Source organism: Pseudomonas petroselini (assembly GCF_045037875.1).
Classification (GTDB): domain Bacteria; phylum Pseudomonadota; class Gammaproteobacteria; order Pseudomonadales; family Pseudomonadaceae; genus Aquipseudomonas; species Aquipseudomonas petroselini.
Map to the genome: position 1 here is coordinate 2,880,942 of NZ_CP173614.1, position 56,873 is coordinate 2,937,814.

General features: G+C 60.9%; 49 protein-coding genes, 2 tRNA genes and 3 rRNA genes (2 of these 54 cut by a window edge). 22 read left to right on the plus strand and 32 right to left on the minus strand.

What is annotated here, in order from left to right:
- Positions 1-558: the 3' portion of a UTRA domain-containing protein gene (locus tag ACI512_RS13540; protein WP_236380862.1), read on the plus strand. The gene continues 156 nt to the left of window position 1, outside the view; only the last 558 of its 714 coding nucleotides appear in the window; its start codon lies beyond the left edge, outside the window; its stop codon occupies positions 556-558.
- A gap of 156 nt (positions 559-714) precedes the next feature.
- Here ACI512_RS13540 and ACI512_RS13545 read toward each other — a convergent pair whose 3' ends face one another.
- The 8 genes from ACI512_RS13545 to ACI512_RS13580 are packed head-to-tail and all read right to left on the minus strand — an operon-like array spanning position 715 to position 6,826.
- A complete protein-coding gene (locus ACI512_RS13545; RefSeq protein ID WP_236381244.1) occupies positions 715-1,629 on the minus strand; it encodes a metal ABC transporter solute-binding protein, Zn/Mn family in 915 nt (304 codons plus the stop codon).
- Positions 1,629-2,528, minus strand: a complete 900-nt coding sequence (locus ACI512_RS13550; protein ID WP_012723288.1) for a metal ABC transporter permease — start codon at positions 2,526-2,528, stop codon at positions 1,629-1,631. Before ACI512_RS13550 ends, ACI512_RS13545 begins: the two co-directional genes overlap by 1 nt.
- The gene (locus tag ACI512_RS13555; protein ID WP_236381245.1) at positions 2,525-3,271 is read right to left on the minus strand and encodes a metal ABC transporter ATP-binding protein; all 747 of its coding nucleotides are present in this window, start codon (positions 3,269-3,271) and stop codon (positions 2,525-2,527) included. The genes ACI512_RS13550 and ACI512_RS13555 overlap by 4 nt, the downstream gene beginning before the upstream one ends.
- Positions 3,268-4,188 (minus strand): metal ABC transporter substrate-binding protein, encoded by a 921-nt coding sequence (locus ACI512_RS13560; protein WP_236381247.1) that lies wholly within the window; start codon positions 4,186-4,188, stop codon positions 3,268-3,270. The genes ACI512_RS13555 and ACI512_RS13560 overlap by 4 nt, the downstream gene beginning before the upstream one ends.
- 19 nt (positions 4,189-4,207) lie before the next feature.
- On the minus strand, positions 4,208-4,768 hold the full coding sequence (locus ACI512_RS13565) for a DUF6162 family protein (protein WP_046036536.1): 561 nt from the start codon (positions 4,766-4,768) through the stop codon (positions 4,208-4,210).
- On the minus strand, positions 4,765-5,094 hold the full coding sequence (locus ACI512_RS13570) for a hypothetical protein (RefSeq protein ID WP_012723292.1): 330 nt from the start codon (positions 5,092-5,094) through the stop codon (positions 4,765-4,767). The genes ACI512_RS13565 and ACI512_RS13570 overlap by 4 nt, the downstream gene beginning before the upstream one ends.
- On the minus strand, positions 5,091-5,627 hold the full coding sequence (locus tag ACI512_RS13575; RefSeq protein ID WP_046036537.1) for a hypothetical protein: 537 nt from the start codon (positions 5,625-5,627) through the stop codon (positions 5,091-5,093). Before ACI512_RS13575 ends, ACI512_RS13570 begins: the two co-directional genes overlap by 4 nt.
- Positions 5,624-6,826: a PepSY domain-containing protein gene (locus tag ACI512_RS13580; protein ID WP_236381250.1), complete on the minus strand. Its 1,203-nt coding sequence runs from the start codon at positions 6,824-6,826 to the stop codon at positions 5,624-5,626. The genes ACI512_RS13575 and ACI512_RS13580 overlap by 4 nt, the downstream gene beginning before the upstream one ends.
- Positions 6,827-7,114: 288 nt before the next feature.
- Here ACI512_RS13580 and leuC point away from each other — a divergent pair, with 288 nt between their 5' ends.
- On the plus strand, positions 7,115-8,533 hold the full coding sequence (gene leuC / locus ACI512_RS13585; RefSeq protein WP_236381252.1) for a 3-isopropylmalate dehydratase large subunit: 1,419 nt from the start codon (positions 7,115-7,117) through the stop codon (positions 8,531-8,533).
- Positions 8,530-9,144, plus strand: a complete 615-nt coding sequence (gene leuD, locus ACI512_RS13590; RefSeq protein WP_236381253.1) for a 3-isopropylmalate dehydratase small subunit — start codon at positions 8,530-8,532, stop codon at positions 9,142-9,144. The genes leuC and leuD overlap by 4 nt, the downstream gene beginning before the upstream one ends.
- 49 nt (positions 9,145-9,193) lie before the next feature.
- On the opposite strand, the gene ACI512_RS13595 is transcribed toward leuD, so the two are convergent.
- The 3 genes from ACI512_RS13595 to soxR form a co-directional block, all read right to left on the minus strand.
- On the minus strand, positions 9,194-10,108 hold the full coding sequence (locus ACI512_RS13595; protein ID WP_236381255.1) for a LysR substrate-binding domain-containing protein: 915 nt from the start codon (positions 10,106-10,108) through the stop codon (positions 9,194-9,196).
- Between the two features lie 54 nt (positions 10,109-10,162).
- Positions 10,163-11,038: an alpha/beta fold hydrolase gene (locus tag ACI512_RS13600; protein ID WP_236381258.1), complete on the minus strand. Its 876-nt coding sequence runs from the start codon at positions 11,036-11,038 to the stop codon at positions 10,163-10,165.
- A gap of 332 nt (positions 11,039-11,370) precedes the next feature.
- The gene (gene soxR / locus ACI512_RS13605) at positions 11,371-11,820 is read right to left on the minus strand and encodes a redox-sensitive transcriptional activator SoxR (RefSeq protein ID WP_012723299.1); all 450 of its coding nucleotides are present in this window, start codon (positions 11,818-11,820) and stop codon (positions 11,371-11,373) included.
- Positions 11,821-11,920: 100 nt separating this feature from the next.
- On the opposite strand from soxR, the gene ACI512_RS13610 reads away from it, so the two are divergent.
- Complete coding sequence (locus tag ACI512_RS13610) at positions 11,921-12,286, plus strand: antibiotic biosynthesis monooxygenase (protein WP_046036543.1); 366 nt, start codon at positions 11,921-11,923, stop codon at positions 12,284-12,286.
- Here the strand turns inward: ACI512_RS13610 and ACI512_RS13615 are convergent.
- The 4 genes from ACI512_RS13615 to msuE are packed head-to-tail and all read right to left on the minus strand — an operon-like array spanning position 12,275 to position 16,330.
- The gene (locus tag ACI512_RS13615) at positions 12,275-13,378 is read right to left on the minus strand and encodes a sigma-54-dependent Fis family transcriptional regulator (protein WP_236381260.1); all 1,104 of its coding nucleotides are present in this window, start codon (positions 13,376-13,378) and stop codon (positions 12,275-12,277) included. The two genes, ACI512_RS13610 and ACI512_RS13615, sit on opposite strands and share 12 nt — an antisense overlap.
- 11 nt (positions 13,379-13,389) lie before the next feature.
- A complete protein-coding gene (locus ACI512_RS13620; RefSeq protein ID WP_236381261.1) occupies positions 13,390-14,577 on the minus strand; it encodes an acyl-CoA dehydrogenase family protein in 1,188 nt (395 codons plus the stop codon).
- Between the two features lie 37 nt (positions 14,578-14,614).
- The gene (gene ssuD, locus ACI512_RS13625; RefSeq protein WP_012723303.1) at positions 14,615-15,757 is read right to left on the minus strand and encodes an FMNH2-dependent alkanesulfonate monooxygenase; all 1,143 of its coding nucleotides are present in this window, start codon (positions 15,755-15,757) and stop codon (positions 14,615-14,617) included.
- 9 nt (positions 15,758-15,766) lie between these two features.
- Entirely contained in the window at positions 15,767-16,330 is a 564-nt protein-coding gene (gene msuE, locus ACI512_RS13630) for an FMN reductase (protein ID WP_012723304.1), read from the minus strand.
- A gap of 400 nt (positions 16,331-16,730) precedes the next feature.
- Between msuE and ACI512_RS13635 the strand changes: the two genes are divergently transcribed.
- The 3 genes from ACI512_RS13635 (at position 16,731) to ACI512_RS13645 (ending at position 20,252) form a co-directional block, all read left to right on the plus strand.
- The gene (locus ACI512_RS13635) at positions 16,731-17,000 is read left to right on the plus strand and encodes a hypothetical protein (protein WP_043205116.1); all 270 of its coding nucleotides are present in this window, start codon (positions 16,731-16,733) and stop codon (positions 16,998-17,000) included.
- A 233-nt stretch (positions 17,001-17,233) separates the two neighbouring features.
- Positions 17,234-18,394: a cysteine desulfurase family protein gene (locus tag ACI512_RS13640; protein WP_405121842.1), complete on the plus strand. Its 1,161-nt coding sequence runs from the start codon at positions 17,234-17,236 to the stop codon at positions 18,392-18,394.
- A 49-nt stretch (positions 18,395-18,443) separates the two neighbouring features.
- Positions 18,444-20,252: an aminopeptidase P family protein gene (locus ACI512_RS13645; protein ID WP_236381265.1), complete on the plus strand. Its 1,809-nt coding sequence runs from the start codon at positions 18,444-18,446 to the stop codon at positions 20,250-20,252.
- A 158-nt stretch (positions 20,253-20,410) separates the two neighbouring features.
- On the opposite strand, the gene ACI512_RS13650 is transcribed toward ACI512_RS13645, so the two are convergent.
- On the minus strand, positions 20,411-20,692 hold the full coding sequence (locus tag ACI512_RS13650) for a hypothetical protein (RefSeq protein ID WP_016980214.1): 282 nt from the start codon (positions 20,690-20,692) through the stop codon (positions 20,411-20,413).
- A 164-nt stretch (positions 20,693-20,856) separates the two neighbouring features.
- Complete coding sequence (rhtA, locus tag ACI512_RS13655) at positions 20,857-21,744, minus strand: threonine/homoserine exporter RhtA (RefSeq protein ID WP_122810606.1); 888 nt, start codon at positions 21,742-21,744, stop codon at positions 20,857-20,859.
- 698 nt (positions 21,745-22,442) lie between these two features.
- On the opposite strand from rhtA, the gene ACI512_RS13660 reads away from it, so the two are divergent.
- From ACI512_RS13660 to mrdA, 6 genes are all read left to right on the plus strand, one after another.
- Positions 22,443-23,979: ribosomal RNA gene (locus ACI512_RS13660) — 16S ribosomal RNA — on the plus strand.
- 82 nt (positions 23,980-24,061) lie between these two features.
- Positions 24,062-24,138, plus strand: a tRNA-Ile gene (locus ACI512_RS13665).
- Positions 24,139-24,168: 30 nt separating this feature from the next.
- Positions 24,169-24,244 (plus strand) — tRNA-Ala (locus ACI512_RS13670).
- A gap of 249 nt (positions 24,245-24,493) precedes the next feature.
- Positions 24,494-27,385 (plus strand): 23S ribosomal RNA (locus tag ACI512_RS13675).
- Positions 27,386-27,542: 157 nt separating this feature from the next.
- Positions 27,543-27,658: ribosomal RNA gene (gene rrf, locus ACI512_RS13680) — 5S ribosomal RNA — on the plus strand.
- The 16S, 23S and 5S rRNA genes sit together here with 2 tRNA genes alongside, the layout of an rRNA operon.
- A gap of 303 nt (positions 27,659-27,961) precedes the next feature.
- Positions 27,962-29,854, plus strand: a complete 1,893-nt coding sequence (mrdA, locus tag ACI512_RS13685) for a penicillin-binding protein 2 (RefSeq protein ID WP_064052973.1) — start codon at positions 27,962-27,964, stop codon at positions 29,852-29,854.
- Between the two features lies 1 nt (position 29,855).
- On the opposite strand, the gene ACI512_RS13690 is transcribed toward mrdA, so the two are convergent.
- Entirely contained in the window at positions 29,856-30,257 is a 402-nt protein-coding gene (locus ACI512_RS13690; protein ID WP_236380975.1) for a GFA family protein, read from the minus strand.
- Between the two features lie 98 nt (positions 30,258-30,355).
- Between ACI512_RS13690 and ACI512_RS13695 the strand changes: the two genes are divergently transcribed.
- The 5 genes from ACI512_RS13695 to ACI512_RS13715 all read left to right on the plus strand — a co-directional run bounded on the left by ACI512_RS13695 (position 30,356) and on the right by ACI512_RS13715 (position 35,345).
- A complete protein-coding gene (locus ACI512_RS13695) occupies positions 30,356-30,823 on the plus strand; it encodes an SRPBCC family protein (RefSeq protein WP_064052974.1) in 468 nt (155 codons plus the stop codon).
- A 131-nt stretch (positions 30,824-30,954) separates the two neighbouring features.
- Positions 30,955-33,312: a DNA polymerase II gene (locus tag ACI512_RS13700; RefSeq protein ID WP_236380973.1), complete on the plus strand. Its 2,358-nt coding sequence runs from the start codon at positions 30,955-30,957 to the stop codon at positions 33,310-33,312.
- Positions 33,313-33,381: 69 nt separating this feature from the next.
- Positions 33,382-33,960 (plus strand): GNAT family N-acetyltransferase, encoded by a 579-nt coding sequence (locus tag ACI512_RS13705; RefSeq protein ID WP_236380971.1) that lies wholly within the window; start codon positions 33,382-33,384, stop codon positions 33,958-33,960.
- A 12-nt stretch (positions 33,961-33,972) separates the two neighbouring features.
- On the plus strand, positions 33,973-34,605 hold the full coding sequence (locus ACI512_RS13710) for a glutathione S-transferase N-terminal domain-containing protein (RefSeq protein WP_012723314.1): 633 nt from the start codon (positions 33,973-33,975) through the stop codon (positions 34,603-34,605).
- Positions 34,606-34,769: 164 nt separating this feature from the next.
- Positions 34,770-35,345 carry a DUF4174 domain-containing protein gene (locus tag ACI512_RS13715; protein WP_043205117.1) on the plus strand — a complete coding sequence of 192 codons (576 nt, stop codon included), beginning with the start codon at positions 34,770-34,772 and terminating at the stop codon, positions 35,343-35,345.
- 59 nt (positions 35,346-35,404) lie between these two features.
- On the opposite strand, the gene ACI512_RS13720 is transcribed toward ACI512_RS13715, so the two are convergent.
- From ACI512_RS13720 to ACI512_RS13780, 13 genes are all read right to left on the minus strand, one after another.
- Positions 35,405-36,454, minus strand: a complete 1,050-nt coding sequence (locus ACI512_RS13720; protein WP_236380968.1) for an acyltransferase family protein — start codon at positions 36,452-36,454, stop codon at positions 35,405-35,407.
- A 22-nt stretch (positions 36,455-36,476) separates the two neighbouring features.
- Positions 36,477-37,886: a lipid II flippase MurJ gene (locus ACI512_RS13725; protein ID WP_236380966.1), complete on the minus strand. Its 1,410-nt coding sequence runs from the start codon at positions 37,884-37,886 to the stop codon at positions 36,477-36,479.
- Positions 37,886-39,313, minus strand: a complete 1,428-nt coding sequence (locus tag ACI512_RS13730) for an O-antigen ligase (RefSeq protein WP_236380978.1) — start codon at positions 39,311-39,313, stop codon at positions 37,886-37,888. Before ACI512_RS13730 ends, ACI512_RS13725 begins: the two co-directional genes overlap by 1 nt.
- A 2-nt stretch (positions 39,314-39,315) precedes the next feature.
- Entirely contained in the window at positions 39,316-40,419 is a 1,104-nt protein-coding gene (locus ACI512_RS13735; RefSeq protein ID WP_236380964.1) for a glycosyltransferase family 1 protein, read from the minus strand.
- Complete coding sequence (locus ACI512_RS13740) at positions 40,410-41,627, minus strand: glycosyltransferase family 4 protein (RefSeq protein WP_064052980.1); 1,218 nt, start codon at positions 41,625-41,627, stop codon at positions 40,410-40,412. Before ACI512_RS13740 ends, ACI512_RS13735 begins: the two co-directional genes overlap by 10 nt.
- A gap of 8 nt (positions 41,628-41,635) precedes the next feature.
- On the minus strand, positions 41,636-42,964 hold the full coding sequence (locus tag ACI512_RS13745; protein WP_236380962.1) for a GH39 family glycosyl hydrolase: 1,329 nt from the start codon (positions 42,962-42,964) through the stop codon (positions 41,636-41,638).
- Positions 42,954-44,144 (minus strand): glycosyltransferase, encoded by a 1,191-nt coding sequence (locus ACI512_RS13750; protein ID WP_231808640.1) that lies wholly within the window; start codon positions 44,142-44,144, stop codon positions 42,954-42,956. Before ACI512_RS13750 ends, ACI512_RS13745 begins: the two co-directional genes overlap by 11 nt.
- Complete coding sequence (locus ACI512_RS13755; protein WP_236380961.1) at positions 44,144-46,135, minus strand: exopolysaccharide transport family protein; 1,992 nt, start codon at positions 46,133-46,135, stop codon at positions 44,144-44,146. The genes ACI512_RS13750 and ACI512_RS13755 overlap by 1 nt, the downstream gene beginning before the upstream one ends.
- A gap of 15 nt (positions 46,136-46,150) precedes the next feature.
- Positions 46,151-46,927, minus strand: a complete 777-nt coding sequence (locus tag ACI512_RS13760; protein WP_231808638.1) for a polysaccharide biosynthesis/export family protein — start codon at positions 46,925-46,927, stop codon at positions 46,151-46,153.
- A 29-nt stretch (positions 46,928-46,956) separates the two neighbouring features.
- Positions 46,957-47,868, minus strand: coding sequence for a glycosyltransferase family 2 protein (locus tag ACI512_RS13765; RefSeq protein WP_012723325.1), 912 nt, complete (start codon positions 47,866-47,868; stop codon positions 46,957-46,959).
- Position 47,869: 1 nt separating this feature from the next.
- Positions 47,870-49,330 carry a mannose-1-phosphate guanylyltransferase/mannose-6-phosphate isomerase gene (locus tag ACI512_RS13770; protein ID WP_012723326.1) on the minus strand — a complete coding sequence of 487 codons (1,461 nt, stop codon included), beginning with the start codon at positions 49,328-49,330 and terminating at the stop codon, positions 47,870-47,872.
- Positions 49,330-50,769, minus strand: a complete 1,440-nt coding sequence (locus tag ACI512_RS13775) for an undecaprenyl-phosphate glucose phosphotransferase (protein WP_012723327.1) — start codon at positions 50,767-50,769, stop codon at positions 49,330-49,332. Before ACI512_RS13775 ends, ACI512_RS13770 begins: the two co-directional genes overlap by 1 nt.
- A 442-nt stretch (positions 50,770-51,211) precedes the next feature.
- Positions 51,212-51,334, minus strand: a complete 123-nt coding sequence (locus ACI512_RS13780; RefSeq protein WP_329616124.1) for a hypothetical protein — start codon at positions 51,332-51,334, stop codon at positions 51,212-51,214.
- Between the two features lie 167 nt (positions 51,335-51,501).
- Here ACI512_RS13780 and ACI512_RS13785 point away from each other — a divergent pair, with 167 nt between their 5' ends.
- Positions 51,502-52,131, plus strand: coding sequence for a LysE family translocator (locus ACI512_RS13785; protein ID WP_405121843.1), 630 nt, complete (start codon positions 51,502-51,504; stop codon positions 52,129-52,131).
- 367 nt (positions 52,132-52,498) lie between these two features.
- On the plus strand, positions 52,499-53,800 hold the full coding sequence (locus ACI512_RS13790) for an IS4 family transposase (protein ID WP_082893840.1): 1,302 nt from the start codon (positions 52,499-52,501) through the stop codon (positions 53,798-53,800).
- A gap of 350 nt (positions 53,801-54,150) precedes the next feature.
- Here ACI512_RS13790 and ACI512_RS13795 read toward each other — a convergent pair whose 3' ends face one another.
- A complete protein-coding gene (locus tag ACI512_RS13795; protein ID WP_012723329.1) occupies positions 54,151-54,831 on the minus strand; it encodes a DJ-1/PfpI family protein in 681 nt (226 codons plus the stop codon).
- Between the two features lie 90 nt (positions 54,832-54,921).
- Between ACI512_RS13795 and ACI512_RS13800 the strand changes: the two genes are divergently transcribed.
- Positions 54,922-55,890: a GlxA family transcriptional regulator gene (locus tag ACI512_RS13800; RefSeq protein WP_231808850.1), complete on the plus strand. Its 969-nt coding sequence runs from the start codon at positions 54,922-54,924 to the stop codon at positions 55,888-55,890.
- Between the two features lie 110 nt (positions 55,891-56,000).
- Positions 56,001-56,873, plus strand: the start of a protein-coding gene (locus ACI512_RS13805) for an ATP-binding protein (protein WP_236381416.1). It continues 1,338 nt past the right edge of the window; 873 of the gene's 2,211 nt are visible here — the first part of the coding sequence; its start codon is at positions 56,001-56,003; its stop codon lies off the right edge, out of view.

Genomic DNA, 56,873 nt, shown 5'->3' on the forward strand with positions numbered 1-56,873 from the left:
TTACAACTGGAGGCCCAAGGCCAGATCTATCGCGAGGAGCGGCGCGGCTGGTTTGTCTCGCCGCCGCGACTGGCCTACAACCTGATGCAGCGCAGCCATTTTCACGCGATGGTCAGCGACCAGGGGCGCGTGGCGTCCACCGAAGTGATCTCTGCACGGCTGCAACCGGCGTCGGCGGCGGTGTGTGCGTGGTTGCAGCTGCCGGCGCTGTCCAGCGTGATCCAGATTTGCCGGGGCCGGCGGATTGATGGGCGCTTAGTGTTGTATGTGGAGCACTACCTGAACCCGCAGTATTTTCCGGGGATTCTGGACTGCGATTTGAATCAGTCGATGACCGAACTGTATGCGCGCAAGTACAACCTGCACTACGGACGCGTACGCTTTGAAATCGTGCCGACGTCACTGCCGGTGGAAGCGGCCGCCGCGTTACGCGTGTCGGTGGGCAGCCCAGGCTTGCGGATCGCCCGGGTCAACTATGACCAGCACCAGCGTTTGATCGACTGCGACCTGGAGTTCTGGCGGCACGATGCCATCCACGTCGGCGTGGATGTGGTCTAAGACGTGTAGTGAGCGGGCTTGCCCCGCGCTGGGTGGCGAAGCCGCCCCAACCGAGCCCCCCTCAGTGTGTCAGGTGTACCGCGGTGTCGGGTTTTGGGGCGGCTTCGCCGCCCAGCGCGGGGCAAGCCCGCTCACTACAACAATCTTATTCAGATGTCAGGGTGTGAGCGCCTTGATCACCTGGTCCACATTGGTTTCCAGCTCTGTCACCGGCTCCGCACCGTCGACATTCAGCACCAGCAACTGCGAACCGCCGGCTCCAACCGCGGCCTTGACCGCCTCATTCGGCTGGCGATGATGCAGCACCACCGCGACGTCGTTGTCCTTCAACTCGGCACTGAGTGCCTGCAACGCCTCGGGCGTCCAATCGGTGTCAGGCCGTGCGTCGGTGCTGAGCACTTCCAGATTTAAACCGCTGACCAGGTACGCGAAGTGATCACTCAAGCTGACCACGCTCAGGTTATCCGCCTTGGCCAGTCGCGCTTCGCTGTCGGCGGTGAGCTTGAGCAGGCGTTGCTTGAGGGTGGCGAGGTTGGCGTCGATCTTCGGCTTGGCGGTGGGCGCCAGGCGGCTCAGGTCGGCGGCCAGTACATCGGCCATGCGGCCCATATTGTTGCTCGACTGCCACGGCTGGCTGTTCAGGCCATCGGTGACGCCTGGCTGCACCGCGATGCCCGGCAAACCGCCGTCCACCGGGCGGGCGGCGTCGACTTCAACGATGCGGATATTGCTGCGTCGCGCCACTGGGTACAGCGGGTCATCGGCCCACAGCGAGCGCAGGCCGATGGCGGCGTCGGCGTCCAGCGCCAACGTGCTCAGGGCCTGCGCGCCGCGGCCGGTGAAGTAGGACACCTGGCGCGAACCGGGCAAGTTGGCCGGAGCGGCTCGCTCCAATTGCACGTTGGTGCCTTTGAGCAGCACGTCAGCGAGGCCGTAGGTGATCGGCAGCGAGGCCAGCACTTTGACCGGTTTTGCCGCGTGGGCAGCGGGTTTGGCGGCTTCGGTCGCCATCAATGGCGTAGTGAATAAGCAGGCGATGGCCAGGGCCAGGGGGTGAAGAGCGGAGCGCATTATCCAAGGTTCCCTTTGAGGCTGGGCACGGTGCCGCGCGCGATGGCGGCCAGGGCGAAGGCAATACCGGCGACCAGAATGATGGCGGCACCGGAGGGGATCGGCAGGTCGAAGATGATCGGCAGCAGGATGCCGCACAGGGTGCTGACGGTGGCGATCACCACCGACACCCAGAAGAAGCCTTTGAGCGACTGGCTCAACAGGCGCGCCGCGGCGGCAGGTATCACCAACAGGGCCCCCACCAGAATCGCGCCGATCACCTTGACCGCCGCCACGGTGATCAGCGTCACCAGGATCACGAACAGGTAATCCAGGGTCTTGACCGCCACGCCGCGCACTGCCGCCAGTTGCGGGTTGAAGCTGGCGAGCATGATGCGGTTGTACAAGGGCAGCGCCAGGGCCATCACCAGCGCGCCGACAATTGCCAGCACCGCCAGATCGTTGCCATTGACCGTCAGCACTGAGCCAAACAGCACGTTTTCCAGGATATGCACGTTGATCTTGCCGGCCAGGATCAGCAACAGGCTCGCCCCCAATGCCAGCGACACCGACAGGAACACGCCGATCAAGGTATCCGGCGCCAGGCCCGTGCGGTTGCGCAGGTAGTTGAGCAGGATGCCGAACAACAGGCAGTAGCCGAACAGGCTGCCGTAGGGCCCGGTGTAGGGTTCGCCGAGCAGAATGCCCACGGCGACCCCGGTCAGCGCGGCGTGGCCGACCGCTTCGGAGAAAAACGCGAAGCGCTTGACCACCACCAGCGTGCCCAGGCCGCCCAGCACCGGGCCGATCAGCAGACCGGCGAGCAGGGCGTTGACCACAAAACCGTAGGCCAGCGCCTCCGGCAGGTAACCGGAAGAGGCCCAGCCCTGGACCATCAAGCGAAAGGCTTCATAACTCATTGCGCCGGGCTCCGAGGGTGGGTGGAGAACAGGGTCAGCAGGCGGTCCGGGGTCAGCGCCTCCTTGGGCGTGGCGTCGAACAGCACACGGCGGTTGAGACCGGTGACGCGGTCGGCCAGGCGGCCCACGGCTTCCAGGTCGTGCTCGATCCACAGCACGGTGATCCCGGCCAGGCGCCAGTCATTGAGCAGGCGTTCGAACACCTGGATACCGGCTTCGTCGAGGGCCGACATCGGTTCATCCAGCACCAGCAGTTGCGGCGCCGGGATCAGCCCCTGGGCCAGCAACACGCGCTGGCGCTCACCGCCAGATAACGCGCCCATGCGGCGCTTGCGTTTGTCCTGCATGCCGACTCGCTCCAGCGCCTCGCCAATAGCACCGGCGTACTGCTTGGACAGGCCGAGAAACGCCGGGCGTCGCTGGCACATGGCAGCCATGAAGTCATCGACGGTCATCGGCAGCCCCCGATCGAACTCCAAGGCCTGGGGCACATAACCGATGGTGCCGGGCGTGGTCGGCCAGTGCAGGCTCAACGTGCCCTGATGCGGGGTTTGCCCCAGCAGTGTCTTGATCAGCGAGCTTTTCCCGCCGCCGTTCGGCCCGACCAGCGCATGGATGCTGCCCGGCTGTACCTGGAAACTCACGTCATTCAGGATCGCGGTGCGACCCAAGGTCAGGGAGACCTTATCGAACTCAAGCGTCGGGCCGACGCTGACCGCCTTCAGTTGCTCCGCCGCCGTCATGCGCCCGACTCCTGAATCGCCCGCACCACGGTATTAAGGTTGCCGGTCATTTCCACTTCGTACTTCTCGGCGCTGTATTCGCCGTAGGAAATATGCGACAGCGGGTACAGCTTGACCCCGGATTCACGCTGGATGGTGTCGACGTAGGTGGACGGGAAGTCCATCTCCGAGAAGATCACCTTCACGTCCAGGGCCCGCAGTTCATCGATGGTTTTCTTCAACTGGCTGGGGCTGGGCTCGATGCCGTGGGCCGGTTCGACCACGGCGGTGACTTCCAGGCCGAATTCGCGCAGCAGGTAGTCGTAGGCGGCGTGCACGGTGGCCACGCGCAGGTCCGGGTTGGGGGCGCTGGTCAACTTGGCCAGGGCATCGGCGCGCATCTGGCGCAGGCGCTTGCCGTAGGCGCGGGCGTTCTGGGTGTAGGCCTTGGCGTTGCCCGGGTCGAGCTTGCCCAGTTCGCGGGCGATGTTGTTGACCTGGGCAATCGACGCGCTGATCGACAGGAAGGTATGCGGGTTGACCACCTTGCCCGCACCGCGTGCGGCGTTGCCGGTAGCGGCCAGCAGTGGCACGTTGGCGTTGGCCTCGATCACCGGGATGTCCGGGCGTTCGCTGGTGGCGATCATGCGGTCGGCGAAGTCATCATGGCCGACGCCGTTGAGCACGATGACGTCCAGGGTGCCGATGCGCTTGATGTCTTCGGCGCGTGGCTCGTAGGCATGCGGGTTGAAACCGGCCGGAATCAGCGGCACCACCTCGGCTTTGTCGCCGACGATGTTGGCCACGTAGCTGTAATAAGGGTGCAGGGTGATGCCGATTCGCAGGCGTTTACTCGCTTCGGCATTGGCGAGCGGGGCGAGCATCAGGCTGAACAGGCCAACCAGCAACAGGCGCAACAGGGGGGATGAAGTAGACATGGGCAATCGGTCTTCTCGTTCAGTGGCGGTGCTGGCGGGTGACGCCGGCATCGAATTGCGCGACCACCTGCTGCCAGCCGGCTGCGATCAGCGCCTGGTCAGAGAGGTCGGAAGGGGCGGCGAGGTTGGCTTGGCGGTTGAGCCAGATATCCGGCTCGGCACCGTGCACGCGCATCAGCAGCGAGCCGCTGGTACCCGGCGCCTGGCTCAAGCCGAGGTAGGCCGAGGGGGCCAGCAATTGCCAACGATGATCACCACGGCTGACCGAGCTGGCGTCCTGGGCGAACGGCGCGAAGCCTTCTTCGGCCAATTGCGCCGGGCTGGGCAGCGCGCTTTGCTCTTGCTGCAACAGCTGGATCTCATCCAGGGTCACCCGCAGGTCGGCGTAGATGCCTTGCTCGGCGGCGCTCAGGTCGCGACGGGCGTCCAATTGATGGCTGGGGACGGCCGCCACTTCCTGGGACTCACCGTGCAGCGCGATCACCGAACCCGCCACCGCCAGGATGATCAGGCACAACAACAGCACGTAGAGGGTTTCGTGACCGGCACCGGCGGGGCGTACAACCTGTGTGGTACTCATTGTGGCTGGATATCCGCTTGGTCGATTTCCACCACGTGGCCCGGGCCTGCATCAAACAACACATAGAACTCGGCGGACGGCTTCTTGAAGGTCAGCGTGGAGTCCTCGCCAAGCTTGCCGGGCAGCAGGATGGTTTCGTCGTAGCCGATCACATCCAGGGTCACGCCGGGCGCGCCGCTGCCGTCGGAGAAACCGCCTTTGCACTGGATCTGCTCGCCGGGGATTTCCTTGCACTCGCACATCGGGTTGTGGGCCAGGGCGACGGTACTGAAACCGGCGCTCAGCAACAGCACGCCGCAGGCGCGGGTCAGGCGCATCAAAGTCATGGTTTAACTCCTTGCTTGTTCAGCCAGGCAATAGTGGCAGGCGAGGCCTGGCTCAACGGGATGGAACCCTGGTGCATGCTGCCGTCCCAGCCTTCCATGGTGATCCAGACTTCAGCGTCGGCTGGCGTGCGTTCCGGAATCGGCAGGGCGGCGCCCATGCGGTACGGCGTGCCGAAGAAGATCACCCCGGCGGCCCGCAGGCTGCGCGGTTTGCCGATACGCAGGTAGGTGGCCTTGACCTGGTTGGCGCAGGTGTCGCACAGGGATGCGTTGAAAAACTTCATCGGGCCGGCCGGGTCGGGGCTCGGGCCTTCATTGCGAAATTCCGCGAGGGTCAGGCTCCAGGGCCCGACCTGCACCTCGCCGGCCACGCGCTCGCCGATACCGGCATCGCCGCGAAACAGCGCCGCATCGGCGAAGTACTTGGGCATGAAGCCCAGGGGCACCAGCAACAGCAGCACATTGATATGGAAGCGCCATTTCAGCCAGAAGGCGCGCAACGGCGAAGGCGGTACAGCAGCGACCTTGCTCATCGGTGGGCCTCCGAGGTTTCAGCCTGCATGGCCGGGATGGCAGCGGGCTTGTGTTGGGCCTTGGCTTCACGCTTGAGCGCATTGAGCGTTGCCAGGGCGGTGCGCTTGGTCCAGATCAGCAGGCCACTCAACACCATCATGCTCAGTACCAGGCCAAAAAATGCCCAGATCAGCTTGATCCACAGGCCACCGAAGTCGCCGGTGTGCAGGGGGCGCATGGATTCGGTGACGAACTCCAGGGTGGTGCGGTCGGAGAGCAGGTGCGAGACGGCGATTTCACCGTTATAGGGGTTCAGTTGCGCGGTCTGGAACATCAGCGGGTACCAACCGCGCCCGCCAATCTGCAGATGGCTGTAGGCGTTCAGCGGCAGGAACGCGAACGTTGCATCCAGGCCCGGAATGCGTTGGGTCGCGATCTTGATGGCGTCGTCGAGCGGGATCATGGGCGCCGGTACGCCAGGGGCGGAAGTCGGCACTTTCTCGCGGGCAATCACCGGGACAATCGGCTCGCTGGAGATGGAGATCTGGTTGTCCCCCAGGAATGCCTGGATCAGGAACCAGGTGCCGGTAATCGAGATAACCGCGATAAACCAGATCGACCAGATGCCGCTCAGGCGGTGGAAGTCGCCCCAGAAGATCCGCGCTCCGTGGCGGATACGCAGGGTCGGCCGGAAAAAACCTTTCCAGAACCGCTTGTACACCACCAGCCCGGTGACCAGTGACGCCAACAACGGCAAGCCGAGGAAGGACACCAGGTACCAGCCCCAGCTATAGCCGTTGGTAAACGGCACCAGCCACCAGCCGTGCAGCGCGCGCGTGAATTGCTGGAAGTTGAATGCCGGGCTGATGCCCTGGATCGCGCCGGTGTAGGGGTTGGCGTAAGCCTCGACCGAACGCCCGTCGGGGTAGCTCAGGCCGACGCTGAGTGCAAAGTGCGATTCGTCGGGGCGGATGATCGAGCGGACGATCACCTGGGGCTCGTCACGCTTGATCGCGGCGATCACCTGGTCAAAGCTCAGCGGTTCGGCGTCATCCGACGGTTTGCTCGCACGGATATCCGGGTTGGCCAGCCAGACGATCTCCTGGCTGACCACCGCCAGGGTGCCGGTGACGCAGACGATCAGTACAAAGAACCAGATGGGCAATGCCAGCCAGCTATGCACGAGAAACCAGAGTTTGGAGCGCGACTTCTTCGACATGTGAATGAGGGTCTTGATCGGAGGGGGGCAGTGAAGGCCCGAAAAAGGCCAGTCGTAGCTTTTGCTGACGCGACAGGCTGTATCTAAGTTAAGACGGATGAGAATGAGAAATCCCTAAGGCGTATATGAAAGAAAATGTTTCAGGTTCACATTCAGGGCGCTTTAACGCCTCGATCGAACACGAAACATGTTCCAAGCCATCACCCTGGCGGCATTGATGGGGCGGGGCGGCTGCGTAGGATGGGCGCATGCCGTTGAGCGAGCGCCTACAAAAGTGAGCCCAGGAACATGACTGCCAGAACCCTCTACGACAAACACATCGATTCCCACACGGTGTGTGCCCTGGATGACCAGGGCCATGTCCTGCTTTATATAGATCGCCAGGTGATCAACGAGTACACCAGCCCCCAGGCCTTCAGCGGCTTGCGTGAGGCCGGGCGCAACGTTTGGCGCCCGGGCACGGCGCTGGCGGTGGTCGACCATGTGAACCCGACTACGCCCAAGCGCATTGCGGCGATGCCGGATGCCGGCGGCGCGCGGCAAGTGTCTTACCTGGCGGAGAATTGCCGCGACTTCGGCATCGAACTGCTGGACATCCTCGACAAGCGCCAAGGCATCGAACACGTGGTCGCCCCGGAACAGGGCTTTATCCTGCCGGGCATGGTGATTGCCGCCGGCGACAGCCACACCACCACGTACGGCGCCCTGGGGGCCTTCGGTTTTGGCATTGGCACCTCGGAAATCGAACACCTGCTGGCTTCCCAGACCCTGGTCTACAAGCGCCTGAAAACCATGCGCGTGAGCGTATACGGCGACCTGGCGCCAGGCCTGACGTCCAAGGACGTGATCATGGCGCTGATCGGCAAGATCGGCGCCTCGGGTGCCACCGGTTATGCCATTGAGTTTTGCGGCGCCACTGTCGATGCGCTGAGCGTCGAGGCGCGCATGACCCTCTGCAACATGGCGGTGGAAGCCGGGGCGCGCGGCGCGTTCATGGCGCCGGACGAAAAAGTCTTCGCCTACCTCAAGGGCAAGCTGCGCGCGCCACACGGCGCGCTGTGGGAGCAGGCGCTGGTGGGCTGGCGCTTGCTGCACTCGGATGCCAACGCGGTCTTCGACCAAGAGGTGCAACTCGACGTCGCCACCCTGGAACCCATGGTCACCTGGGGCACCAGCCCCGACCAAGTCGCACCCATTGGCGCCCGCGTGCCCGACCCGCAGGAGGTCAGCGACCTGATCCTGCGCCAGGACATGCGCCGCGCCCTCAGCTACATGGGCCTGGAAGCCGGCATGCCGTTGAGCGATATCGTCATCAGCCATGCGTTTATCGGCTCCTGCACCAACGCCCGCATCGAAGACCTGCGCGACGCCGCCCGCGTGGTGCGCGGCAAGCAGGTGGCCGAGCACGTACGGGCGATGATCGTGCCGGGCTCCACCGAAGTGCGTGACCAGGCCGAAGCCGAAGGGTTGGCAGCGATTTTTATCGACGCCGGCTTTGAATGGCGCCAGTCCGGCTGCTCGATGTGCCTGGCGATGAACGACGATGTGCTGGCCCCCGGCGATCGCTGCGCCTCCAGCACCAACCGCAACTTCGAAGGCCGCCAGGGCGCGGGCGCACGCACCCACCTGATGAGCCCGGCGATGGTTGCCGCTGCCGCCATTACCGGCCGCCTCACCGATGTCCGCCACTTTGGAGCACGCCCATGAGCTTGCAACCCTTCACTCTGGTCACCGGCAAGGCCGCGCCGATGCTGGCGGCCAATATCGACACCGATGTGATCATGCCCAAGCAGTTCCTCAAGGGCATTGACCGCAATGGCCTGGATCGGGGGCTGTTCTTCGACCTGCGCTTCTTACCGTCCGGCGAGCCCAACCCCGAGTTCGTGCTGAACCAGCCGGCCTGGCAAGGCGCACGTTTCATGGTGGTAGGGCCGAACTTCGGTTGCGGCTCCAGCCGTGAGCACGCGGTGTGGGGGCTGAAGCAACTGGGCATCCGCGCCTTGATCGGCAGCAGCTTTGCCGGGATCTTCTATGACAATTGCCAGCGTAACGGGGTGTTGTTGATCACCCTGAACGAGGCGGTGTTGCAGTCGTTGGGCAAGGCTGTCAGCCAGGCGGAACAGGCGCAGATCACTATCGACCTTGAAGCCCAGCAGATCCATTTGGCGGATGGCCAGGTGATCCCGTTTCAGATCGATACCCTGCGCAAGACGGCGTTGTTGCTTGGCCTGGATGCAATCGGCAGTACGTTACAACGCAGCGAGCAAATCAAAACGTTCGAACAACGCCACCTGCAAGCCAATCCCTGGCTCAACTGATACACTTAAATCCAAGCCCCCTCCCACATTTTTGATTGGGTTTGTGACCTCAGATTGAGAGCCCCTTGAAGTGTGCCTGCAAAAACTCCACGCAGGCGCGCAGCTTCCCGGAATACGCCAAGCGAGTCGGGTACACCGCCCACACGTTGGCGCTCTGGGTATAACCGTGCAGCACCTGCACCAGTTTGCCTTGCTCCAGCAGCGGCTTCACATCCCACATCGAGCGCAATAACACCCCGCGCCCATCCAACGCCCACTGCAACACAATTTCGCCATTGTTCGACGACAGCGGCCCCCGCACGCGCACGCTTTCCTGGGCGCCGTCGTGTTCCAGGTTCCAGATGCCAAACGCGTTGTCGCGCTCCTTGAGGACCAGGCAGTCGTGCTGCTCCAGGTCGCTCAATTGGTGCGGTGTGCCGCGTCGTTGCAGATACGCCGGGGCGGCGCATAGCACGCGACGGTTGCTCACCAGTCGACGGCCGATGTGCTGGCCGGGGATGTCGTCGCCCACGCGGATCTCCAGGTCGAAACCTTCGCTGACGATATCGACCACACGGTCGAGCAGGTCCAGGCGGATCTCCAGGTCCGGGTACTGCTCGGCCAGCAACGACAGGGCAGGCGCCACATGGTTGCGGCCAAAGCCGAACGTGCTGCAGATATGCAGGCGGCCACGTGGGCTGTCATGCGCGTCGCTGAGTTCATCGGAAAGTTGCTGGAAGTCTTCCAGGATGCGCACGGCCCAGCGCTGCACCCGTTCACCGTCTTCGGTCAGGGCGACGCGCCGGCTGGTGCGGTGCAGCAGGCGGGTGGCCAGGGTGGTTTCAAGGATCTGGATGCGCTTGCTGACATACGCAGGCGATAACCCGAGCTCATCAGCTGCCGCAGCGAAGCCGGCCTTGCGGATCACGGTCAGGAACACCCGCAGGTCTTCGGGTAGGGGCACGGTATCTTTCTTATTCGTCATCAGACACAAGCGTGGCGGCATGAGCCGCCAGAATAGCATCGTGCTGGCCACGGCTCAGCGCAGGAAGCTCAGGACTTCGCCCAGCAACAACTCTGGGGCTTCTTCGGCGATGTAATGGCCGGTCGGCAAGGCCTTGCCGCGCACATCAGTGGCGACTTTCTGCCATTCCTTGAGCGGCTCGAAACAGCGGCCGACGGTGCCTTCGGCGCCCCACATCACCAGCAGCGGCAGGTTCAGGTGATGGCCGGCGTCGATGTCCGCCTGGTCGTGCTCAAGGTCGATACCGGCAGCGGCACGGTAGTCTTCGCAGATGCCGGTGGCGGTGCCCGGCAGTTTCAGGCAGCGCAGGTATTCGGCGAAGGCTTCATCGGTGAACGGCTTGAGCCCGGCACTGCGGCTGCCCATTACGCTGCGCAGGTACAACTGCGGGTTGCTCTCGATCAAGGCCTCCGGCAGCGGCGCCGGTCGGATCAGGAAGAACCAGTGCCAGTAGGCGCGGGCGAAGGCTTCGTCGGTTTGCGCATACATCGAGAGGGTGGGGGCGATATCCAGCAGCACCATACGTTGCACGGCGGCCGCATGGTCCAGGGCCAGGCGATGGGCCACGCGGGCGCCACGGTCGTGGGCCAGCACCGAGAACTGTTCGAAGCCAAGGGCCTTCATCAGCTCGACGCTGTCGCGGGCCATTTCCCGTTTCGAATAGTTGGAGTGATCGTCATTGGCGGGCGGCTTGCTGCTGTCGCCATAGCCGCGCAGGTCGGCAGCCACTACCGTGAAGTGTTCAGCCAGTTGCTCGGCGACTTTGTGCCAGATGACGTGGGTTTGTGGGTGCCCGTGCAACAGGAGCAGGCCGGGACCTGTACCGCCTGTGCGGTAACTGATGCTGACGCCGTTGACGTGGCACTGGTCTTTCTGGAATCCGGCGAACATGGAATGGCTCCTTGTGGTGAGTGCTTGCATCCTGGAATCACGCGGCGTTCGGGGCAAGGGCGAAAGCGTGGAGCGGGCGTTCATGAAGTGTGTAGGCGCGGTGAGTGACGACTCGATCTTTCCACTAATGGAGGCCACCTGTGGGAGCGGCGGTGCGTCGCCCCCACCGTTAATGTGTGTGGTGTTCAGCCGATCTCAGCTTTGCTTGAACCTCTCCATGGCTCGCTATCGTTCTCCTTGACGGTGGTTGAGCGACGGCTTTTTCACTATAGGCCACGTATTGCGCGGCCTGTGGGCAACCGACGAGGTGCTCTCCAAGCACTGGGAACGGGTCAGCGGTGTGGGGTGGGCTCCAGCAGTTGGGCGCCCGGACCGCACTCACCGAGCTTGTCGCCCTGATTGCGCAACGGACACGCCTCCATCGACAAGCACCCACAGCCAATACAGCCATTGAGTGTGTCGCGCAGCAGCGTCAGCTTGTTGATGCGCTCATCCAGGTCTTCCCGCCATAGCGCCGATAAGCGTTCCCAATCCCGGGCGTTGGGTGTGCGCCCCTCCGGCAACGCCTGCAACGCTTCGCCAATCGTTGCCAGCGGAATCCCCAGGCGCTGGGCGATCTTGATCACCACCACGCGCCGCAACACATCCCGTGGATAACGCCGTTGGTTACCGGCATTGCGATTACTCTTGATCAGCCCCTTGGTCTCGTAGAAATGCAACGCGGTGACGGCCACACCACTGCGGGCGGCGAGTTGGCCGACGGTGAGTTCCTTGTTAAGCATGAAAAACTCCCAAACAACGCTTGACCTTGACTTAACTAGAGGTTTTACCCTGCGTGGCATCGAATCGCAAGATTCTGCCTACAGAGAAAGGGGAGTGTTCATGCAGGTATCAGAGAAAAATCGCAGCTTCACTCAATTGATCGAATTTCAGATCGAGCCCCGGCAACAAAGGGCGCTGGTGGCGGCCCTGTCCACCCAAAGCGAGCGCCTGGCCCAGGGCCATGGCGGCTTTATCAATGCGAGTGTGCAGGTCAGCGACGACGGGCGCCGGGTGCTCAATTACTTGCAATGGCGCTCGCGCGAGGACGGCGAGGCGGCCTTCAAATGCTTTGAGCATGGCGAAGAAGATTTCTGGACGTTGATTCGCGCCCACCAGGCCACGGCCGTGACCTTTGGTTCGTTCCAGGTGCTGCGCAGTTTCGAGCGCAGCCATGACAACGCGCTGCATTGCCGCCTAAATGGATAGATGCAACATGCGTTCGCCCTGCACGTTTTCGCCAGGGCGGCGCTTGTTCACCGCCAGCTCGCCGATCTTGATCAGGCGCGTGCGCGTGACGTTGCGGCTCAAGCCCAGCAGGTTGGCGGTGTGCACTTGGTTGTAATGGCTGAAACGATAAGCAGCGCGTAGCAGGGCATCCTCGACTTTTTCATGCAGGGCGCCGGCCTGTTCCTCGAAGAGCTTTTGGAACGCGCGCGCCAGCAAGGCTTCGGCGCTGTTGTCGCTGCCGTGCTGGCTGTCGTCCTGGCGCTCGATGCGCATGTTCGACAGGCGCAAATCGTCGCGTTCGATCACGCCGTTGCGGCAGATCAACAGCGTGTGGTGGATCACGTTTTCCAGCTCGCGGATATTGCCTGGCCAGCTGTAGCTTTTGAGCTTGTGCTCGGCCTCGCGGCTGATGGTGATCGGGCCGTAGCCCAGGCGCTGGCTGTAGGCGTCGATGAAGTGCCGGGTCAGCGGCAGGATATCGCCGGGCCGCTCGCGCAACGGGCTGAGTTCCAGGCTGACCACGTCGAGGCGGTAGTAGAGGTCCTCGCGGAAATGCCCGGCGTTGATGGCTTTTTCCAGTTGCACGTTGGTTGCGGCAAGCACGCGCACATCAATCGCAATGCTCTTGCGCGAACCCAGGCGCACGACTTCGCGTTCCTGTAGGACGCGCAGCAGCTTGACTTGGATTGCCATCGGCAAATCGCCGATCTCGTCCAGGAACAAGGTGCCGCCGTCGGCCTCTTCGAACCAGCCGGCCTTGGCGCTGAGGGCACCGGTGAAGGCGCCTTTTTCATGGCCGAACAGTTCGGCTTCCACCAACGATTCGGAGAACGCCCCGCAGTTCACCGCCACGAACGGCCGGTTGCGTCGCGCGCTGAGGTTGTGAATATGCCGTGCCACCAGCTCTTTACCGGTCCCGGTCTCGCCGATGATCAGCACGCTGGCTTCGCTGGGCGCCACTTGCTGGATGTGGTCGAGCAGCGCCTGGGATTTGGGGTCTTCGAAGACCTGGGCCGTGGCGCGGATCGACGTCGCGAGGGCGGGCGAGGGCGGTAGGGTCAAAAGCTGCATGGGCACCTCTCTTAGGAATAGAACGTCGGAATCGGCAGGGATTGGTTCAACGCCCAATCCCCCAGTTCATGGAGCTTGTAGTCCACCGGGTCGTGCAGTGTTTGCGTGCGCAGGTTGCGCCAATGACGGTCCAGGCGCAGCGATGCATGGGTTGCGCGCGCGCCAGTGACTTCGAACAGACGGCTGCACAGGTCCAGGCCTTGGCGGGTCGCGGCAACTTTGGCGGTGGCGATGGCGATAGCCAGTTGGCCGCGCTCGCTTTCGCTGAGGTTCGGGCCCTTCGCCCAGGCGTGGTCGAGCAACTCGGCAGCGCGTTCCACCAACAGGCGCACACCTTCCAGGGCGACCCAGAATTCGCCGTAGTGGTGCAGCACGTAAGGGTCCTGGCGCACGTCTTCGGCGCTGGACTTATGCCACGAGCGGGTCTCAGTGAGCGTGTAGTTGCGCGCTTCTTCGAAAGCGCCTTCGGCAATACCGAGGAACATATGCGTGAACGTCAACTGCGCGATCAACGGGCGCAGGCAGGCGAAAGGTGTGCTCAGCGGGCCTGGGTCGAGCAGCAGTTCCGATTCTTCGACGCGTACCCGCTCGAAGCTGGCGCTGCCGCTGTCGGTCTGGCGCTGGCCAATATTGTTCCAGTCGTTGTGCAAAGTGATGCCGCTGCGACCGCTGGGGATGGCCGCGATCAGCAGCTTGCCGCCGGCGGTTTCATCCACCGCCGAGGCGATCAGCATTTCCGAGTCACTGGCGCCGGAGCAGAAGCTCTTTTTGCCGGAGAACTCGCGCCAGCCGCCGAAATCCTTGACCACCGTGCGCGTGTCCAGTGGGTTGAGGGCGTTGCCCCAGAACCAGTTTTTGCGTGCGGTCTGTTCGAACCAGGGTTGCCATTGGTCCGGGCGCGAAAACAGGCGCACGGTGGCGAGCATCAGGTGGTGAAAACCGAAGACATGCGCAATGGAACTGTCGACCTTGGCGAACTCGCGCACGATGCCCAAGGTGTCGCTCCAGCGTGCGCCGAGCCCGCCGTATTGGGTGGGAATACTCAGGGCCAGCAGGCCGCTCTGGCGCAAGGCGTCACGCTCGGTTTTGGGCGTGCCACCGCGCTCGTCACGCTCGACGGCGGTGAGGGCGAATTCAGCGGCCAGCAGTTTGGCGGTCTGCAAAGGAGACGGCAGGACGCTTTGGGGGGTGGCTGTCACGCGGTGTTCCTCAATGATTTGGCCGATCTCATTGCATTCAGGCCTTTGTTGTTGGCAACACATCGTTGGCGATCATTTCGCCGAACGGGCCAGTGAGGTTGGTAATACCGCGCCCAGCAAGGCTGGCATAGGGTTCCGGTAGCAGTGGGAACACCAACTCGGCAAAGCGATAAGCCTCTTCCAGGTGCGGGTAGCCGGAGAAAATGAAGCTTTCGATGCCCAGGTCGGCGTATTCCTTGATGCGCTCGGCGACTTGTTGCGGGTTGCCGACCAACGCGGTACCGGCCCCGCCGCGCACCAGGCCGACGCCGGCCCACAGGTTGGGGGCGATTTCCAGGTTGTCGCGGCGCCCGTCGTGCAGGGCGGCCATGCGGCGCTGGCCTTCGGAATCAAAACGCGAGAAGGATTTTTGCGCGGCGGCGATGGTGTCGTCGCTGATGTGCTCGATCAGCTTGTCGGCGGCTTTCCAAGCCTCTTCTTCGGTCTCGCGCACGATCACATGCAGGCGGATGCCGAACTTTACGGTGCGCCCGCGGCGTGCGGCGCGCTCGCGGACATCCGCGAGTTTTTCCGCAACGGCGGCGGGCGGTTCGCCCCAGGTCAGGTATACATCGACCTGCTCGGCGGCGAGGTCGTGGGCGGCGTCAGAGGACCCGCCGAAATACAGCGGTGGATAAGGCTTCTGCACCGGGGGGTAAAGCGCCTTGGCATTCTGTACACGCAGGTGTTTGCCCTCGAAATCCACCGATTCGCCCTGCAAAACGCGGCGCCATATCTGTAGGAATTCGTCGGAGACTTCGTAGCGTTCACTGTGATCGAGGAAGCTGCCATCGCCACGGTTTTCGTCAGGGTCACCGCCGGTAACCACGTTGATCAGCAGACGACCGTTGGACAGGCGATCAAGGGTCGCCGCCATGCGCGCCGAGACCGTGGGCGAGATGATGCCCGGACGAATCGCCACCAGGTAACGCAGGCGTTCGGTCAGCGGCACCAGCGCGGAGGCGATCACCCAGGAGTCTTCGCACGAGCGCCCGGTCGGAATCAATACGCCGTAGTAACCCAGGCTGTCAGCGGCCTGGGCGACTTGCTTGAGGTAATTGAGCGTGACTGGCCGTGCACCTTGGGTCGTGCCCAGGTAATGACCGTCGCCGTGAGTGGGCAGAAACCAGAAAACATCCATGACAAATCCTTACGCAATTTTCAGCAGAGAGGGGGAGTGCGCAGCGAACAAAGGCGCTGCACGTTCTGCCGCGAGTTGAATACGGGCTTTTAAGAGTTCGCTGGTTATCTGGTAGTCGGTGAAGTCAGCCTCGGTGGCGTAGACGCCGATCGGCAGGGTCAGCGCCTGGAAGAAGCTGAACAGCGGTCGTAACTGATGATCGAGGACCAGTGCGTGGCGTTCGCTGCCGCCCGTGGCTGCGAGCAATACCGGTGTGTTGATCAGCGCATTGAGGCCGATCAGGTCGAACAAATGCTTGAGCAAGCCTGGGTAGGACCCACGATAGACCGGTGCGGCGACGATCAGCAGGTCGGCCTGTTCGATTGCCAACAGTTGCGCTTCGACTTCAGCGGGCAGTTCATCGCGCGACAGTGCACCGCCCAGCGGCCGGGCGATGTCGCCCAATTCGATCAGGGTGGTCTGGATCGGCAGCAACGTGGCCAGTTCAGCCAGCACAGCCTGGGTCAGCACCAGGGTGCGGGACGGACGCCAGGTTCCGCCGGAGAGGGCAACGACATTCAGTGGACGTGTCATGAACAGTTCCTTTTTCAACAGTGGTTCATAGCAGGTGGGTTGCAACCTGTTGAGCAAGAGCTGTACCAACGGGTGCAGGCCTTGATTGGCGTGGGTTGCAGGCTCACTGCTGAAAACTGCTGCTGTTGGCTGCCTGGTGATTTGTTGAATGACTGTTGGGTGAGCAACAGTTGCGTGGGCAACAGTGCCGTCGCTGTGTAGCGACATTTATAGAGGGTTAGTTTTATTCCGTAAATGAACGTATTTCCATATTTATAGATCATAAAGAAATATAAAGGTGGAACCATCGAAGGTGTTCAAGCGGTTGATAGCAACTATCACGGGAGGTGATTTTTCACCGTGCAGGGGCGGGAGTAGCCTGTGTTCATTGACTCGAAACCTCCTTTGCAGGGCTACCGCCATGAACCGATTCCTCGCTGTTTCCTTATTGATTGTCAGCTCCGTCCTTGCCGGATGTGCGAGCCATCCTTCACCTGAATTGCGTCCCTACACGGCGGAAGAAACCAAACAGTTGGCTCTGGAAGCGTTGAGCCGCCGTGGTTTGTCGTTTGATGAATACCAACAGCAGCGCGCCGCACTGACCGGCCAGCCACAGAAACCCTTCGGCTTTGATCGCCAAGGTGAAATGAATGCCGAGCGCAGCGTGACCTTGCACGGTCGTCCGAGTTGAGTTTGCGCCTGGCGACAAAAAGCCCGAGGTTTCCCTTAAGAAACCTCGGGCTTTTTGTTTGCCATTGGGCGACTTCAGCCTGTTAAGCTGAATTTCAGGAGCGTTCCTACGCACATTTACATAAAGTGGTCCTTCTTTAATGGCATTCGATCGGTTAAACCTGACGACCTCTGTCCCGGTCCGTGCCCCTGAGACGCTGCTCTCGGGAACCTGCTCTGCGAGTTTCTAACGTCATGAATAAACGTCCGCTGTATTTCGACTACGCCGCCACCACACCGGTGGATGAGCGGGTCATCCAGGTGATGGTCGAGTGCCTGGGCTTCAATGCCAATTTCGGTAACCCCGCGTCCAGTTCCCATGCGTTCGGCCAAGCAGCCCGGCAAACGGTTGAACAGGCGCGTCGCCAGGTGGCCGAGCTGGTCGGTGCCCAACCTGAACAAATCGTCTGGACCTCCGGCGCCACGGAATCCAACAACCTTGCGATCAAGGGCGTGGCCCAGGCGCGGGGCGTGGCGGGTGGGCATATCATCACCAGCCAGATCGAACACAAAGCCACCCTGGATACCGCGCGGCAACTGCAGGAAGCTGGCGTAGCGGTGACCTACCTGGTGCCGGATGCCGATGGGTTGATCAGCGTCGAGGCGGTCAGCGAAGCGCTGCGCGAGGACACCTTCCTGGTCTCGCTGATGCTGGTGAATAACGAGCTTGGCACCCTCAACGACATCCCGGCCATTGGCGCTCGCGTGCGTGAACACGGCGCTTTGCTGCATGTGGATGCGGCGCAGGGCGCGGGCAAGGTGGCGATCGACCTGGTGCAGTGGCCGGTGGATCTGATGTCGTTTTCGGCGCACAAGCTGTATGGCCCCAAGGGTATCGGCGCGTTGTATGTCGGGCCACGGGCGCAGCAGAAAGTCCTGGCGCAGATTCACGGCGGCGGTCACGAAGGCGGCCTGCGCTCCGGCACGTTGGCGACTCATCAGATTGCCGGCATGGGCACCGCGTTCGCCTTGGCGGCGGCGTCGTTCGCTGAAGAAAAAGCCGTGATCGTTGCCTTGCGCCAGCGCCTGCTGGATCAGTTGGAATCGATTGCCGGCGTGCGCCTCAATGGCAGCGCTACACAACGTATTCCACACACCCTGAGCCTCACCTTCAGTGAAGGCGAATTCAATGCCGCTGCGTTGAGTGCGGGGATCGCGTTTTCCGCGACGTCCGCCTGCAATTCGGCGAGCAATACGCCGTCCCATGTGTTGCTTGCCTTGGGCCATGATGCACGCAGCGCCGGCCGTACCATTCGCTTGAGCCTGGGCCGGTTTACCACCGAGCAGGATATCGATCAGGCTGTGCAGTTGATCAAAGCGACCCTTGCCAGTGCACCGGCGTTCTGGGCGGTCTGATTCATTTATCGCAACACATAATAATTATTCGTGGTTAGCAGGAGACACAATGAGTACGCAGCCCTTGACCCATGGAACGGTACCCCAGCGCCTGGCGCATACCCGTGAACTGATGAGCCGTGAGGGCATTCACGCCCTGCTGGTGCCGTCGGCCGACCCGCACTTGTCCGAATACTTGCCGGGTTACTGGCAGGGGCGGCAATGGTTGTCGGGCTTTCATGGTTCGGTGGGGACATTGATTGTCACCGCGGACTTCGCCGGTGTGTGGGCCGATAGCCGCTACTGGGAACAGGCGAGCAAGGAGCTCAAGGGCAGCGGCATCGAATTGGTCAAGCTGCAGCCGGGTCAACCCGGTCCGCTGGAATGGCTGGCCGAGCAAACGCCGGAAGGGGGTGTCGTTGCGGTCGACGGTGCAGTGATGGCCGTGGCCTCGGCGCGCACTCTAGGCGGTAAGTTAGCGGAGCGTGGTGCGCGCTTGCGTACTGATATCGATCTTCTGGATGAAGTCTGGCGGGACCGCCCGGCGTTGCCGAACCAACCGATCTATCCGCACCTGCCACCGCAAGCCACCGTCAGCCGTGGTGAAAAACTCGCCTCACTGCGCGCCGCCTTGAAAGAGAAGGGCGCCGATTGGCACTTCATCGCCACCCTGGATGACATCGCCTGGCTGTTCAACCTGCGCGGCGGAGACGTTTCGTTTAACCCGGTGTTTGTGTCCTTTGCCTTGATCAATCAGCAGCAGGCCACGCTGTTTGTGGCGCTGAGCAAAGTCGATGCGCAACTGCAGGGCGTGCTGGAGCAAGATGGCGTGACGCTGCGCGACTATAGCGAAGTGGCTGGCGCATTGCGCGCGGTACCGGCAGGCGCCAGTTTGCAGGTCGACCCGGCTCGCGTCACCGCGGGCTTGCTGGAAAACCTCGATGCGGGCGTCAAGCTGGTCGAAGGACTCAACCCGACCACATTGGCCAAGTCCCGCAAGAGCCTGGCCGATGCGGAGCATATCCGCCAAGCCATGGAGCAGGATGGCGCGGCGCTGTGCGAATTTTTCGCTTGGCTGGACAGTGCACTGGGCCGCGAGCGCATCACCGAGCTGACCATTGACGAACACCTGACTGCGGCGCGCACCCGTCGCCCCGGTTATGTGTCGCTGAGTTTCAACACCATCGCCGCGTATAACGCCAATGGTGCGATGCCGCATTATCACGCCACTGAAGAAGAACATGCGCTGATCGAAGGTGATGGCCTGTTGCTGATCGATTCAGGTGGCCAGTACCTGGGCGGCACCACGGATATCACGCGGATGGTGCCTATCGGTACGCCGAGTGACGAGCAGAAGCGTGATTGCACCCGCGTACTCAAGGGCGTGATCGCCTTGTCCCGTGCACATTTCCCTAAGGGAATTCTGTCGCCGCTGCTGGACGCCATTGCCCGCGCGCCGATCTGGGCTGAAGGCGTGGACTATGGCCACGGTACCGGGCATGGCGTAGGGTATTTCCTCAATGTGCATGAAGGTCCGCAAGTGATTGCCTATCAGGCCGCCACCGCGCCGCAAACGGCCATGCAGCCGGGGATGATCACCTCCATCGAGCCGGGCACTTACCGTCCGGGCCGTTGGGGCGTGCGCATCGAGAACCTGGTGCTGAACCGCGAAGCGGGCGAGACCGAGTTCGGTGAGTTTCTCAAGTTTGAAACCCTGACCTTGTGTCCGATCGATACCCGCTGCCTGGAACCGTCGCTGCTGACGGCGGATGAGCGTGAGTGGTTCAACGCTTACCACGCGCACGTGCGTGAGCGTTTGAGCCCGTTGCTCAGCGGTGCCGCGCTGGAGTGGTTGCAGGTACGCACCGCCGCTATCTGATCGGCTGCGGTTCAGGAGCCTGGGCGAGGGCGTCGGCCATAGAGTCGACGCCCTCGCCTGGGGCCGGCTGTCGCCGATACCGCATGAATTGGCGTCAACGAAGAGCCGAATGTGTATCTGGCCTTTAATAGGAGCAGTCAGGGAGACTGCTCGAGCGATTACTTGCAGATGACGATCATGCTGCGGCTGGTGTAGCCGGCAGGGTTGAGGCCGAAGGGGTAATCCCCTGGTTCCTCGGAGTTGTCACCGGACTTTGCGATTACCCGGTAACCCTTGGCGCCGCAGGAGTTGGTTGCACTGGTGTAGCACTGGTCCCAGGAAGAGGACAAGCCGGAACAGTTGATATGCAGCCCTTTTTTGCCACGTTTTACTTCTGTCTTGGTGGTCGCGGCGCAGCCAGCAATGGCCATGACCATTAACAGTATCAAAATTCGCTTCATTCCTATCCTTAATAGCCGCCTCGCAATGTTAGAGGCAGGCTCTACTCGCTCTCGGGTGTAGCGTTCGCGCTGTCCTTGTCGAAATTCTCCATGAATGACATTCGTTTGCGGCTTAAACATGGCCTAAATGCGTGCTAAATGCCAGAGCTACATTCAAACAGAATTCAATCCGCTGGAACCAACGGCTTTGACTCGCTGCGCATCGTCACTGTGGCACCTACGGAGGCCAGAATGATGCAGGTGATTGCCAGCCACTGAGCGATGGATAAGTGCTCATGTAGGAATAGCAGGCCGGAAACAGCTCCGAAAGCGGGTTCGATGCTCATCAGGGTGCCGAAGGTGCGGGCGGGGAGGCGCGTCAGTGCCACCATTTCCAGCGTGTAAGGCAGAGCCGTGGACAGAATGGCGACGCCGATCGCGACCGGAATCAGTGCAGGCGTCAGCAATGCGCTGCCCGCATGGACGATGCCGATAGGCGCGACGAACAATGCGGCGATCATCACGCCAAGAGCGGCGGTCTGGACGCCGTTGTCATTACCGGCTTTCTGCCCATATAGAATGTAGAGCGCCCAGCAGACACCAGCCCCCAACGCGTAACCAGCACCGAGCAAGTCGATGCCACTGCTGGCTTCCCCCATGGGGATGAGTAGGAGAAGGCCGATAATTGCGAGGACAATCCACAGGAAGTCTACTGCGCGTCGAGAGGCATAGATGGCTACGGCAAGCGGCCCGGTAAATTCGAGGGCGACCGCAATACCCAGAGGCACGCTGCGCAAGGACATATAGAAGAGGAAGTTCATGCCACCCAGTGCCATCCCATAAACGATGACGGTGCGCAGGGATTTGGTCGTCAGCTTGGCGCGCCAAGGACGTAGGAGAAGCAGCATGATAACGCTGGCGAAAATCAGACGCAGGGCTGTGGTGCCTTGTGCGCCGACGATAGGGAACATGCTCTTGGCCAGCGAGGCGCCGGACTGGATGGAAGCCATGGCGATCAACAGCAGGCCGACGGGGAACAATGTCGAGGCCAGGCTGCGGGGGGAGGTGGTCATTGGAAGTGTTTGTCCGAGGTCATATTGATAGAAGCGTGGGCGCTATGATGCTTAAGTGTTTGCTATTGAGCAATATAGTGCTCAATTATCCTTTCCGACACCCTTTAAGGGGCCATGTTGGCGGTTTTCAGGTCCTTTGATAGAAAAAGCAAATTAAGGGTTGACGGCAGATTCTGGAAGTCTATAATTCGCCCCACTTCCGGCGCAGTCGAAACGGAAAACTCCTTGGTAAACAAAGAGTTAAGCAGGATTCGACAGCGAGTTGCTTCAGTTCATCGAAGCCCAGAAGGAGTTGGTAGAGCAGTGTTGTTTGGCTCTATTAACGTTTCGATCCTCTCGGTCGAAAGCGGAGAAAAAGAGGTGTTGACAGCAGCGTGTAACGCTGTAGAATTCGCCTCCCGCTAACGAGAGATCGGAAGCGCAAGTGGTTGAAGTTGTTGAAGAAATCTTCGAAAACTTCTGAAAATAATCACTTGACAGCAAATGAGGCTGCTGTAGAATGCGCGCCTCGGTTGAGACGAAAGATCTTAACCAACCGCTCTTTAACAACTGAATCAAGCAATTCGTGTGGGTGCTTGTGGAGTCAGACTGATAGTCAACAAGATTATCAGCATCACAAGTTACTCCGCGAGAAATCAAAGATGTAACCAACGATTGCTGAGCCAAGTTTAGGGTTTCTTAAAAACCCAAAGATGTTTGAACTGAAGAGTTTGATCATGGCTCAGATTGAACGCTGGCGGCAGGCCTAACACATGCAAGTCGAGCGGTAGAGAGAAGCTTGCTTCTCTTGAGAGCGGCGGACGGGTGAGTAATGCCTAGGAATCTGCCTGGTAGTGGGGGATAACGTTCGGAAACGGACGCTAATACCGCATACGTCCTACGGGAGAAAGCAGGGGACCTTCGGGCCTTGCGCTATCAGATGAGCCTAGGTCGGATTAGCTAGTTGGTGAGGTAATGGCTCACCAAGGCGACGATCCGTAACTGGTCTGAGAGGATGATCAGTCACACTGGAACTGAGACACGGTCCAGACTCCTACGGGAGGCAGCAGTGGGGAATATTGGACAATGGGCGAAAGCCTGATCCAGCCATGCCGCGTGTGTGAAGAAGGTCTTCGGATTGTAAAGCACTTTAAGTTGGGAGGAAGGGCAGTTACCTAATACGTGATTGTTTTGACGTTACCGACAGAATAAGCACCGGCTAACTCTGTGCCAGCAGCCGCGGTAATACAGAGGGTGCAAGCGTTAATCGGAATTACTGGGCGTAAAGCGCGCGTAGGTGGTTTGTTAAGTTGGATGTGAAATCCCCGGGCTCAACCTGGGAACTGCATTCAAAACTGACTGACTAGAGTATGGTAGAGGGTGGTGGAATTTCCTGTGTAGCGGTGAAATGCGTAGATATAGGAAGGAACACCAGTGGCGAAGGCGACCACCTGGACTGATACTGACACTGAGGTGCGAAAGCGTGGGGAGCAAACAGGATTAGATACCCTGGTAGTCCACGCCGTAAACGATGTCAACTAGCCGTTGGGAGCCTTGAGCTCTTAGTGGCGCAGCTAACGCATTAAGTTGACCGCCTGGGGAGTACGGCCGCAAGGTTAAAACTCAAATGAATTGACGGGGGCCCGCACAAGCGGTGGAGCATGTGGTTTAATTCGAAGCAACGCGAAGAACCTTACCAGGCCTTGACATCCAATGAACTTTCTAGAGATAGATTGGTGCCTTCGGGAACATTGAGACAGGTGCTGCATGGCTGTCGTCAGCTCGTGTCGTGAGATGTTGGGTTAAGTCCCGTAACGAGCGCAACCCTTGTCCTTAGTTACCAGCACGTAATGGTGGGCACTCTAAGGAGACTGCCGGTGACAAACCGGAGGAAGGTGGGGATGACGTCAAGTCATCATGGCCCTTACGGCCTGGGCTACACACGTGCTACAATGGTCGGTACAGAGGGTTGCCAAGCCGCGAGGTGGAGCTAATCCCATAAAACCGATCGTAGTCCGGATCGCAGTCTGCAACTCGACTGCGTGAAGTCGGAATCGCTAGTAATCGCGAATCAGAATGTCGCGGTGAATACGTTCCCGGGCCTTGTACACACCGCCCGTCACACCATGGGAGTGGGTTGCACCAGAAGTAGCTAGTCTAACCTTCGGGAGGACGGTTACCACGGTGTGATTCATGACTGGGGTGAAGTCGTAACAAGGTAGCCGTAGGGGAACCTGCGGCTGGATCACCTCCTTAATCGACGACATCAGCTGCTCCATAAGTTCCCACACGAATTGCTTGATTCATTGAAGAAGACGATAAGAAGCAGCCCGAAATTGGGTCTGTAGCTCAGTTGGTTAGAGCGCACCCCTGATAAGGGTGAGGTCGGCAGTTCGAATCTGCCCAGACCCACCAATTTTGTGTGGGAAACGCCTGTAGAAATACGGGGCCATAGCTCAGCTGGGAGAGCGCCTGCCTTGCACGCAGGAGGTCAACGGTTCGATCCCGTTTGGCTCCACCACTACTGCTTCTGAAAGTTTTGAAAGCTTAGAAATGAGCATTCCACCCAGACGGTGATGAATGTTGATTTCTAGTCTTTGATTAGATCGTTCTTTAAAAATTTGGGTATGTGATAGAAAGATAGACTGAACGTTACTTTCACTGGTAACGGATCAGGCTAAGGTAAAATTTGTGAGTTCTCTTAGTTGAGAAATTCGAATTTTCGGCGAATGTTGTCTTCACAGTATAACCAGATTGCTTGGGGTTATATGGTCAAGTGAAGAAGCGCATACGGTGGATGCCTTGGCAGTCAGAGGCGATGAAAGACGTGGTAGCCTGCGAAAAGCTTCGGGGAGTCGGCAAACAGACTTTGATCCGGAGATGTCTGAATGGGGGAACCCAGCCATCATAAGATGGTTATCTTAAGCTGAATACATAGGCTTAAGAGGCGAACCAGGGGAACTGAAACATCTAAGTACCCTGAGGAAAAGAAATCAACCGAGATTCCCTTAGTAGTGGCGAGCGAACGGGGATTAGCCCTTAAGTGGCTTTGAGATTAGCGGAACGCTCTGGAAAGTGCGGCCATAGTGGGTGATAGCCCTGTACGCGAAAATCTCTTAGTCATGAAATCGAGTAGGACGGAGCACGAGAAACTTTGTCTGAATATGGGGGGACCATCCTCCAAGGCTAAATACTACTGACTGACCGATAGTGAACTAGTACCGTGAGGGAAAGGCGAAAAGAACCCCGGAGAGGGGAGTGAAATAGATCCTGAAACCGTATGCGTACAAGCAGTGGGAGCCCACTTTGTTGGGTGACTGCGTACCTTTTGTATAATGGGTCAGCGACTTATTTTCAGTGGCGAGCTTAACCGAATAGGGGAGGCGTAGCGAAAGCGAGTCTTAATAGGGCGTCTAGTCGCTGGGAATAGACCCGAAACCGGGCGATCTATCCATGGGCAGGTTGAAGGTTGGGTAACACTAACTGGAGGACCGAACCGACTACCGTTGAAAAGTTAGCGGATGACCTGTGGATCGGAGTGAAAGGCTAATCAAGCTCGGAGATAGCTGGTTCTCCTCGAAAGCTATTTAGGTAGCGCCTCATGTATCACTGTAGGGGGTAGAGCACTGTTTCGGCTAGGGGGTCATCCCGACTTACCAAACCGATGCAAACTCCGAATACCTACAAGTGCCGAGCATGGGAGACACACGGCGGGTGCTAACGTCCGTCGTGAAAAGGGAAACAACCCAGACCGTCAGCTAAGGTCCCAAAGTTATGGTTAAGTGGGAAACGATGTGGGAAGGCTTAGACAGCTAGGAGGTTGGCTTAGAAGCAGCCACCCTTTAAAGAAAGCGTAATAGCTCACTAGTCGAGTCGGCCTGCGCGGAAGATGTAACGGGGCTCAAACCATACACCGAAGCTACGGGTATCACGTAAGTGATGCGGTAGAGGAGCGTTCTGTAAGCCTGTGAAGGTGAGTTGAGAAGCTTGCTGGAGGTATCAGAAGTGCGAATGCTGACATGAGTAACGACAATGGGTGTGAAAAACACCCACGCCGAAAGACCAAGGTTTCCTGCGCAACGTTAATCGACGCAGGGTTAGTCGGTCCCTAAGGCGAGGCTGAAAAGCGTAGTCGATGGAAAACAGGTTAATATTCCTGTACTTCTGGTTATTGCGATGGAGGGACGGAGAAGGCTAGGCCAGCTTGGCGTTGGTTGTCCAAGTTTAAGGTGGTAGGCTGAGATCTTAGGTAAATCCGGGATCTTAAGGCCGAGAGCTGATGACGAGTTAACTTTTAGTTAACGAAGTGGTTGATGCCATGCTTCCAAGAAAAGCTTCTAAGCTTCAGGTAACCAGGAACCGTACCCCAAACCGACACAGGTGGTTGGGTAGAGAATACCAAGGCGCTTGAGAGAACTCGGGTGAAGGAACTAGGCAAAATGGCACCGTAACTTCGGGAGAAGGTGCGCCGGTGAGGGTGAAGGACTTGCTCCGTAAGCTCATGCCGGTCGAAGATACCAGGCCGCTGCGACTGTTTATTAAAAACACAGCACTCTGCAAACACGAAAGTGGACGTATAGGGTGTGACGCCTGCCCGGTGCCGGAAGGTTAATTGATGGGGTTAGCTAACGCGAAGCTCTTGATCGAAGCCCCGGTAAACGGCGGCCGTAACTATAACGGTCCTAAGGTAGCGAAATTCCTTGTCGGGTAAGTTCCGACCTGCACGAATGGCGTAACGATGGCGGCGCTGTCTCCACCCGAGACTCAGTGAAATTGAAATCGCTGTGAAGATGCAGTGTATCCGCGGCTAGACGGAAAGACCCCGTGAACCTTTACTATAGCTTTGCACTGGACTTTGAATTTGCTTGTGTAGGATAGGTGGGAGGCTTTGAAGCGTGGACGCCAGTCTGCGTGGAGCCAACCTTGAAATACCACCCTGGCAACTTTGAGGTTCTAACTCAGGTCCGTTATCCGGATCGAGGACAGTGTATGGTGGGTAGTTTGACTGGGGCGGTCTCCTCCTAAAGAGTAACGGAGGAGTACGAAGGTGCGCTCAGACCGGTCGGAAATCGGTCGTAGAGTATAAAGGCAAAAGCGCGCTTGACTGCGAGACAGACACGTCGAGCAGGTACGAAAGTAGGTCTTAGTGATCCGGTGGTTCTGTATGGAAGGGCCATCGCTCAACGGATAAAAGGTACTCCGGGGATAACAGGCTGATACCGCCCAAGAGTTCATATCGACGGCGGTGTTTGGCACCTCGATGTCGGCTCATCACATCCTGGGGCTGAAGCCGGTCCCAAGGGTATGGCTGTTCGCCATTTAAAGTGGTACGCGAGCTGGGTTTAGAACGTCGTGAGACAGTTCGGTCCCTATCTGCCGTGGACGTTTGAGATTTGAGAGGGGCTGCTCCTAGTACGAGAGGACCGGAGTGGACGAACCTCTGGTGTTCCGGTTGTCACGCCAGTGGCATTGCCGGGTAGCTATGTTCGGAATAGATAACCGCTGAAAGCATCTAAGCGGGAAACTAGCCTCAAGATGAGATCTCACTGGAACCTTGAGTTCCCTGAAGGGCCGTCGAAGACTACGACGTTGATAGGTTGGGTGTGTAAGCGCTGTGAGGCGTTGAGCTAACCAATACTAATTGCCCGTGAGGCTTGACCATATAACACCCAAGCAATTTGACTACTCTAACGAGCATCAGATTGCGGTGTGTGAAGACGAAATGAACCGAAAGTTCGACGCTCACAAAGCACCGAAAGCTATCACATACCCAATTTGCTGAAGCGAGGCCAGCTGGCCACGACTCAGTACCCGAATTTCTTGACGACCATAGAGCATTGGAACCACCTGATCCCATCCCGAACTCAGTAGTGAAACGATGCATCGCCGATGGTAGTGTGGGGTTTCCCCATGTGAGAGTAGGTCATCGTCAAGATTAAATTCCGAAACCCCATTTGCGAAAGCAGATGGGGTTTTGTTTTGGGCGGTCGAAAAACGGGCGTGACAATTCCACGCTTCCTCTGTTGGCTTCAAGCAATCCGGCATCGTCTGTGAATACGGTATCTTCAAGAACCCACGCCTACCCTTTACGGCCTCCCAAATCATGCTCCAACCTGCCGTTGGGCAAATGGATACAAAGTGTTTCTGCATTTTTGGTATGGTGCAGCACATTTTCACAGGGATTGATATTTCATCCGCAGGACGCGGCGTCGACCTTCTTCAACGAGATGCTGTAGAAATGCCTGAACCGATAACGATCAAGGATCACGAAAAAGAGAACCGCCTGGTCAACAAGCGCCTGCTCGCCTGCGCATTGCTCGTGATTGGCATCACCTGTGCCCTGGTGGGGCGTATGTACTTCCTGCAGGTCGTACAGTTCGACTACCACTCCACGATTTCCGAGAACAACCGCGTTCACGTGCTGCCCATCACGCCGACGCGGGGGTTGATCTATGACCGTAATGGCGTCGTATTGGCCGATAACCGTCCCAGCTACAACTTGACCATCACCCGTGAGCGCACCACCGACCTCAAGGGCGAACTGGACGCCATCGTCAACTTGCTGCATCTGCCCGCCGAAGACCGCGCTGTATTCGACAAGGCGCTGAAACAGGCGCGTCACCCTTTCGTGCCTGTGACATTGTTTTATGAACTCACCGAAGAGCAGATCGCGCTGCTGGCCGTAAACGAATTCCGTCTGCCTGGGGTAGACGTAGAACCGCAATTCGTTCGCCACTACCCCTTGGGCGCTCACTTTGCCCATTCGATCGGTTACGTAGGACGGATCAACGAGAAAGAATCCAAAGCCCTCGACTCGGTGGAGTACCGCGGTACCCAGTCCATCGGCAAGACCGGTATTGAGCGCTTCTACGAGTCCGAGTTGCATGGCCACGTAGGCTATGAGGAAGTCGAGACCAATGCCCAGGGCCGCGTACTTCGCGTGCTCAAGCACACCGACCCGATTCCCGGCAAAAACATCGTCCTGAGCCTCGACGTCCATCTTCAGGAAGCGGCAGAAGAAGCCTTGGGCGATCGCCGAGGTTCAGTGGTTGCCCTCGACCCGCAAACCGGTGAAGTACTGGCGATGGTCAGCAAGCCGAGCTTTGACCCGAACCTGTTCGTTACCGGTATCAGCTTCAAGGAATATGCTGCGCTGCATGATTCCATCGACCGACCGCTGTTCAACCGCGTTCTCAGAGGGCTCTATGCGCCTGGCTCGACCATCAAGCCGGAAGTCGCCATCGCCGGCCTGGACAGTGGCGTCGTCACCGCCCAAACCCGCGTGTTCGATCCCGGTTACTACCAACTGCCGGACTTTGACCACAAATACCGCAACTGGAACCACAGCGGTGACGGCTGGGTAGACATGGACGCGGCGATTATGCGCTCCAACGACACCTATTTTTACGACCTCGCCCACAAGCTCGGCATCGACCGCCTGCACGACTACTTGGCTGAGTTCGGCCTGGGTCAGAAAGTGTCGCTGGATATGTTCGAAGAGTCAGCTGGCCTGATGCCTTCCCAGGCATGGAAGCGTGCCACCCGCCGTCAACCGTGGTTCCCGGGCGAAACGGTGATCCTCGGCATCGGCCAGGGCTATATGCAGGTCACGCCGCTGCAATTGGCCCAAGCCACCGCGTTGATCGCCAACAAGGGCGTATGGAATCGACCCCACCTGGCCAAGACCATTAATGGCGTGCCGCCGGTGGACGAAAATCCCATGCCCAACGTAGTCCTCAAGAACCCGCACGACTGGGAGCAGGTCAACCACGGCATGCAGTTGGTGATGCACGATCCTCGCGGTATTGCGCGTGCCGCCGCACAAGGCGCGCAATACCGCATCGCTGGTAAGAGTGGTACGGCGCAAGTGGTGGCGATCAAACAGGGCGAGCGTTACAACCGTGAAAAGACCCTGGAACGACATCGTGATAACGCGTTGTTTGTCGGCTTCGCGCCAGCTGAACACCCGAAAATCGTGATTTCGGTAATGATCGAAAACGGCGAGGCCGGTGGTCGCGTTGCAGGACCCGTCGTGCGCCAGATCATGGACGCCTGGTTACTCGACCAGGAAGGCCACTTGAAACCGCAATATGCGACGCCGGCCAAAGCGCCTGGAGACCCAAAAGTTTAAATCAAACCGTCCACTCGTCCCACCGCTCTACGTCCTCATAGACAAGCCAGGGCACATCATGGGCTGTCCAGATGTGCGCGGTGGGCCTGGCGCCCGGATCATCATCCAGCGTCGCCACCCGCACGATGACGTGCGGTTGATGCCCACGCTCCGCCATCAGATGTGAGCCGCAGCGCGAGCAGAAATGCCTGAATTTACCCGGCGACGACTCAAAGGACGCCAACAGCTCCGCGCCCTGGGTCCAGCGAAAGTGCTCACGCATTACGCCGGCTGTCGCCACGAATGCCGCCGCATGCACCTTGCGACAGCTGTTGCAGTGGCAGTGGCTGATGGGCATGTCGAGGCCGTCTACCTGATAGCGCACGCCTTTGCAGAAGCAACTTCCATTCAATAGGTCAGTCATAACGTATTGCCGGTTCAAGGATGGGGTCATCATCATTGCTTACAACCTAAGGTTGCGCATTATTTGATGTCGCCTACTGTCAATGGAGGAGGTGACTTATGCACGTATTAGATCGCATAGAACGAAAAGTCCTGCTCAACGCGTCACGTAAAAAGGTGTGGGAAGCCCTCACCGATGCCGAGCAATTCGGCAGCTGGTTTGGTATCGCTCTAAAAGGCAAAACCTTCGTGGCTGGGCAAACCCTCGAGGCGCCTATCACTTATCCGGGGTACGAACACGTGATCTGGAAGGCCAAAATCGAACGCATCCTGCCGCAAACGCTGTTCTCTTTCTGGTGGCACCCCTTCGCGGTCGAGAAGGGCATCGACTACGACCAGGAAACCCCGACACTGGTGGAATTCACCATTGAAGACCGAGCGCCGGGCATTCTGCTGAGGGTGGTCGAATCGGGCTTTGACGCCGTGCCGCAGGCCCGTCGGCAAAAGGCCTTCAAGATGAATTCCCGTGGGTGGGACGAGCAGATGGGCAACATCGAAACCTACCTGAACCAGGCCCGCCAGGCCTGATCCCCATGGGCATCAGGGTTGATGCCCGTTTTTCCTGTCGAAGCCTCGCAACAAATTTACGAGATTAAGATCTGCGCACACGGATGCCGAGTAGAATCACGCCCTGAAAGCGATTCCTGAGGTGCGGTACGGTGGATTTACAGCAGGGTTTTGTCCTGACCCGGCATTGGCGCGATACGCCGACGGGCACGGAGGTCAGTTTCTGGCTGGCCACCGACCAGGGCCCGAGGTTTATCCGCCTACCCGTGCAGACCTCCGTGATGTTCGTCCCCGAAGCCCATCGCAAGCCGCTGGATTGGCTGCTCAAGGGGGAGCGCGATATCGAATTGCGCCCGTTGCAGCTATGCGATTTCCACCACCGTCCCGTCCTGGGCTTGTATACGCGTCAGCATCGCCAGGCGATGGACGTGGAAAAGCGCCTGCGCGCCGCGGGTGTCGATGTCTACGAAGGCGACGTGCGCCCACCCGAGCGCTACATGATGGAGCGTTTCATCACTGCGCCCGTGTGGTTTGGCGGCACGCCCGATGTCAGCGGTGTGCTCTGCGACGCACAGATGAAGCCCGCACCCGACTACCGCCCGCCGCTGAAACTGGTGTCTCTTGACATCGAGACCACCGCCCAGGGCGATCTCTATTCAATTGCCCTCGAAGGCTGCGGCGAGCGCCAGGTGTATATGCTCGGCCCGCCGAACAAAACTGACGCGGTGGACTTCAAGCTCGACTACTGCGACACCCGCGCCCAATTGCTCGAGCGCCTCAACGAGTGGCTCGCCCAGCATGACCCCGACGCGATCATCGGCTGGAACGTGGTGCAATTTGACCTGCGCGTCCTCCACGAACATGCCCAGCGCCTCAACGTGCCGCTCATGCTCGGGCGTGGCGACGAGCCGATGGCCTGGCGCGAGCACGGCAGCCGCAACCATTACTTCGCCGCGGCCGCGGGGCGGCTGATCATTGATGGTATCGAAGCCCTGCGCTCGGCCACCTGGAGCTTCGAATCCTTCAGCCTGGAAAACGTCGCGCAAACCCTGCTGGGTGAGGGCAAGGACATCTCCACACCGTACCAGCGCATGGACGAGATCAACCGCATGTTCGCCGAGGACAAGCCCGCCCTGGCGCGCTACAACCTCAAGGATTGCGAACTGGTTACGCGCATTTTCGAGAAGACCGAACTGCTCAAATTCCTGCTGGAACGCGCCAGCGTCACGGGATTGCCGGCCGACCGCAACGGTGGCTCCGTCGCCGCGTTCACCCATTTGTATATGCCGTTGATGCACCGCCAAGGCTTCGTCGCGCCGAACCTGGGCGACAAGCCACCCCAGGCCAGCCCCGGCGGCTTTGTCATGGACTCACGCCCCGGTCTCTACGAGTCGGTGCTGGTGCTCGATTACAAAAGCCTCTACCCGTCGATCATCCGCAGCTTCCTGATCGACCCGGTCGGCCTGATCGAAGGCCTCAAGTACCCCGATGACAGCAACTCGGTGGAAGGCTTTCGTGGTGCACGTTTTTCCCGCACCCGGCACTGTTTGCCCGCCATCGTCGCGCGGGTCTCCGAGGGCCGTGAAGTGGCCAAGCGCGAACACAATGCACCGCTGTCCCAAGCCCTGAAAATCATCATGAACGCCTTCTACGGCGTACTCGGTTCCAGCGGGTGCCGCTTCTTCGACACCCGACTGGCCTCGTCGATCACGATGCGCGGCCACCAGATCATGCGTCAGACCCGCGAACTGGTCGAAGCCCAGGGCTACGAGGTGATCTACGGCGACACCGACTCCACGTTCGTCTGGCTCGGCAGCGCGCACACCCAGGAGGAGGCCAGCCGCATCGGCCGAGGGTTGGTGCAGCACGTCAATGACTGGTGGCGCGAGCACCTGCACACCACATTCGGCCTGCAAAGCGCCTTGGAATTACAGTACGAAACCCACTTCACGCGCTTCCTCATGCCGACCATCCGTGGCGCGGAGGAGGGCAGCAAAAAGCGCTACGCCGGCCTGGTGGTTCGCAGCGATGGCAGCGAAGACATGGTTTACAAAGGCCTGGAAACCGTACGCAGCGACTGGTCACCGCTGGCCCGCCGGTTCCAGCAGGAACTCTACCAGCGCATCTTCCATCGCCAGCCCCATCAAGACTACATACGCGACTACGTACGCCGCACCTTGAGCGGCGAGTTCGATGAGTTGCTGATCTACCGCAAACGCCTGCGCCGCCGGCTGGATGATTACGAACGCAACGTCCCGCCCCATGTGCGCGCTGCGCGCCTGGCCGATGAGTACAACGACCGCTTGAACCGGCCGCGCCAATACCAGCGCGGTGGCTGGATCAGCTACGTGATCAGCGTCAACGGCCCGGAACCGTTGGAAGTGCGCCAGGCGCCTATCGACTACGACCACTACGTCACCCGGCAATTGCAGCCGGTGGCCGATGCGATCCTGCCGTTCGTGAATGACGATTTCAGCACCCTGGTCGGTGGGCAAATGGGCCTGTTTTAAAACGCTTGCCTCGTTTGTGTGAGTGCCTGCACTCTTGGGCACTGACGACCCAGACACGGCGCCGCTTCCATGACCCAGATCACACTGACCGGCACCACGGTCGAACTCCTGCCCCTGCAAAGGGCACACAAGGCCGCCTTGCTCGAGGCCGCCGCCGATGGCGAACTGTGGAACCTCAAGGTCACCCACGTACCGGGCCCGGACACCGTCGATCAATACATCGACACCGCCTTGGCGGGGCGCGACGCTGGCACCATGATCCCCTTCACCCTAGTGCGTCGCGATACCGGCCAAGTGGTTGGCAGCACGCGGTTCTGGAAGGTCGACCGGGTCAATCGCAAGCTGGAAATTGGCCATACCTGGCTGGCGCTGTCCACGCAGAAAAGCGGCATCAATACTGAAGCCAAGCTGCTGTTGCTGACCTACGCTTTCGAAGTGCTCGACTGCGTGCGCGTGCAATTCACCACTGACGAACTCAACGAAAAATCCCGCGCGGCGATCCTGCGGCTCGGCGCCGTGCAGGAAGGCATCGTGCGCCACGAACGCATCATGCCCGACGGCCGCAAGCGCAACTCGGTGCGCTTCAGCATCATCGATTCGGAATGGCCGCAGGTGAAAGCCATCGTGCAGGCCAAACTGCAACGCTAGGAGGAAAAGCCCATGTACACGCTTTATGGCATCGACGAGTCCGGCTCCTGCATGATCGAAATCGCCCTGCAGCGCTGTGCGGTGCCGTGGCGCCGGGTAGACGCAGCCTCCTGGGCCGACGGCGAGGGCAGCGACGAACTGGCCCGCATCAACCCGCTCAAACAAGTGCCCACCCTTGTCACCCCCGACGGCCAGGTGCTGTCGGAAAGCGCCGCGATCCTGATCCACCTGGGCCTGGAGTTTCCCGCTTCTAACCTATTGGCCGGCAACCGCGCGCAGATCATTCGCGGCCTGGTGTACATCGCTGCCAATTGCTATTCGGCGATAGGCATCATCGACTACCCGCAACGCTGGCTGGGCGACGTCAACGAAACGGTGCAGGCGCAACTGGTCACCGGTACCCGGCGCTACCTGCACCAGGCCTGGGTGGTGTTCGCCGATCAGTTTGCCGACCAGTTGTTTGCCGCCAACAACGCGCCCAATGCGCTGGGCTTGATGGCGGCTGCAGTGTCGCGCTGGGACGAGGCGCGGGAGGCGTTGAATGGCCTGGCGCCAGGCTTCGCCCAGACACTCGCGCAAGTGGATGCCGACCCCCTCGTAGCGCCCGTATTTGCTCGGCATTGGCCGGAATGGAAGGTCTCATAATGTTTCCGCAATCAGTGGAAACAATGACAGCCACATCCACCAAACCCTTGCGTAGCGGGCGTCCTGACCTACGCTTTCTTAAAGTGGTGTAGGAATCATCCTTGAATTTGACTGTCGCAGACATGAAACTCAAGAACCCTGCATGGAATTTAAAGGAGGTGCGCATGCTCATCCGGTCGCTGACCCTGGCTACCTTGATGGCTTTTACGGGGCCGCTGTTGGCTGCTGATGATATCAACCCGCTCAAGCAGGACTTGGGCAAAGCCCGGCCGCTGGTGGTGGTGGAGCTTGATGCCGGCAACGACACCTTGGCGACCCTCAAGAAACAGTTGGACGAGCCTGCGACCAAGCAGTCCTTTGAAGAACGCAGCATGGTGTTCTACACCGTGAAGTTCGGCAGCATCGGTGCCGAAGGCGAGAAGTTCGCCAAGGACCCCAAGGACAACAAAAAGCTCACGCCGCCAGAAACCAACGCGCTGATACGCGCCCTCAAGCTGGGTGCGGGCAGCGGCACCAAGGTGATCCTGGTGGGCAAGGACGGCGAGAAGAAACTCGAGAAGACCGTGCCACCGGATACCCTCGACCTGAAGGAATTTTTCAGCGCTATCGACCAGATGCCGATGGCTGAAAAAGAAGCCGCCGCCGCCGCGGAACCTGAACCTGCAGCACCGCCGCCAGCCAAGGGCGCCAAGCCTGCCAAGCACGGCAGCAAGCCAGCCCCTCAGCCCCTCGACGACTGAAATACAAATCTCCAGGTGGGAGCTGCGGCGCCGCTCCCACGGTTGGATCCGCTGCGTCCTTAAGTCGGTGCCTTTTCCCCAACCGCCTTACGCACCGGAAACGGAAAGTAGAAAAACCGCAGGAACGCCACCCGCTTGATCACTTCCCCGATCAACAACGGCACCACCACCGCCACCACAAAACCGATGCAGGCCGCGATAAGCGCGGGCAGCCCCAGACGCTCCATCAGGTCGAAGGTCTTGTGTTGGATCTCACCGTGGAAGATCAGCAGGATCAGCGTCGACTGGCCGATGTAGGTCATCCCGCGCGTGATCAGCGCCGACACCATCAGCACCCGCGCCAGCGCCCAGCACGCGTACACCCCAATCACCGCCAGCAGGCTGGTCCACAGCCAGTGATCGTAGCGACGCTGCGCCAGGTCCATGGTGTCACCTCGGTAGAGGAACACGGCGGCAAACAGCACGACCGACACCAACAGGGTCAGCAGTGAACCCGCATGGGTGCGCAGCCAGTCCCGCAGCAAGTAGCCGTAGATGAAACAGGTGCTGCTGATCAGGGTGATATCCAGGCTGAACGGTAGGCCCGGCAGTACCCAAGTGCTACCGCCCAGGGTCACCGGCCGTTGCCAGAACCACGGCAGCGTCCAGATGCCGATCAGCAAGGGCACCAGCATTACCAGGCAACGCACGGCCAGCGGCAGGCGCTGGATCAGTCGGAGCACGACCCAACTGAACAGAATCGCCACCCAGAAGTGCGGCAAAAACCACAGCGCCTGCCACGGGATGGTGTCCACCGAGGCATACAGCACGCCGCCGATATCCGGCAGCAGCGGCTGGCCACGCAGGATACTGCGCACGATCACATAGGTGAGCATGGTGAAGAAAAACGGCTTGAGCAGGCCATCAGCCTTGCGCACGGCCATCTCCACAAAGGGTTGTTCAGGCTTGAAGAACACCCCGGACAAAAAGAAGAACAACGGCAAAATGAACGACGCCAGTATCGGATACAGCACGTCCGGCGAGGTGGCGACGAACCAGCTGTGTGCATACACGATCACCAGGATGCCGATGCCTTTGGCGATATCCATTTGAATCCAGCGATGTTTCATCTGAGTCGTCCCGATCGATCGTTCATGCCTTGCGCCACGGCTTCAGCCACAGCCCCATCCCGAGCAACACCACGGCGCCGGCCAGGGTGCTCAGCCCCAATTGCAGCCACACGCCCTCAATCCGAAACAGCGCCAACGCCGCCGCGCCCATCAGCACGCCACTGAGCAACCATTGCCGCGCCCAGGGCAGGGCACCCAGCAAGCCCTGGCGTTGCATCAACAGCAACGCGGTGCAGAGCACTCCCGCCAGGGCCGCCAACGGAATGCCCGCCAGCCCGAATACAAACGGCAGTACCCCCAGCAACAGCACATTGACCAGGCTACCGAGCAGCTCGCAGCGCAGTGGTTGGCGTGTGTCACCGGCGGCGTAGGCATAACGTGCAAGCAGGGCGTTCCAGGCGCCGAATACCAGCGGCACGGCAAACCAGGCCAGCAGCAGCGGCAACGGTGAGTCCAGCGATTGTGCGGGCAGCAGCAACGCCACCAGGCTCGGGGCCGCCGCCACCAGGCCCACGCCGGCGGGCAGGGTCAGCACGCTGGCGGTCTCCAGGCCACGCTTGAGCAGGGCCAGGCGCTCATCGCCCTGGCGGCGGCTCATCATGCCCAGCAGCACCTGGTTGAGGCTCATCAGCGCAATCAGCGGCAGGTTCATCAACTTGCGCGCCAGGTTGACCCAGGTCACCGCGCCTTCGCCCAGTAACGACGCCACCAGCCGTTCGATCAACGCCAATCCTTGGCTGGCACCATTGCTCAATAACAAGGGACCGATGCGTTGGCCCAATTCCCGCAGCGGCGCCAACGACAGCTGCCAATGCCACGGCCGCCAGCCCTGGCGCCACATCGATGGCAACAGCGCCAACGGCATCAACAGGCTGCCCGCTAGACAGGCCAGCGCCAGCGAATGCGGTTGGGTGGCGGTGCCGGCCAGTGCGAGGTAGGTCACCGGCGGCAGGTTAAACAACAACGAGCCCAAGCCCGCCAGCACAAAACGTTCGCTGGCCTGCAAAGGAATGCTGAACAGCGCATGCAGCATCAGCCCCGGCACGCACCAGGCGACAATCTGCAAGTTATTGCTGGCGAGCGACGTGGCACTGGCCGCCAGGCCCGGCCCGAGCAATTGCACCAGCCACGGCGCCAACAGTGTCAGCAGCAGGCTGGTGACCAGCGCGATCAGCAGCAACGCCGGGAACAACACCGCCAACCAGCCTAGTCGCTCATTGTCCTTGCGCGCCAGGTACAGCGGCAGCGCAGCGGCGCTCAGCACGCCGCCGGCCAATGACATGCGCAGCGCCTCCGGTAAAAACAGGGCGATCAGGAACGCATCGCTGCGTTCTCCTGCGCCCCAGGCCGCCACCAGCAGCCATTCACGGGCAAAGCCCAGGCACAGGCCGAGCAGCGTCGCCAGCGTCAGCCAGACGGCGGAGCCCAGCATCAGGGCTGCGCGCCATCAAGCGCGGATTCGCGAACGGCCACGCTTTTCACCTGCGGCAGGCGCGCCGGAAACAGTCGCCGCGCCTCCAGCACATTGATCCCGACCATCAGCCAGAACAGCGCAACCATCACCACCGCAAAGCTGAAGTAATGGTCGAACAGACCGCTGACCAGCGCCGAGAGAATCCCGGCGGTGGTGCCCAGCCACAGTGCATTGTCCTTGGTCAGGCGGATCGGGCCGCTGTCCGGGCGCGCTTCACGCCACCAGCGTACGGTCACCGCCACAAAGAACAGCATGCCGACGATGCCGGTCTTGTAGATGAAGTTCAGCCACAGGTTGGAGATGCCCAACAAGTCGGTGCCCGGCACCGGCGGGTCGACCTTGAAACCGATGCCGAACGGATACGCCAACACCGCCTGCGGGAACATGCGGTATTCGTCGAAACGCACTTCGGTACTGGCGTTGCTCGAGGAAAAAATCGTCGCCAGGCGTTCCTGCAACGGTGGATACGCGATCACCAGCGCCACCGTCAGCGCCGCGCCGATCATCAGCAAACGCCCGGTGTATGGCACCCGGCGCGTGGCCATCCACAGCAGCACCAGCGCCAGGCTGACCATCGCGCCACGGCTACTGGCCAGCAGCAACGCCGCCGCGCCGAGGCAGGCCACGCTCAGCCCCAATGCGCGCTTCCAGCCTTGCTCGGTCATGCCGAAGCAAAAGGCCAGGGGCAGCAGCAACGCCATGATCCCGCCGATGGCATTCGGGTGCATCCACGGTGAGCCCATGCGCGAAGACATGGCCTCCAGGCCGAATTTCAGCATGTCGAAGTTGCCGTAATTGAACAGCGCCAGGATCGGCGCGATACCGGCCCCGGAGCGTGTGCGCACGAACACCGCGATCGACAGCACCAGCATCGCCAGGCTGCCCAGCAGCAAGGCGATCACCAGGGATTCGCGGTGCTTGTGGTCCACCAGCAATTTGGCGCAGAGGAACACCGACGACAGGCTCAGCAACCAGCGCAACCAATTGGCCACGCCGCTGGTGTCGGCGTGGATGGTGACCTGGCCGACGATAAACGGGAACACGCTGAACAGCATCAGCCACAACAGCATCTGGTCGGTGGGGCGGCGGGTGAGGCTCGGTGGGTCGGGCAGGCGTGTCAGCAAGTTGTGCCACAGCACCGCGCCCCAGGTCAGCGCCAGGATGGCTTCGCTGACGGTGCTGCGAATGCCCAGGTTGACGGTGGAGTACGGCATGAACGTGGCGACCAGGGCAAACAGCAACAGGCCCCAGAACGGAAAGCGCAGGATGGTCACTGCCCCGGCCAGGCCGATCACGGCGAGGAACGCCTTGGCCGGTGACAGCAGCAGGGCGAGGGCGCCAAACAGCAGCCCAAAGAGGATCGCGACGAGACTGGGCAGGTTCACGTTCACGTCAGCTCCTTGATCAGTTCGGCCAGGCGCCGTTGATAAGCGTGATGGTTGAAGCGTTCCGCCCATTGCCGGTGTTGCTCGGGCGATGCTTCATCGGCCTGTTCGCTCAGGCTGACCATCAACTGCGTCAACGCCGGGCCATCGGTGGGCGAAAAACGCGGTGCCGACGGTGGCGTGATCTCATCCAGCGACGTGCCGCTGGCCACCGCCACCGGGGTGCCGACGCTCAGGGCTTCGATCACCGGCAGGCCAAAGCCTTCGGCGTACGACGGTTGCCACAAGCGGGAGGCCCGGCGGTACAGCGCGTGCAGTTCGGCATCCGACACGCCACTCAGCGCGCGAATGCCCGGCAGTGCGCGCTGTGCTTCAGGCAGATGGTCGAGGCTGCCCACCAGCACCAACTCCGGCACGGTGGGGGACTGACGCCGCGCCTGTTGCCAGGCCTCCACCAGGAACGGCACGTTCTTGCGCAGCTCGCGGGTGCCCACCAGCAACCAATAGCGCTCGGGCAATTGCCGTGCGTTGAGGTCCGCTGCCAGTGCGGAAAAACCATCGACCTGGTTGGGCAGCACGCGAATCTTGCCGGCTGCCTTGGGGAACAACCGCGCGGTTTCATCGGCGCTGTACTGCGACGGCGTCCACACCCGGTCGGCGCTGTGCACCGCGTAGGCAATCGACAGGCGATCGCTGGTCTTGTAGATCAGCGCCTTCAAACGGTTGGCGTGGTAGTTGTTCAGGGTGATCTGGAACAGGTCGTGCAACAGCACCACGGTGCGCAGCCCCTTCGGCTTGGGCGGCAAGGGCAGGCCCATGTTGAAGGTGCTGATGTACAGATCGATATGCTGCTCACGCAAGGCACGCGGTAGAAAACCGGCCTCGAAACGCAGGCGATTCTGCGGCTGGTGCATGGCGGTCTTGGCACAGCCCCAGGCCGGGCAGTGGGCCTGCAAGCGGGTTTCATCGCCCAGGGGCGCCACGGTAAACCGCTCAAGCTCAATGCCCGGCAAGCTGTGCAGGGCGCTTTCCAGCGCGTACACCTGGCGGCTGATGCCCGATTGCGGCGAGGTGCCGACGGTGCGGTAATCCAGGCCTACACGCATGCGGGCTCCTTTTGATTTTGCGGTGAAAGGGCGGCGTACACCGTTTCCAGTTGGCTGGCGGCGACGCTCCAGTCATGGGCGCGACGCACATAGGCGCGGCCGGCTTCGCCCATGGGCGCGGCGGCATCGGGAAATTGCAGCAGGCGCACCACGGCATCCGCCAGCTTGGCGGCGGTTTGGCCGCCGAGGTAGTCCAGGCCTTCCACCAGGTCCAGCCCCGATACACCTTGCTCGGTACTCGCCAGCGGCAAGCCGGCCGCCAGCGCTTCGAGCACCTTGAGCTTGGAACCGCCGCCATGGCGCAACGGCGCCAGAAACACCGAGGAACTCGATTGCAGGCTCAGCAGGTTGGGCACAAACCCCTGCCACTCAATGCGCGGGTCCTGCCAGCGTTCCCGCCAGCTGTCGGGCATGCCGAAGCCGCACACGCTCATGCGCGCGTCCGGGCAACGCTCCCAGACCTTGGGCAGGATCTCGTCCAGGGCCCACTCGATGGCGTCCACGTTGGGGGCGTATTCATAATTGCCGAGGAACAGCACGCGGCGTGCCGACGGGTCAGGGCGGGCGGCAGCGAAGTGGTCGCAGTCCACGCCGTTGACCACCACCGACACCGGTTTGCCGGCGATCTTTGCCAGGGTCTGTGCATCGCTGTCGGTCACTGCCACCACCTGCGTGGCCTGGCGCATCACGCGACGTTCCCAGCGGGTGTAGCGCCATTGATCGTAGCGAATGAATGGCAGCGACCAACCCGGCAAGCGGTCGTAGGTGGCGGCGCCAAGGGCTGATTCAACGTTGTGTTCCGTCAGCACAAAGGGTTGGGATTTACGCGCCAGCGCCGCTTCGTACGGCTGGAAGCTGTAGCTGTGCTCGATCTGCACCACGTCCCAGCGCTCACCCAGCAACCAATTGAAAGTGTCCTGCAATTCACCCGACAGCCCATTCACGCTGGCCAGCAGCGGGTAGGGCGCGAACAGCCCGGCCAGCAGCGTTGTGGCGCTGCGCAGCGGGCGGCGCGGCAGGATGATCAGTTGTTCGAGAAACGCTTCCAGCACCTTGCGGTCGGTGAGTGACACCGGGTGTTTGTCCTGCAGCAGCAGGGTGATCTGGTGCCCACGTGCGGCCAGGCTGCGCAGCAGATGGAACTGGCGCGTCTTGCCGCCGCTGGTGGCGGGCCAGGGTGAGTAGGGCAAAATCCACAGAATGCGCATGGCAGGCCTCACTCCCATAACAGAATTTGCAGGTTCGACTTGACCGGTACGGTCAGGCCATTGGTACCGCTCACCGGCGTTTGTGTGCCGCGCAGCGGGTCGTACAGGGTGGCGCTGGCCAGCCCCGGCAAGTGCGCGTTGCCACCCTGGGCTGACCAGAAAAACCACAGCTTGCGGCCGTCGGCGCGGGTCCAGCCGATGCTGAACAGGCCGCCCGGCAGTTGGTCGGCCACCGGCGGATCGCCCGGCGTGAGCTTCGGTCCGCTGACGTCGAGGAAATTCTTCAATGCGGTGTAGACGGGCTTGGGGTTAGTGTCGATATCCAACAAGCCATAGGACTGATCACGGATGCTGGCGCGCTGGTCCAGGTCGCTCAAGGTGAACAGGAAGATCTTGTCGTAATCCATCGCACTCATCAGCGCCAGGCGGCGAACCACGTAGTCGGCCTGTGCCTGGGGCGTGATGATGTCCTGGGCGTCTTTGGGCCCCTTGTAGGTTGACCAGCCCCACTCGGTGCTCCACAGGGTGTTCACGCCGCCGTTGCGCAGGGCCTGGTTGAGCTGGGTGGTCTTGGCGATGAAGTCCAGGTTGGCCGGGTCGTTGCCTTCGGGCAATTGGGTGTAGGGGTGATAGGACACCACCGTATTCAGGCTGGCCACGCCCAGCGCGCCCAACGCGTCGAACATGGTCTGGCCATTGGGCATTTCGCTGAAAAACGCCATGCCGGCGGCCACCACGGGCTTGTTCGGGTTTACCACCCGCAACGCTTGGGTGGTGGCGGTGAGCAGTTTGGCGTAACCCGCCGGGTCTGCCGCCGGGCGCCAGAAACCCAGCAGGTTCGGTTCGTTCCAGACTTGCCAGGCATCGACGCTGGGATAGCGCTGGGACAGCAACGCCATGCGGTTGGCGAACACGTTGGGGTCTTTCGGTGGGTACTGGTCCGGGTACATCGACAGCGGCGGGGCACTGGTGATAAAACGCGCCGAACCAACCAGGTAAAACACCGACTTGATTTGGTTCTGTTGCAGCTTGCCTACCAGTTCATCGAGGGTGGCGAGCTTGTATTGATTCTGCGCGGTCTCCAGCTGATCCCAGTGCAAATCCAGGCGTACCCACTCCAGGCCCAGGGCCTTGAGACGGTCGATCTGCTTCTGGTAGCGCTCGGGGCTGAACCACAAGAACTGCGCGTTCACCCCCAGGAAATCCTTCCACACCACCTCCTTGCTGCCCTTGAGCACATGGCTTTCGGCGTCCGCCTGGCGACCCCACAAAAATGCGCTGAGGCCCAGGGCCGCGACCACCGCGAAGGTGGCAAGGTAGGTGCGTTTACGTGCCATAGGTCGACCCTGCAATGGCTTCTTCGAAGAGCTGCTTGAATTTCTGCGCCGTCAACGGCCAAAGACGTTCGCGGCCAATCTCCCCGGCGCGTTCGGCCCAGTCCCTGGCCAATAGCGGCGTGCGTGCCAGGCGTAACAGCTGTTCGCTGAGCGCGGCCACATCACCTTCGGGGTAGATCGCACCGTTGCCGCTGGCGACTTCCTCGGCGAACGCGCGCGCATCGGAGGTGATCGCGCCGCGCCCGCAGGCGGTGGCCCAGGACAACGCGCCGCTGGTGCCGCGCTGGCGCCCCAGCAGGCCGAGTTTTTTCGATTCGCGATACGGCAGTACCATCACATGGTGCGCCTGGATGGTCTGGGCAATTTCATCGGCGGGCAGGTTCAGCCGCCAGTCGATGCAACCGGTCAGGCCCAGCGCGGCGATCTGCGCGGTCAACTGCTCCAGGTAGTTACCGCCCGCGCCAAACGCCATTTCCGCGGCGGTGCCACCGGCCAGGGTCAGGCGCACGCGGTCGCGCAATTCGGGGGCTTGCTTGAACACATCCGCCAGGGCCTGCACCAGATCTTCGATGCCTTTGCCACGGTAAATAAACCCAAAGTACAGCAGGTGCAGCGTGTCGAGCGACGGCAACAGTGCCGGTGGAACGGCGAGGTTGGCGTGGTTGATCACCGCCACTTTGCCGGCAGGCAATTGCATGCGCTGGCTCAGGCAGTCGGCGCCCAGGCGGGTGAGGGTCACCAGCCGGGTCAGCCCCTTGGCAACCTGGCGTTCTTCGCGCAAGGTCAGGGGGTCGGCCAGCACCACGGCGGCCTGGGGCAACGGGCTGGGCAGGCGCTCCAGCAGGTTCAGCGGAAACGGCAGGTGCTCACGCCGCCACACCATGCGCTCCGGGTCATGCACGGTGGCCGTCAATGGCAATCGGGGGTACGCCTTGCGCAGTTCACGCAAGGCCAGGAATTCCCCCAGCCGCCCACCGCCCAGCTCGGCGTGTACCAGGTCGACGGCTTGCCAGTCGAACGCGCGGATGGCTGGCTGGATCGCCTCGGAGTTGCCCGCGACACCGGCCAACGGCGTCAGCACCGTCACACCAAGGTGTTCCAAGGCCGTGCGGAAATGGTTCGCGTAGTCGGCGATCCCGTTTTTCTCCGGCGGCAAGGGTGCGAGCAGGGCGATCCGCATCAGAACGCCCCCCGGTATTTACCGATGGTCTGCAGCACCTTGCTCGGCACTTCGAACTTGCGCCGATTGATGATGATGCCGTCCACCTTGCCGAACGCGGTGTTGAGGATCGACAGCGCATGCTCGACCACCGGTACGGTACTTTTGCGCGCTTCCACCACCAGCCCGATCAGGTCGGCGCGGCGCAGCGCGATAAACGCTTCGCGGTTGTCCAGCAGGGCCGAGGCGTCCAGCAGCACCACTTCACCCGGTGCAGCCGGCTCCAACCCGCCCACGCGCACATTGACGCCATTCTCACGCAGCAGTTGGCGCAGTTGCTCGACCACAAAGGTCACCCCTTCGCCGTGGCGTGCCGACGTCAGCCCCAGCACCAGGCCCTCTTCGGCGATGCGGTCGGGCTGCAGCAAACTGTACAGCCGGTAGATGCTCGCATTGAACGCGTTGGCGCTTTGCGCGGTGGTGGTGTCCAGCTCCGGCAGGGTGGTCCACAGCGGCAGGCCGAACTTGCGTTCCACCAGGCCACCGTCGTGAATGCGCTGGTCGAGCAAGTAGCACAGGTAGATCACCAGCAAGCCGACGACGATGGCAAATGGGATCGCCAGGAACAGCATCACCAGGGTTTTCGGGAAGATCCGGCCCGGGTTCAGGGTGGCTTCTTCGATCACGGCGATGTTGCTGATCTGGCTGTTGTCCAGCTCGCGGTCGATGCGCGATTTTTCCAGGTTGTCCACGTACAGCGCGTAGTTGCGCTCGGTGGTGTTCAGCTCGCGGGAGAGGCGCGCCAGTTCGGGTTCGATTTCCAGGGCTTGCTTGCGTTCCGCTTCGAGGTTCAGCAGTTGTTTTTGCTGTTGGACCAGTTGGGTACGCAGCGCCTGGTTGTTGCTGGTTTCGTCCAGCAGCACGCGCTGCAAGTGGATCTCCAGGGTGTTCGGCGCACGGTTCTCCGAGGCTTGCACCGTGTTGCTCTCGCTGTTGACTTGCACCTGCATCGCACGAATCGACGCATCCAGGGCTTTGACCGGCGGCGCGTTGTCGGTGTAGGTGCGCATCATGTCGGCCTTTTCCAGCAGCTTCTGGTTAAGCAGGCGACGCAAATCCTGCTGCTGCGGGTTCAGTGCGATCTGGCGCACCGTGGTGACTTCCTTGGGCTGGCCCTTTAGCTGGCCGCGCGTGCTCTGGATGGCGCTGTCGGACGAAGCGATCAGTCGCGTGGTGTTGAAGGTCTCGCCGCGCAGCACGTTGATGCGCTCGGACAGGTCTTCCAAACGGTCGGTGATGCTGGCTGCGCCGATCTCATTCAGGTGGATGAGGATCTGCTGCTTGTAGCTCTTGATCTCAGTGGCGCTGTTGGCCGCCTGGCCTTCGTAGAAGGCGTACAGGCTCTTGCGGCCCAGGGCCTGGGTGCGTTCGTTGATGTAGGTTTCGACCCAATCCTTGACCACCGCCTGGGCGATCTCCGGGTCGCCCCACTTGAAGCTGATGTCCATCACCGTGGAACCGGCGGCGTGGCTCACCTCAAAGTTTTTTTCAAGGCCGGCAGCCAGGCGTTCCACCGGGGTGGTTTTCTCAACCACACCGACGGTTTCCAGCACCACGCGGATGCCGTCGAACACCGCCCCCACGCCGCTCTTGACGTAGTATTTGGTGCGCTTCCAGAAGCCTTCCGGCGGCGGCGCGTTGTCGATCACTTCCAGGTAATGTTCAGCCACTGCGCGCACGATGGGGCGACCGGTGAGCAAACGCTCCTCGTCGACAATCGGGTCACGCTGGGTGCTGGGCATCACCAGCGCCTGGCGGTTGCTGATCTCGATCGGCAGGGTCGAATCACGCCCCGGTTTCACCAACAGCCGCGCAGTGGATTCGTACTTGGCCGGCAGCAGGAACGCCCCCAGCAGGATGATCACCAGCGCGGCAATCGCCGCCAGTTTGAACTCGTGCCGGAAGATGAAGAACAAGCGCAGAAGATCACGAAAAGAACGGATCTCGATCATTGGGATGTCGCTCCTTTAGTTGTTGCCGCCGCTGGTTCGGGTGTAGTTGTAGCCAACCCCAATGGACTTGGTGAACGGGATCAGTTGGTTCATGTAGGTGTCCACCCCTTGGATCCGCTCGCCCACGTTCGACTTGGGCACGAACACCACATCGCCACGTTGCAGGTGCACGGGTTTGCGGCCATTGGGGCCGGTGTTGAGCAGTTGGCTGAAGTCCAGGAAATACGCGCGATACGCGCCCTGGGCGTCTTCGCGCAGCAGGGCGACCATGCTGGCATTGCCTGCCGGGCTGACCCCGCCGGCACCGATAATCGCCTGCTCCAGGGTGTTGGCCGTGGCGATTTGCACCGCCGTCGGGTTGTTCACCGCGCCGCCGACAATGATTGAACTGGCGGGCGCCTGGTTGATGTTCACCGTCACGCGTGGCTCGCGGTACACCGGGGCGAGCTTGCTGGTCAGCTCCGTGGCCAGCTCCGAAGGCTGGCGCCCGGCGACCTGGATCGGCCCCAGGAACGGGTAGTTGATCTTGCCGTCGGTCTGCACGGTGTACAGCGTCAGCTCGTAGATGGTGCTGACGTTGAACGCCGACAGCGTCGGCATCTCGCCGGCATCGCGCACGATGCGCAACTGGTCGCCGATGCGGATGCGCTCCACCGCCGGTGGCAGCTGGGCAAGCTGGTCGAGGGCGCGCTTGCCGGCCTCGACGGTGTCGCTGTCCGGCGGGACGATGCGCGCCGGTGTATTGCAGGCGGCCAGGGCCATCATGGCCAAGACGAGCAGGGTTTGTTTCATCAAGGGGGACTTCCTGTAGGTCATGATGCTCACCTCCAATAACCGGGAAACATGCTGATGCGCCGCTTGAGGGCGAGGGGGAGGCGACGCTCCAGATGGCCCAGCCGATAGCCGAGCAGTTTGAACGCACTGCGCACCAGCACTTCGGGGACGCGGTGCAAGGCGCCGGCCTTGCGCAAGGCTGCGAGTTCGGCCAGCACATAGCGCTTGCCTTCGCCCCCCGCATCGCCAAAGGCCTGCTTGATCCACGGCTCGCGGCCATAGAACACACCAATGTCGAAGTAGCGGTGAAACTCATCCATGAGCTTGTAATCGTGGGAGTGATGCACCAGCGCCGTGGCGGCGTAGCGCACCTTGTAGCCGTCGAGCAGCATGCGCGCCGCCACGAAAGCGTCTTCGCTGCCGATCACGTCGGCGGGGAAACCGCCCACCGCTTGCAGCACGCTGCGCCGGTACACGGAAAACGAGTCGGAACTGAAGCAGGTCTTGATCCCCAGTTCCGGCGCATCGGCCAGGCTTTTGCTGCGGCTCTGTTCCGGGTAGTTGAAGTGCCGCGATTGCGCGCCCAGCACTCCCGCATCGGGGTGGGGCAACTGGCGCCCGTAGGCCACGCCGTTGAGTGGGTCCTGCTGCAACTCCGCGAGCAGGTTGGCGAAGGTTTCCGGGGTGGCGGGGATCGCGTCCTGGGTCATCACGATCAACGCGTCGCCGCTCACCTGTTCGCTGGCCCAGCGCCGGGTGCCGCCGTGGTTGAAGTCGCGCGCGTCGATCACCTCGACCCGTGCACCAAACGCGCGAAAGCGCGCCACGGTGTCATCGCTGGAGGCGCTGTCCACCACCAGCGTTTCGTCAGGTTGCAGGGTTTGCATCTTCAGCGCCGGCAGCAAGCGGGCCAGGTGGCTGGAGGCGTTACGGGTCGGGATGATCAGTGAGGTGCGCATGTCATTTTTTCACGTCTGCCGGGGCGCGCCCGTAGATGTCGTCGAAGCGCACGATGTCGTCCTCGCCCAGGTACTCGCCGCTCTGCACCTCGATCATCACCAGGTCGATGATGCCGGGGTTGGTCAGCCGGTGTTTGTGCCCGGCCGGGATGTAGGTGGACTCGTTGGCGTTGATCAAAAACTCACGCTCGCCGTTGGTGATCTGCGCCGCGCCGCTGACCACCACCCAGTGTTCGCTGCGGTGGTGATGCATTTGCAGCGACAACGACGCCTGGGGCTTGACCACGATGCGCTTGATCTTGAAGCGACTGCTTTCCTCCAGCACGGTGTAGGTGCCCCACGGCCGTGTGACGGTGCGGTGCAGGCTGTACGCCGGATGGTTCTGACGCTTGAGCTCGGCAACGATGTAGCGCACGTCCTGGCTGCGGTGGGCGTCGGCGATCAATAGCGCATCGGGGGTGTCGACGATGATCAGGTCGCGCACGCCCACGGCGCCGAGTACGCGCTTGGGCGAGTCGATGTAGCAGTTGTGCACGTCATGCAAAATCGCTTCGCCATTGACCTGGTTGCCATGCGCATCGCTGGGGGTGAGCTGGCGCAGGGCCTCCCACGAGCCGATATCGCTCCAGCCGATATCGCAGGGCACCACGGCGACTTGCTTGGACTTCTCCATCAGCGCCACGTCGATGGACACATCCGGCGCACTGCCGAATGCTTCCGAGTCGAGTTCACGCTGGCGTGAGGTTTTGTTTTGCAGGCTCTGGCTGTGGTCCAGCGCGGCGCGGGCGGATTCCAGCACGTCGGGGGCGTGGGCGGCGAGTTCCTCCACCAGGGTGCTGGCCTTGAAGCAGAACATGCCGGCGTTCCACAGGTGCTTGCCGCCGTCGAGGTAGCCCTGGGCCGTGGCCAAGTCGGGTTTTTCCACGAAGCGCTTGACCCGGTTGCCGGTGCTCAGCGGCTCGCCCTGTTCGATATAGCCAAAGCCGGTTTCCGCGTGATCGGGCTGGATGCCGAAGGTCACCAGGTAGCCGGCTTCGGCGAGGTCGCGGGCCTGGGCCACGGCCTCGGCGAACGCCACTTCATTGAGGATCAGATGGTCGGCGGGCATCACCAGCAACTGCGCCTCACCACCGAAATGTTCCTGCACATGCAGCGCCGCCACGGCAATCGCCGCTGCCGTATTACGCCCGAACGGTTCCAGCAGCAGGTCCAGTGGCAGATGGGCCTTGTTGACCAGGCGGTAGTCATCCAGGGTGCGGAACAGCAGGTCGCGGTTGGTCACCGTCAACACGCTTTCCACGCCGGGCAGTTTGGCCGCGCGCTGGAAGGTTTTCTGCAGCAGGCTCTGGCCATCGCGCATGCGCATGAACGGCTTGGGCATGTTCTGCCGCGATACCGGCCACAGCCGCGTGCCCGAACCACCGGAAATGATGCAGGGAATTAATCCGTTGAGTGTGTTCATCAATACACTTCCTTGGTGGAAAGGACGGCGGGGACCGTCATGAAGACGATGTACAAGTCAAACCACACCGACCACTTGGAGATGTACTCCAAGTCGTACTCGACACGTTTCTGGATCTTGAACAGGGTGTCGGTCTCGCCCCGGTAACCATTGATCTGCGCCCAGCCGGTGATACCTGGTTTTACCCGGTGCCGTGAGCTGTATTCGCTCACCGCCACCTCGAAGGGAACGCCTGCCGCCTTGGTCGCGGTGGCATGCGGGCGCGGGCCGACCATGGACATGTTGCCCAGCAGCACGTTGAACAGCTGTGGCAGCTCGTCGATGCTGGTCTTGCGGATGATGCGGCCCACGCGGGTGATGCGCGGATCTTCGCGGGTGGTCTGGCGTTCGGCGGTGAAGTCGCTCTGGTCGGTGTACATCGAGCGGAATTTGAACACGCGGATTTCGTTGTCGTTGTAGCCATAGCGGTTCTGGCGAAACAGCACCGGGCCCTTGGAGTCGAGCTTGATCGCAATCGCCGTCGCCAGCATCACTGGTGACAGGCACACCAGCGCCAGGCTGGCCAACAGTAAGTCCTCACAGCGTTTGATCACCGGCGACCAGCCGCGCAGCGGCAACTGCGAGGTGTTGAACATCAAGATGCCGCCCACATCGGTGATCTTGCTATGGCCGTAGCGCAGGGCAGCCATGTCCGGCACCAGCATGACATTCACCGACAGCTGCCGCAGGCGGTTGACCAGCCCGTGGATGCGCTGCTCGGCGGCCCAGGGCAGGCAGATCATCACCTGATTGACCTGCTCGGCGCGGATCAGCTTTTCCAGGTCACGGGTGTTGCCCAGCAGGGGCAGGTTGCTCAGTTCCTTGGGAATGCGCTCGGTGCGGTCGTCGATAAACCCCACCAACCCAGAGCGGATATCACCGTTGCGCTGCAGGTGATCGGCGACATGCACGGCGGTGTCGGTAAACCCCAGGATCACCGTGCGTTGCAGGTATTTGCCGGCGCGCATCAGCCGGCTGTACAGGCGCAGCATCACCAGGCGCTCAAGGCAAAACAAGCCCAGGCTGGCGATGTACCAGACCACCAGGTTACGCGGGGTCAATTGCGGGAAAAACTGCAGGATCTGGTACATGAACAACAGAATGCAAAACGCCGCGGTCCAGGCCTTGATCTTGATTTTCAGGCGCAGGCGGTTGCTGAACAATTCCTCGGAATAGATGCCCAGGGCCTGGAACAGAATAATGGTCAGGACCGCGAAAAAAACCAGCAGGCCCAGGAAGTGGGCGCGCAGCTCGGGGTCCAACGGGTCCAGGACGAACACCAGGACCAGTGGGGGTAAAATGGCACTCAGGCCGTGGATCAACTTGACGAATACAACAAAGAACTCAACAAAACCGGCGCGCGTTAAAAACAGGCTGTCGACGGACGACTTATCTCGCATATAAACATCCCTCATTGCACTCCAGATTCCACTGTTCGGCTATTGGCTCAATAAGGCGGCGAGCCGCTTTAGAACGTAGGCCGAACGACTACTCTGGGTAATACGCAACTTTCCAATTCAAATGCATGATTCAAAAACAACTATCCATTTGAATTGATCTTGCGGGGGTAGTGACTAAAGGAGTGTTCCTTATGTGCTTAGTCAACGAATTGACGATGATGCGGGAGTGGCGTGCTAGATAGGTTAACCGGTATTTTTTGAGGCATTTTATTGACGTTCCTTGTCTGGACACTCAGTCATTGGGTGTGTTTTTGAGTGTAGGAACAAATGCAGGATTTTGCCTGCTTAAAGGCAAAACCTTTTTCAAAACGAGGTAGAAAGGGGGGACAAAGAGGGTGTGGCAGTGCGCACTTAGTGCCCTGCCACCGGGGCTTTCGCCGGATCAGAAGTTGCCTTTCAAACTCACTGTAAAATTGCGTGGTTCACCGTAGAAGTTGCCCCAGGAGGCGTTGCCGACCGTGTTGTAATAGCTTTTGTCGAACAAATTGTTGCTGTTGAGTGCCATGGTCCAGGCATCCTGGCGCAGCCGTCTTAATTGATAATGTTTCGCACCACATGGTCGTTGGGCGTAACCCTTCGCAAGTGCCGCAGCGCAATGTATCCAGCACAATTTTTTGTCCGCCCTGGGTGCACGGACTAATCTGCAGGCTTTTCCCGGTGGAAGGCTTGAGCATGATCGACCTGGCGACCCTGGCGGTTTTTTCCGGTGCTGTGCTGTTGTTGCTGTTGTCCCCGGGGCCGAACATGGCCTTTGTGATCAGCCATGGCGTCACCCACGGTTGGCGCGGGGGGATGGCATCGGCCCTGGGTATCGGCGTGGCCGACGTGCTGTTGACGGCCTTGACCGCTACTGGGGTGACGGCGTTGGTTGCCAGTTGGCCGCCATCCTTTGACGTGATTCGGTATGCGGGGGTGGTCTACCTGTTGTGGCTGGTGTTCAAGACCTTGCAGAAAAGCCCTGGGTCGGACGCGGCGCACATCAACCGCGTGCCCTTGGGCCGGGTGTTTCTGCAGGCCATGCTTAATAGCCTGCTCAACCCCAAGGCGTTGTTGTTTTTTGTGGTGTTTTTGCCGCAGTTTGTACGTCCGGAAGCAGGGGCCATTGCGGTGCAGTTGATGGTGCTTGGGGGGGTGTTGACCTTGATTGCAGCTGTATTTCATGTGCTGCTGGGTATTTTTGGGGGGGCGCTGAGGCGGTTTTTTGCTGGTCGCTCAGAAGGCGCCTGGCTACAGAAATGGGGCTTGGCGACGGTGCTGACGTTACTGGCGGTGCGTTTGGCGGTGATGTCTCGGCCTGCGTGACTTGAGAGCACGGCTTAGCCAAATGTGGGAGCTGGCTAGCGTGCGATGTGGGCACCTCGGTGTGTGAGGTTCACCGTGGACCTGTGGCGAGGGAGCTTGCTCCCGCGGGCCGACCGCAATCTGACTGTTGCACCGCGATCAAAATGTGGGAGTGGGCTTGCCCGCGAAGGCGGCCTGGCGGGCTATGTGGGTGTTGGGTCAGACCGGGTACATATCCGTTATTTAGGTCACGGCTGCTATGGGTTCCGCCCTTACGGCCATCCCTTTCAAGGTCTTTAGTAAAATCCCCTGAAATTTCATTCAGGGGTACCGAAAGATGTGGGCCGATGTTCTAGCGCGTTTCGAGAAAAAAGCACCTGCGAGCGTCATGGCCAAGTTGGCGCTCGAACAGGCTATTGCCCCTGAGTGGGTCGATCAGGTTTTCGAGGAGCATCGGCAACGGCAGTATTCTCGTGAGCTACTGTTCTCGACCATCATCAAGCTGATGTCCCTTGTTTCATTGGGCTTGAAGCCATCCCTGCACGCCGCCGCGCGGCAACTGGAAGATCTTCCTGTCAGCTTGGCGGCCCTTTACGACAAGATCAGTCGTACCGAGCCTGCTCTGTTGCGTGCCCTGGTTACCGGCTGTGCACAGCGCCTGACTCCAACCATCAGAGAGCTGGGCTGCACGGCGATGCTGCCGGGTTGGCAAGTTCGGGTAGTGGACGGTAATCACTTGGCATCCACTGAGAAACGCTTGGGGGCTTTACGTCAGGAGCGCGGCGCTGCTCGTCCCGGTTTTTCGGTGGTGGCCTACGACCCCGACCTGGATCAGGTCATCGACCTTCAGGCGTGTGAGGATGCCTATGCAAGCGAGCGCGTTTGTGTGCTGCCTCTATTGGCCAATGCCGAGCCAGGCCAAGTGTGGCTGGCTGATCGACTCTATTGCACGCTCCCGGTTATGGAGGCTTGTGAGCAGGTCCAAACCTCCTTTGTCATTCGTCAGCAAGCCAAGCATCCACGCTTGATTCAAGAGGGTGAGTGGCAAGAGCCAGTGCCTGTGGAAACAGGCACTGTGCGTGAGCAGATAATTCAGGTCAGAGGCGGTTACCAATGCCGGCGTGTCGAACTGACCCTTCATTCCCCAACGGACTCGGGTGACAGCAGCTTGATGTTCTGGAGCAATCTCCCCCAGAGCGTCAGTGCACAGCAGATCGCCGAACTCTATCGCCGCCGCTGGAGCATTGAAGGTATGTTCCAGCGACTGGAAGCAATCCTGGAAAGTGAAATCGAAACCCTTGGCAGCCCAAAGGCCGCCTTACTCGGGTTCGCTACTGCGGTATTGGCCTACAACGTCCTGGCCGTCCTCAAACGAAGCGTCGAGCAAGCTCATCGGGGTACCCAGCCTGAAGGATGGGAGGCCTCGATCTATCACTTGGCGATTCAGGTTAGAAGTGGTTATGAGGGAATGCAGATTGCGCTGCCCTCGGAACATCTTCCCGTCATTGCTCTGGAAAAACTGGCCCGGCGCTTACTGGAGCTGGCTAGAAACATCCAACCAAAACAAGTGGCGAAAAGCCCCCGCGGCCCCAAGGTGCCTAAGCCCAAAACATGGGTCCAAGGCACTGCGGTACATGCACATGTTTCAACCGACCGGGTAATCAAGGCTGCCAAAACGAAAAGACCTTGAAAGGGATGGCCCTTACGGCGGGTCACTTTTGGAAAGGCCCAAAAGTAACCAAAAGGCCACGCCCCCAACACTCGGCACCTCGCTCACGCTCGGTGTGCCCGTAATCCGACAGGTATTTGGGGGGCCGCCGCCACGCGCCATCCATGGCGCGGGGCGGCTAAACCGGCATCCCTGCCGGTTTACCCCCCAAATCCCTGTCGAATTCCGGCCAGCGTGTTTGACGGGGCGCCTGAGATCAAAAGCTAGATCAAGATCAAGAGCGGCTCGCTTCGCATCGTGGTTAGCGTGGGCTGCGTGTGGGTACCTGGGGTTATCGCCGGCGAGTCGGCGCTTGTAGGTGTTTTGCAGAATCAGCCTAACCGTGCAGCCGCGCGTGCGACGATCTCGCCGCGCACCCTGCGCGATTCGGTGGTGCGCTTGTTGGCTTCTTCCAGCACGTGCTGGGGCGCGGTGTCCGGGCGGCCGGAGTTGAAGGGGGGCGCCGGCGCGTATTCGATCTGCAATTGCACCAGCTGCGCCGCCGCTTCGCTGTACAGCTCGGCCGCCAGGCTCAGGGCGAAGTCGATGCCGGCGGTGATGCCGCCGCCGGTCAGCAGGTTGCCGTCACGCACCACGCGTGCCTGCACGGGGATGGCGCCGAGCGGGGCGAGCATGTCGTGGTAGGCCCAGTGTGTCGTCGCCTGGCGGCCACGCAGCAAACCCGCCGCGCCCAGTACCAGCGAGCCGGTGCACACCGAGGTCACGTAGCGCGCGGTTTGCGCCTGGGCCTTGAGGAAGTCCAGGGTCTGCGGGTCTTCCATCAGTGCGCCCACGCCGGAACCGCCGGGCACGCAGATCACATCCAGGCGTGGGCACTCGGCATAGGTCATGGTTGGGGTGAACACCAGGCCGGTGCTGGAGGTGACGGGTTCCAGGTCTTTCCACACCAAGTGCAGTTTCACATCCGGCAATGAACCCAGTACGTCATAAGGGCCGGTGAGGTCCAGCTGCTGGATGCCGGGGAACAACAGAAAGCCGATCTGCAAGGTCATGAATGAAGCTCCGTCAAAGGGGTGGACGGCTTCACTCTAGAGGCCTAGGCTTTGGCGAATACGCCATTGAGCCCACGAATCACGCCAATCATGCCTCGAATCGTCCACGTACTCGCTTTCGATAACGCCCAAGTGCTCGATGTCACCGGGCCGCTGCAAGTGTTCGCCTCCACCAATGACCTGGCGCGCCAGCGCGGCGAGCCCTTGCCGTATGCCGTCTCGGTGATCGCCGCGCAGGCGCAGCCGGTGATGACTTCCGCCGGTCTGGCGCTGGTGGCCGAGCCGCTGCCTGCCGTCGATACGCCGTGCGACACGCTGGTGATCGCAGGGGGCTGGGGTGTATACGGCGCCGCCGAAGACCCGGCGCTGGTCGATTGGGTGCGGGAAAAAGCCGAGCACACGCGGCGCATGGCGTCGGTGTGCACCGGCGCCTTCCTGCTGGCCGCCAGTGGCCTGCTCGACGGTTGCCGCGTGGCCACCCACTGGACGCGTTGCGAAGAGCTGGCGCGCAAGTTCCCCTCGTTGACGGTGGAGTCCAACCCGATTTTCATCCAGCAGGGCGCCGTCTGGACCTCCGCCGGTGTCACCGCCGGCATCGACCTGTGCCTGGCGCTGGTGGAAGAAGACCTGGGCCGCGCCGTGGCCCTGGAAGTGGCCCGGCACCTGGTGGTGTTCCTCAAGCGCCCCGGTGGCCAGTCGCAATTCAGCGTGACGCTGTCCCTGCAAAAAGATGACAACCGTTTCGCCGAGCTCCACGCCTGGATGGCCGAAAACCTGACGTTGGACCTGAATATTCCCACCCTGGCCGCGCAAGCGGGCATGAGCGAGCGCAGCTTCGTGCGCCATTACCGCGCCGAAACCGGCCAGACTCCGGCGCGTGCCGTCGAATTGATCCGCGTCGAAACCGCGCGCCGACAACTGGCCGACAGCACGGCGTCGATCAAACGCATCGCTGTGCAGTGCGGGTTTGGCTGTGAAGAGACGTTGCGGCGCAGCTTCCTGCGCGCGCTGGACGTGACGCCCCAGGCCTACCGCGAGCGCTTTTGTCAGCCGGCTTGAACGAAAACGTACACAGTGGGATCAAGGTGCTATGTTGGCGAACTACCCTCCGCAGTGATCGTCCTCCACTGCGCCGCTGTTCCCTTCGCCCCCCCGGCGTCACCTTGCTCATGAAACCATTGCCTGCGATCAGCGCTGATCCTCTGCGGGACGATTGCGCCAGCGAGCCTATTCATATTCCCGGTTCGATCCAGCCCCACGGGTTGCTGTTGACGCTCAGTGAGCCGACGCTGCGGGTGTTGCAGGCCAGCGCCAACGTCAGTACCGAGCTGGGCCTGGGCGCCGCGCCACTGTCCGGCCAGGCGCTGGGCAGTTTGATCGGCGCTGACGCGCTGGCCCAGGTACGGCTGGCGCTGGCGGACCTGGAGTCGGATGAAGACGAGTTGCATCAAGTGACGCTCAACGGCGAGCTGTTCGACGCGTTGCTGCATCGCCATCAGGGCCTGCTGTTTCTTGAATTGGAGCGTGCCGTAACGCCCCGGCATACCGCGGCCATGCGTGTTGCCCGGACCCTGCGCCGCCTGCAATCGGCGAAAAGCCTCGATGGGCTGTACCAGATCTGCGTCACCGAGATCCGCGCATTGACCGGCTACGACCGTGTCACCCTTTACCGCTTCGAGCAGGAAGGGCATGGCAAGGTCATCGGCGAATCCCTGAGCGATGGCATGCAGCCGTACCTGGGCCTGTGTTTCCCCGCCTCGGATATCCCACCCCAGGCCCGCGAACTTTACCGGCTGAACTGGATCCGCGTGATTCCCGACGCAGCCTACGAACCGGTGCCGATCTTGCCCGCGCTGCGCCCCGATAACGGCCGTCCGCTCGACCTCAGCTTCGCGGTGCTGCGCAGCGTCTCGCCCGTGCACTGCCAGTACCTGGAAAATATGGGCGTGCGCTCGTCGATGAGCATCTCCCTGCTCAAGGACGAGCAGCTCTGGGGCTTGATCACCTGCGGGCACCGCGAGCCCTTGCGTGTGCCCCATGAG

Coding starts and splice junctions, on each gene's coding strand:
- ACI512_RS13545 (WP_236381244.1), bottom strand. CDS start 1,629: ATGCGCTCCGCTCTTCACCCCCTGGCCCTGGCCATCGCCTGCTTATTC.
- ACI512_RS13550 (WP_012723288.1), bottom strand. CDS start 2,528: ATGAGTTATGAAGCCTTTCGCTTGATGGTCCAGGGCTGGGCCTCTTCC.
- ACI512_RS13555 (WP_236381245.1), bottom strand. CDS start 3,271: ATGACGGCGGCGGAGCAACTGAAGGCGGTCAGCGTCGGCCCGACGCTT.
- ACI512_RS13560 (WP_236381247.1), bottom strand. CDS start 4,188: ATGTCTACTTCATCCCCCCTGTTGCGCCTGTTGCTGGTTGGCCTGTTC.
- ACI512_RS13565 (WP_046036536.1), bottom strand. CDS start 4,768: ATGAGTACCACACAGGTTGTACGCCCCGCCGGTGCCGGTCACGAAACC.
- ACI512_RS13570 (WP_012723292.1), bottom strand. CDS start 5,094: ATGACTTTGATGCGCCTGACCCGCGCCTGCGGCGTGCTGTTGCTGAGC.
- ACI512_RS13575 (WP_046036537.1), bottom strand. CDS start 5,627: ATGAGCAAGGTCGCTGCTGTACCGCCTTCGCCGTTGCGCGCCTTCTGG.
- ACI512_RS13580 (WP_236381250.1), bottom strand. CDS start 6,826: ATGTCGAAGAAGTCGCGCTCCAAACTCTGGTTTCTCGTGCATAGCTGG.
- leuC (WP_236381252.1), top strand. CDS start 7,115: ATGACTGCCAGAACCCTCTACGACAAACACATCGATTCCCACACGGTG.
- leuD (WP_236381253.1), top strand. CDS start 8,530: ATGAGCTTGCAACCCTTCACTCTGGTCACCGGCAAGGCCGCGCCGATG.
- ACI512_RS13595 (WP_236381255.1), bottom strand. CDS start 10,108: ATGACGAATAAGAAAGATACCGTGCCCCTACCCGAAGACCTGCGGGTG.
- ACI512_RS13600 (WP_236381258.1), bottom strand. CDS start 11,038: ATGTTCGCCGGATTCCAGAAAGACCAGTGCCACGTCAACGGCGTCAGC.
- soxR (WP_012723299.1), bottom strand. CDS start 11,820: ATGCTTAACAAGGAACTCACCGTCGGCCAACTCGCCGCCCGCAGTGGT.
- ACI512_RS13610 (WP_046036543.1), top strand. CDS start 11,921: ATGCAGGTATCAGAGAAAAATCGCAGCTTCACTCAATTGATCGAATTT.
- ACI512_RS13615 (WP_236381260.1), bottom strand. CDS start 13,378: ATGCAGCTTTTGACCCTACCGCCCTCGCCCGCCCTCGCGACGTCGATC.
- ssuD (WP_012723303.1), bottom strand. CDS start 15,757: ATGGATGTTTTCTGGTTTCTGCCCACTCACGGCGACGGTCATTACCTG.
- msuE (WP_012723304.1), bottom strand. CDS start 16,330: ATGACACGTCCACTGAATGTCGTTGCCCTCTCCGGCGGAACCTGGCGT.
- ACI512_RS13635 (WP_043205116.1), top strand. CDS start 16,731: ATGAACCGATTCCTCGCTGTTTCCTTATTGATTGTCAGCTCCGTCCTT.
- ACI512_RS13640 (WP_405121842.1), top strand. CDS start 17,234: ATGAATAAACGTCCGCTGTATTTCGACTACGCCGCCACCACACCGGTG.
- ACI512_RS13645 (WP_236381265.1), top strand. CDS start 18,444: ATGAGTACGCAGCCCTTGACCCATGGAACGGTACCCCAGCGCCTGGCG.
- ACI512_RS13650 (WP_016980214.1), bottom strand. CDS start 20,692: ATGAAGCGAATTTTGATACTGTTAATGGTCATGGCCATTGCTGGCTGC.
- rhtA (WP_122810606.1), bottom strand. CDS start 21,744: ATGACCACCTCCCCCCGCAGCCTGGCCTCGACATTGTTCCCCGTCGGC.
- mrdA (WP_064052973.1), top strand. CDS start 27,962: ATGCCTGAACCGATAACGATCAAGGATCACGAAAAAGAGAACCGCCTG.
- ACI512_RS13690 (WP_236380975.1), bottom strand. CDS start 30,257: ATGACTGACCTATTGAATGGAAGTTGCTTCTGCAAAGGCGTGCGCTAT.
- ACI512_RS13695 (WP_064052974.1), top strand. CDS start 30,356: ATGCACGTATTAGATCGCATAGAACGAAAAGTCCTGCTCAACGCGTCA.
- ACI512_RS13705 (WP_236380971.1), top strand. CDS start 33,382: ATGACCCAGATCACACTGACCGGCACCACGGTCGAACTCCTGCCCCTG.
- ACI512_RS13710 (WP_012723314.1), top strand. CDS start 33,973: ATGTACACGCTTTATGGCATCGACGAGTCCGGCTCCTGCATGATCGAA.
- ACI512_RS13715 (WP_043205117.1), top strand. CDS start 34,770: ATGCTCATCCGGTCGCTGACCCTGGCTACCTTGATGGCTTTTACGGGG.
- ACI512_RS13720 (WP_236380968.1), bottom strand. CDS start 36,454: ATGAAACATCGCTGGATTCAAATGGATATCGCCAAAGGCATCGGCATC.
- ACI512_RS13725 (WP_236380966.1), bottom strand. CDS start 37,886: ATGCTGGGCTCCGCCGTCTGGCTGACGCTGGCGACGCTGCTCGGCCTG.
- ACI512_RS13735 (WP_236380964.1), bottom strand. CDS start 40,419: ATGCGTGTAGGCCTGGATTACCGCACCGTCGGCACCTCGCCGCAATCG.
- ACI512_RS13740 (WP_064052980.1), bottom strand. CDS start 41,627: ATGCGCATTCTGTGGATTTTGCCCTACTCACCCTGGCCCGCCACCAGC.
- ACI512_RS13745 (WP_236380962.1), bottom strand. CDS start 42,964: ATGGCACGTAAACGCACCTACCTTGCCACCTTCGCGGTGGTCGCGGCC.
- ACI512_RS13750 (WP_231808640.1), bottom strand. CDS start 44,144: ATGCGGATCGCCCTGCTCGCACCCTTGCCGCCGGAGAAAAACGGGATC.
- ACI512_RS13755 (WP_236380961.1), bottom strand. CDS start 46,135: ATGATCGAGATCCGTTCTTTTCGTGATCTTCTGCGCTTGTTCTTCATC.
- ACI512_RS13760 (WP_231808638.1), bottom strand. CDS start 46,927: ATGAAACAAACCCTGCTCGTCTTGGCCATGATGGCCCTGGCCGCCTGC.
- ACI512_RS13765 (WP_012723325.1), bottom strand. CDS start 47,868: ATGCGCACCTCACTGATCATCCCGACCCGTAACGCCTCCAGCCACCTG.
- ACI512_RS13770 (WP_012723326.1), bottom strand. CDS start 49,330: ATGAACACACTCAACGGATTAATTCCCTGCATCATTTCCGGTGGTTCG.
- ACI512_RS13775 (WP_012723327.1), bottom strand. CDS start 50,769: ATGCGAGATAAGTCGTCCGTCGACAGCCTGTTTTTAACGCGCGCCGGT.
- ACI512_RS13780 (WP_329616124.1), bottom strand. CDS start 51,334: ATGGCACTCAACAGCAACAATTTGTTCGACAAAAGCTATTACAACACG.
- ACI512_RS13785 (WP_405121843.1), top strand. CDS start 51,502: ATGATCGACCTGGCGACCCTGGCGGTTTTTTCCGGTGCTGTGCTGTTG.
- ACI512_RS13790 (WP_082893840.1), top strand. CDS start 52,499: ATGGCCAAGTTGGCGCTCGAACAGGCTATTGCCCCTGAGTGGGTCGAT.
- ACI512_RS13795 (WP_012723329.1), bottom strand. CDS start 54,831: ATGACCTTGCAGATCGGCTTTCTGTTGTTCCCCGGCATCCAGCAGCTG.
- ACI512_RS13800 (WP_231808850.1), top strand. CDS start 54,922: ATGCCTCGAATCGTCCACGTACTCGCTTTCGATAACGCCCAAGTGCTC.